Below are 41773 nucleotides of genomic sequence, written 5' to 3'. Positions count from 1 at the left end.
AGCCCCACCCGAGCAGGTGATGAATGCGTCCTGCGTGCGGTGGCGCAGTGGTTCACCGCGCCCGGCCCGCACCGGGACCGGCTCGGGGCGGTTCGCCGCGGCTGACTTCACGGATCATTCGGCCGTGGCCTGGCGCGACCTGCAAGGTTCCGTCAGGGCCGGGCCAACGCCGACGTTGGACGTCACGCGGCACCCGGCATGACAAGCTGTGTTCTCCAACGCCCGAGCCCAGGAGGTCACCATGGCCGAAGAGTCTGCAACACCAGAAGGTTCGGAGCCGGCTGACGCCGAGAGCCCCGCCCTCACACCCGACGCTGACGGCCAGTACGACCTGAAGCGCAAGTTCCGGGAGGCTTTGGCCCGTAAGCGCGGTATGCAGGCGGATGCCGCCGACCTCGCCGCGAATCCTCACGCGTCGAAGATCCGCGGCGCGCACGGCCCGGCTGCCAGCCAGCGGTCGTTCCGGCGCAAGAGCGGCGGCTGAGCCGAGAACGGCCGCTAGACGAGACCCGGCAGGACACAGCCCGCCAACTCCTACTGACGAGGCGGGTTGTGCCCTGCCGGGCGACGAGGGAGGACCTGCTGTGGCGTACGGACTCGGTGTGTCCCGGAAATGCTGAGGGCGGGCCGGTGCGCCACTCCCGAAGGAACCGACGTCCGGGCGCGAACCAGGCCGTGGGGAACGGCGATTGCAACCCCAACGCCCCGCCCGACCCGGGCCGTGACGCCTCGGGAGGACCATGCCCGGTCCGCCCGGCGTCCCTGCCGGGAACGGACCCGGAACGTACAGAAGGCGCGCCCTGGATGCCCACCCTGATCGACCGCACGGTGCCACCGACGGGAGGGAGTCCGGAACGCGGCGTCACCGCCACCACATTCGCCGTCCTGCGACGGCACCGTGCCACGGTGGCGGGCACGACAGCACGCGTCGTCGGTCTGTGCGGATTGCTCGCGCTGCTGATGACGGCCGCGACATTCGCGCTCGCCTGGCCAGTCTTCACCCACATGCGGAACCAACGCATCTGGTACCACCACAGGGAAGACCCTTACCTTCACGACCACACCGACCTGGCGCTGGCCGCCCTCTGCGCACTCCCGCTCTTCCTGGCTCTGCTCGGCACCGGCAGCGCGGCCCTGCAGACTGTGTGCTCCCGGGCGGTCGCGGCGGGGACTCAAGGGCTATCGCAAGGAGACCGAGCGCGGGTCGCGGATCGCGCGCGACTTCCACCGGTGCTCTCCGTGTACGCGCTGCGCGGCCTGATCGTCTGGCCCCTGCCGCTGCTCGCCACGTTCGTGGCGGACCGTCTCACCGGCTACTCGCTCGACACTCCGGAGCCCCTTGAACGCGGATCATGGCTCCACACACTCGTCGAGGCTTTTCCCGTGGCGGCCGTGTCGGCCGCAGTGCTGCTGCGCCTCGCCCTCGCCCTGGCCCCTGCTGCGGCAGCCGCCGGCCTTGGCCCTCGCGCGGCCCTACGCCGTTCCTGGTCACTGACCTGGACGCGCTCCGGATTCGCCCGCGTCCTCGCCCTCGCGTTGCCGCTGACCGTGCTCACGACCGGGACGGTCCGGCTGGTGACACAGCTCGCTCTGCCGCTGCGCCCCCTCGTACGAGACTTTCTCGAGCAGGCAACGGGCAATTTCTTCGCCGCGTATTACGCCGGCATCCTCGCGCCCGTCCTCGTCGGCATCCTGGCCACCGCGGCCGTGACGCTCCCCCTCACGTTCACGGCCTTCGCGACCCTCTACGACCACCTGCTGCCCCGCACACCTCCCAGGTGCGCTGAGGGCTCGGTGGACTCCACCGTGCGGCGCACGTGAAGGATGGCGGGCTGCGGGCTCGCTCAACCGACCAAGTGAGCCGCATGTACGGAGCCTTGAACGGCGACGCCCAGTCCTCCGCTGTCACCTCGGGCAGGTGCCCGTAGCCTGATCCAGCGCTACGGGCACAGGAGACATACGTGGCAGTCAGCCCGAGTCGATCACTCCGACCACCTGCCCGGACCAGCGGCGTACGGTCAGAGAGCGCCGCAGTCGGCGATGGTGATGGTGGCCGAGGTACGGCCGGACCGTGAGCCGTAGCCCTCGATCTTCCGCACGACGTCCATGCTGCTCTCGTCGGCGACCTCACCGAACACGACGTGCTTGCCGTCCAGCCAGGACGTCACGATCGTGGTGATGAAGAACTGCGAGCCGTTCGTGTTCGGGCCGGCGTTGGCCATGGAGAGCTGGCCGGGCTTGGTGTGCTTGAGCGTGAAGTTCTCGTCGGCGAACTTCTCGCCGTAGATGCTCTTGCCGCCCGTACCGTCACCGCGGGTGAAGTCGCCACCCTGGAGCATGAACTCCGGGATGACGCGGTGGAAGGACGAGCCCTTGTAGCCGAAGCCCTTCTCGCCGGTCGCCAGCGCGCGGAAGTTCTCCACGGTCTTGGGGGCGACGTCGTCGAACAGGTTCATGTTGATCCGGCCGGCGGGAACATCGTCGATGGTGATGTCAAAGAATACCTTGATAGTCATGCCCCCATCTTGACACCTGGCGCCCTCCGGACCGACCCGGGCACCCCGAGGACCCCCCGCTTGCTTACCGACCGTGGCGGCCTGGTTTTCTCTCGATGGTCAGCATGATCAGGGGTACAGGGGTGCTCATCAGCGGTACCGGAAGCATCCAGCCACGCACTGTGCCTTCCACCGCCACCTACGGCCCTTCGGGTGCTCTGACCTGAGCAACACCACTGGCAACGTCCTGTTCAAGCCTTCCTTGATCACCACATGTGCTGCTGCGTGGACCGATTGTCACTGCCGGCTGTCACCATGGGCGGTCCGGTCGCTTCGAGGGGGAGGCATCCATGCCTTGGATAGCTCCGTACGTGCGTTCTGACGGGACACCGGTGCGGGGGCATTCGCGGTGGCCCACGGGTGCCAGACGAGAGATGACGATCTTCGCCGGCTTCGCGTTAGCCGTGGTGGCGTTGGTCAACGCCACTGGCAACGGCAACGGCAACGCCTCGGCGGAGAGCGGAGAGGTGACCCCGCGGCCGCAGTCGACCGTGCGGTATCCGATCCGGTTCGACGACGCTCCGCCGCCGCGGATCGCGCAGCCGCGGCCCACGGTGTCGTATCCCGTCCGGTTCCCTGAGACGGAGGGGAGCCGATGACGCGTCGGCGGCCGTCGGCACGGCGGCGTCCCCGACGCCCGAGCAAGCGGCAGCAGCAGAAGGACGCTCAGCTGATCGTCTTCGCCGTGGTGGCGGCGGCGGTCATCGGCTCGGTGGTGATGGTGGTCAACTGGCTGATCGCCCACTGGTGGGTGCTCCTCGTCACCCTGGTGCTCGCCGTGCTCGCCGGCATCGGCCGGCTCTCCAACCGCCGGCAGCAGGCCCGTTGGAATGCCGTCCGCGCGCAGGGCCTGCGCTACGGGCTGCCTCAGCTGGATGCGCTGCATCACGCCAAGTTCGAGGAGGCGGTCCGGGATCTGATGCGCCGCGACGGCTGCCAGGACGCGCAGCGGGTCGGCGGGGGCGGCGACCTGGGCGCAGATGTGAAAGCCACCGACCCACTCGGGCGGCACTGGGTGATCCAGTGCAAGCACCGCCGCAACGGCGCCCGGGGCTCGGCCGTGGGCACGCCGGATCTACAGGTCCTCAACGGGACAGCGCGGCCGGTGCACGGCGCGGACATCGCGGTGATCGTGACGAACGGCCGGGTGACCAGACCGGCGGTGGACTTCGCCGAGCAGCAGCGGTTACACGTGGTGGACCGCCAGACGCTGGCTGTGTGGGCCTCGGGCTCCCGGCCGTTGTGGGAGCTGCTGCGGGCTGTTCCGCCGCCTAGGCGGCCCACGTCGCTGAGCTGAACCGCGGAGCTCGGCAGGCTGTGACCTCGCGGTTGAGGACAACTCGGCGCAGATCACCCTCTACACCTCCCCGCATGGGTCAGTCGAGGATGCGCAGGCCGATGTCAGGCGGGCAGTGGGGGAGGTGGGGAGGCCGGAGACCATCAACCGGCGGGCTTCGTCGCGGTTGATGGCCTCCGGCCGCGGTCGCCTGCGGCGTAGCGGCGGCCAGTGGCTGGACCTTCGACTTCCGGGACGAGGCACGCGAGGCGCTCGGTATGGTGGCGGCGGACCGCGTCACCTGCGGTTGAACCGCCGTGCAGGGGCCGGTCCGAACCGGATCCGGCCCCTGCGGCCCGGCCCCGGCCCGAGCCCCTGGACCGGCCTGCTCTACCCTGATGGGCACGGCCGGTGCGATTTTCGGCCTGAGCGGCGATGCAATCAGGTCACGTGAGTCTTGTGAACACCGGGCCGTGGCCCGGACATAGACGCTCGCACTCCCTGGGCCCAGTGGACCGCTGCACACGACTGAATGCCTGTCAGGGAGGACCGTTGCACCACGACGAGCGGGCAGAGCGGCCCGGAAGCCAGGGAGAGCACCAGATCCAGCGTGATCTGGGTACCGTAGACCGCGCAGATCGGTTCTACGGCGAACAGGTGCTCGACCGGCTCAACTCGCGGATGACGGAGTTCGTTGCCCGTCAGGAGATGTTCTTCCTCGCCACTGCGGACGGGCACGGGGAGTGCGACAGCACGTTCCGGGCCGGACCGCCCGGCTTTCTCCAGGTGATCGATGCCACGACCTTGGCATACCCGGAGTACCGCGGGAACGGGGTCATGGCCTCGCTCGGCAACATCCGGGAGAACCCCCACGTCGGGATCCTGATGATCGACTTCTCCCATGACCGCATCGGCTTGCACGTCAACGGCCGCGCCCAGTTGGTCACCGACGAGGCCATGCGCCGCAGGTACCCCGGCCTCCCTGTCGATGCGGTCCCGGGCCGCCGTCCTCAGATGTGGGTGGAGGTCGAGGTCGAGGAGGCATACATCCACTGCTCGAAGCACATACCGAGGCTGGTCAAGGCACCGCTGCGGCAGAGCGTCGACGGGGGACAGGGTGCGGCCGGTGACGGCGGGCAGGCGTGGGGCACGGACGACGTCAGGCGCAAGGGCGGCGACTACTTCGGAGCGGCGGCCCGAGGCCACGGGCTGGCTCCGCGCTGAGAAGGGAACACGGAGGCGGCGCTTCGCGGCGTGGTAGCTACGCCCCGAGTCCTTGACCGCGGCCGTTGGTTGCCTCGACGGTCCGCGATCGGCTACTGAGCATGTTCCTCATGGTCGCCGGAGGCTGACTGCGACGCCTCGCAGGGCGGAGTGAGTACGGCCGCCCCGGTTGCTGTGCCTTTGTGAGCTTGTGTCCCCCCGGACCGTGGCCTCCCTCGGCCGAAAAATCGGCGCACAGACCCACGAAAGGAGATGGCGTCTCAGTTCAAGGGAGACGCCCATCAAACGCCCATCAGGACACGATCAAGTGCCGCCCGGCCTGCAGGTCCCCAGTTCGGCTTGCCGCCGGGAAGACCCCGATCTCCGTTCTGCCCCATGAGCATCAGGAAGAGGCCCTTCATCGCGGCCAGCCCGCGGGCACGCCGGATCGCAGCCTCGTCTGCATGCGCGTACATCTCGAAGAACCGTGAGGCCATGCCCGCGGGTAGCAGCACCCATGCGGCGGCGAGGTCCCACGCCGGATCGCCGGCGCACATGGCACCGAAGTCGACGATGCCCGAGAGGGTTCCGTCCGAGACGACGACGTTCGCGGGATGAAGGTCAGCGTGCACCCATACCGCCGGGCGCTCCCACTCGGGGGCCGCAACGGCATCGTCCCAGACAGCCCGGACCTCGTCGGCAATGCCACCGGGGACCACGGCTTCGAAGAAGTGGTCGAAGCCGTCCGTGCACTTCTTGGGGTGAGCGCCGAAGTCCGAGCTGACCGGCGCCTCGGCGGGTGCCTCCACGTGGAGCGCCCTGAGGAAGCCGGCCAGTGTGTCGGCCGCGTGGGCGCCGCGGCGGATCGAGCCGTGGTCCAGCGGCTGGCCGGGAACCCACGTCATGACGGTCCAGTGCTTGGGGAAGCGCTCGGACGGTTCGCCGAACCGCACCGGGGTCGGCACCGGGAGCGGCAGGCGCGGGGCCAGTACGGGCAGCCAGCGCCGCTCCTTGAGCTGGAGTTCAGGGGTGGGGTCCATGCGCTGCATGCGCACGGCCAACTCGTCCCCAAGACGCCACATCTGGTTGCCCCAGCCGCCCGCCACCTCCCGGATGGTCAGCCCTGCGAGGTCTGGATGTTGCTCCTTCAGCAGGTCGCGAACCAGGTCTGCGGTGATCTCGATCTCGGTGTCGGTCATGCGAAGTCACAGTACTGAGGGCAGGTCCACCGGATCGCCGATGGGGACGTTCTGCCTCGCCGCCTGGACCTCCCCACGAGAGGCTGCCGGAGGACGAGCGTGGCCGATCACCTGCCAGTCCACCTGGTGTGAGACAGCCTGGCTCTCCCAGCGGCCCGCTGCCTGCCCCGGGCTCCCGCGCACCGTCCCCGGCGAGGAGGCCGTCGCCAGCTGCGAGGCCCGGTTGGGGGAGTGATGGGCGGTCGGGGGTGGATCTGCGGTCAGTCTGTGAGCACGTAGCACGTGGCGTGGGCTGCGCCGTGCTCGTTCCAGTCCCATTTGTCGGTGGGCCAGGTGAACCAGTGCGTGTCTCGCTCGGCGGACTCAGCGCGCCAGGTGGCGGGGGAGGCCGGGACTGCCCGGTCGCAGGCGGCACCGGCCCGCCGCCGGGCCTCGTCCGCCCCCGGGTAGGTGAGGTTCAGCTCCGGCTGGGCCAGGACGCGGGCGCCGTGCTTCGTCTCGCACGGGCGGCTTACGACCATTCGGTCCGAGCTGGTGCCGGTGTGCGGGTCGAAGCAGGCGCCCGGCTCCAGTTCGTCGATCTCCCGGACCGTGTCCTGCGCGGGGAGCTGACGGGCGGCGGACGGCAGCTTCGGGGCGGGCGCGCCGTGTCGGCTGATGGTCAGCTCGGCCCGGATCGTCTTCAGGCTCCGCAGCGAACCCCACTTCCGTGCCTTCAGGGCTCCCATATCGGCCGAGGCGCGGGTGAGGCGTCCCTCGCCGTCGGCGCGGAGCTTGAGGTCGACGGGCAGCGGCGCGGCGGCCTCGTCGGTGCCGCGGTGCAGCAGGTCCCGCAGGTCCTCGGGGAACAGGGCGAGGGCCGCGGGAGCCGGGGTGCGGACCGTGTATGTTCGGCCGGTCCGCGCCGCCGCGGACTTCGTCACCCGCCCCCCGGAGGCGAGCAGCTCCAGCAGCGTCCCGCCGAACGGGACCTGGGTGCCGGCCAAGGACTCGGCGTTGCGGTTGCCGTCGAGGGTGAAGTCGTTCGGGGCATGGCGGATCCAGTACGGCGCGGCGCCTGGCCGCACCAGCACATCCGTCCCGTCGACGGCCACGCCCAGCTCCGACGGCTGGGGGGACGGCGCGGGGGAGCGGCCCAGCAGCGCCTCCCGCTCGGCCGTGGTGACGCGCTTGGTGAAGGTCCAGGACCTGGTACCGACGGCGTGCCCCGCCTTCGGTGCCATCCGGCCCTCGCTCGTCAGGGCCGCCTCCCCGGCGCCGAGTTCGAAGGTCGTGGTCTGCCGGAACGCGAAACCGTCCGTCGCCAGGGTCGCTTCGAGGGCCTTGGCGGGCTGCTGATCCTTCGGAGCCGAGAAGACGGGGTGTTCGGCCGTTTCACCGGCCGAACACCCCGCGACCAGCAGGGCGACCGCGGCTGTGGCCACGCCGCAACGGGCGCGTTCGAGGGAGGGATGACGGGATATCACGACGGTATGACAGCAGCCCCCGCTCCACGGTTGCACGCCGGGCGATAACGGAACCGCAACGCAACCGGGAGGCCGCCGAACCCGCTACCGGCCCTACGGACCTCCGCTCCACCGGCCGGCGCCTGGGCAGCGGGGTGAAACCTCCGTCCCTGGAGCGCCCCGGCGACCCGGCGCCTTCGACTGAACAGGCGACCCCCGTCTCATCGCGTCAGTGGCAATGGCTCTTACCGATCCACGGCTCCGCACGGCGATCGCGGACCGCCTCACTTTCACCGTCCACCGAAACCGGAACCGAGTCCTTCTCACGCGCACACGGAGCCTTCTTCAGCCTCGTACTGAAGCTGCGGGAGGAGCGTCCGGAGGGATATCCCTTGCGGTCAAGGGTGCTGATCGTCCTACGGTTGCTCCCCGTGAGCATAGAGATGCCGTACCAGCCACTTCCGATCGACCAGTCGGACGTGCGCTACGTCCACGGGCCAGATTCCGTTCCACAGCCGGGCGTGCCCGCCGGCGAGACGGTCGCGTTCGAGTGGAGCGGCAGCGAGGTCTACCCGGGAACCTTCCGGAAGTTCTGGGTACACGTGCCTGCACGGTACGACCCAGCGGAACCGGCATCTCTGATGGTGTTCCAGGACGGATGGTGGTACCTGGACCCCGCGGGGGAGGTACGCGGCGCGATCGTCCTGGACAACCTCATTCACCGCGGCGACATCCCCGTCACCATCGGCGTGTTCGTCGACCCTGGCGTCTTCCCCGACGCGGAGAACCCGAAGAACCGCAACAACGAGTACGACGCCTTCGACGACCAGTACGTCACCTTCCTCCTCACCGAGATCATCCCGCAGGTCGCGGAGCGCTACACCATCGCCCAGTCGCCCGAAAGGTGGGGCATCTGCGGCGGGAGCAGCGGCGGCAACTGCGCCTTCACCGCCGCGTGGCTGCGTCCGGACAAGTTCCGCCGCGTCATCGGATACCTGTCCAGCTTCGCGCAGATGCCGGACGGCAACCCCTACCCGGGCCTCATCTCCCGCGTCCCCCGCAAGCCGCTGCGCATCTTCATGCAAGGCGGCCACCGCGACCTGCACTGGAATGAGCCACAGTGGAACTGGCTCGCCGAAAATCTGCGCGTGGCAGCCGCTCTCGCTGAAGCGGGCTACGACTTCCGCCTCGTCCTGGGGGACGGCGGACACAGCCCCAACCACGGCGGCGTCCTGCTGCCGGACGCTCTGCGCTGGCTGTGGCGGCCCAAGGAGGGTTGACCGATACCTGCATCATGCAACCTGGCGCTGCCGGCTGCGGAGAGGTGGGCTGCACCCCGGTCGCACAGAGGAGTGAAGCTCCGGGAAGCGAGTGCACAATCAAGGTCACTCGCTTGACCAGGAGCGTCGTCGTGCTTGCCTACCCGTCCGCGATCGACCTGCCCAGCTCACGCTTACGCCGCCTGAGCGGGCAACTCGCCGAGCGCCGCCGACAGCTCGGCACCCGCTGGCGGCGCCTGCCTGACCTGCAGCCACAGCCGATCCGGTTGCAGAAGGGCTGATGATCTGGATCGCGGCGCTGGAGTGAGCAGAGGACCGCGGCGTCAACCGGGTCGTTCCCCACTCTCCGTCCGATCCCTGGCGGTCGCCGCTGCCGTTCGGTGTCACACCGGCTACCCCGACTGCGGCGCAGGCCGCGCTCGGCGGGCGTTGCGTCAGGAGGGAATGGTCGTTGTACGGGTGGACGACTGGCGAGACGGAATCACAGTCGGCCTGGAGACCGGCTGTCGACGAGGAGTGGATCATGGCGAGCGTAGGTTCCTCGGGCGGGCGAAGTCCCGTTGCTTCCGCGGCCGATACGGAAAGCGCCCTTTCGCTCGCTGCCGCGTCAAGCGTCGCCGCTCCACCTGCTGTTGTCCCTTCGCTTCGTCACTTGGCCGTCATTCCCGACGGCAACCGGCGCTGGGCCGAGGACAAGGGCCTACCGAGCCTGGAGGGCCATCGACGCGGCTGCGAGCGGACGCTGGAACTACTCGACCGATGCCGTACGGACACGGGCATCGAGGTCGTCACGCTGTGGACGACGTCCGTGGAGAACCTCCGCCGGCCGCGTGTGGAGGTGAACCAGGGGCTGCCGGTCATCGCCGCGTTCGTAGGACACCTCGCATCCCTGGGACAGTGGCGTATCGGGTTCCTCGGCAATCTGGATCTGCTCCCGCCACCGGTGACGGAAGAGCTCCGCGACTACGCGCACCGCAGCAGCACCGTGCGGGGCCCGCTGGTGAATTTCGCGATCGCATACAGCGGGCAGGAGGAGATCATCCGAGCAGTGCGCAGACTCCTGGAAAGCCGTACCGCAGACGGCAACCCCCTTTCCGAGGGTGCGCCGGTCGACGCTGTCGAACTGGCCCGGCATCTCGACACCGCCGGGCAGCCCGATCCGGACCTGGTGATCCGCACCTCCGGCGAGACCCGGCTCTCGGGCTTCATGCCGTGGCAGACGTTGCACTCCGAGCTGTACTTCTCTCCCCTCCTGTGGCCTGACTTCGACGAGTCGGCCTTGGCGGAGGCCTTGGAGGACTACCGGAGCCGTCGACAGCGCAGAGGACTGTGACGTGCCGACCGCCGTCGGAACCGCACCGGGAACACGCATTTGTGATCGAGCAGACGAGGACACGTGTGATGCGAACGGCCGGTCATCAGGCACGTGCGCTGGACGGGGACACCTCGGCCACGGCTACGCGCGGGCCGAGCCTGCGCATGAGGGATGTGCGCAAGAGCTACCGCGGCCGCCCGGTCCTCCGGGGGGTGTCACTGGATTTGTTCCCGGGGCAGCTGGTAGGGGTGGTGGGTGAGAACGGCGCGGGCAAGAGCACGCTGTTGCGGATCCTCACCGGGGACCTGGCCGCAGACAGCGGAGTGGCGGAATGCCGGGGGACGGTGGGCAGCTGCCCACAGGACGCGGTGCTCCATGGGGCGTTCACCGTCGAGCAGCACCTGTGGTTCTTCCGGACGGCCTACGGCCTGAACCGTCTCGACCGGGCCTATGAGCTGCTGGATCAGCTGAACTGCACCGGCTACCGGAACCAGCGAGTGGAAACGCTCAGCGGCGGCACCCGGCAGAAGCTCAACCTCGTGCTCGCCCTGATGCACGATCCGCAGGTGCTGCTCCTGGACGAGCCGTACCAGGGCTTCGACTGGGACACCTACCTGCGCTTCTGGGACCTGGCCCGGGCTCTGTGCGACCGGGGCTGCGCAGTGCTGGTCGTGTCCCACCTCGCCTACGACGCCTCCCGCCTGGACATCCTGTACCGCCTGGGCGCAGGCGTGCTGCGCGAAGCGGAACAGTGCGGCACGAGCGGGTGGGGCTCGTGAACCGGTGGTGGTCCTGCCTGTGGACCGCGCTGCGGTTCGCGCTCATCGAACAGGCCCGCAACCGGCTGGCGCTGCTCATCGTCCTGCTGTTCGTCCCGCTGTGGACGACCCTGGCGTTCGAAGTGGTGGCCCGGACACCGCTGCGCTTCCACGTGCGCCCGGTGGGCCGCTGGCTGGTCATGGACGCCAACGTCCTCACCCAGATCACCGGGGCGCTGCAAGCTCTGACCTTGGTCATCGCTTTCATGATGTTCATCGCCACAGCCCGCTCCGCACTGTTCGACCGGCGCCTGGTGCAGGCCGGCTACCCCCGGTCCTGTCTGGCGGCGGCGAAATGCGCCACGCTGGTCCTGGTTGCCGCCGTGGTCGCTGTCTACGCCACCGCCTGGACCCACCTGCTGTGGCACCCGGCGCAGCCCATGGTCTTCGCCGCGGGCATGTTCACCGGCGCCCTCACCTACGGAGCGTTCGGCATCGTGCTCGCGGCCGTGCTGCGCAGCGAACTCGCCGGAATGTTCCTGGCCATCATGACCAGCTCCATCGACCTGTTGTTGCAGAACCCGATGATCAACCCGAACGCCGACAGCCCCGTCGTGCGCTACCTCCCCGCCCACGGCGCGGTGCAGGCCTCCGTCGCAGCCGGCGGCCTGCACACCGTGCCCTGGAGCTCCTTGCTGCTGGGCGCCGGCTGGGCTCTGGGCATGACCGCGCTGGGCATGACGGCCTTCGCCGTACGCACCCGCACGCAGCGTCTACCGGCCGCCCAGGCGGCTGATCAGCACACCGCTAGGAGCGCCACCACCTCTGGGGCCCGGTGAGGTGGCGTTCGCTCGCAGCCGGCCGGGTGCCTGGTCTGCCTTGATTGCCGCAAACCGTGTTGGGGCCGCCCGGCACGCTGAGCTCTCGCCGTGGGCGTCGTGCCCGGGACATGAGGCGTGTTCTTCCTCGGGCGTCCGAGCTGCCGAGTCCACAGGGCAACGTCACCGGCGTCCGGCGGGCGCTATCGGGTCCGTTCCATGGCCCACTGCGGCAGGTACTCGAAGAACGCGACCGCCTCCCGGCGCCACCTCGGGCGCCAGTCGGCCGCCTCGGCCGAGGCCAGTTCCGCGTAGCGCTGCATGTCGCTGCGCATCTTCGCCGGCACCCCCCGGCGCTCGGCGATTTCGCGGACGGCCGCGATGGTCTCCTCGGTGCAGTTCTGGTCACCGAGCGCGGACTCCACCACGGTCTTCTCGGCATCCTTGGCGGCCGCGAGGATGGCATGGACGGTGTAGTTGCGCCGCCCGCCCCTGATGTCGGCCCCCAGGGGCTTGCCCATGACGTGTGCGTCTCCGAACAGGTCGAGGTAGTCGTCGCGCATCTGCCCGCTGATCCCCACCAGCCGGGCGTAGCGGCGCAGCTCTTCCTCGATGACGGCGGGTTGCTCGCCCGCGGCGAGCAACCCCAGCTGGATGGGGGCCAGGACCGAGTAGCGGGCGGTCTTGTAGTCGGCCACGCAGTGCAGCGCTTCCTCGTCCGTGGCCGGGGAGAAGTCGCGCTCGAGGTCGAGGATCTGGCCCACGAAGGTGTCTGACGCCGCCCTGGTCTGCACTTCGACCATGGCCTGCCGGATCGCAGTGGGTGCTGTGGACTCCAGCAGTATCCGCAGGGACAGAGCGAGCGCGAGGTCGCCCGCAAGGATGGCCAGTCCGATGGCGGCCTGCGGATGGTCGGGGAACTTGTACTGGTAGGCGTGGTAGGTGGAGGGGCCGTTCCGGCGGGTGGGGCTGTCGTCGATGATGTCGTCGTGGATCAGCCCGTGCGTCTGTAGCAGCTCGACGCTCAGCGCGGCAACGTCCGCTGCCCCGACCGGCTCGTCGGTCACCAGACCGGCGGCTTCATATACCAGCGCCACGCGCATCCGCTTCCCCCCGCGCAACGACAGGTCCCGCAGCAGGTTCAGGCACTCGGGCGTGAACCTGCTGAACGACGGCACCTCTAGATCAGTGCCGAGCGTGTGGAAGTACTCCTCGAACAGCGCGCTGAAGCGGCTCTCGTATCCGGCCAGACGCGCCCGGATCTGGGTGGTCGGGACAGCGGTGTCAGTCACAGGGAAGACCTCCTGAACGAAAGGACTGGGGACAGGCGCAGACCGGTCGGCGGCAGCCCGGAGCGAAGCACCGGTGTGCGCTGCACTGCCCGGCCGGCGCACCAGTGCTCTACGACGGCCGGTCCGGCTTGGGAAGCCGCGGGCTCAGGAGCTGTAGGAGACGGCGGCAACGGCCAGCCCGTGCAACGCGCGGTAGGCGGCGGGCGGGAACGCAGCCGTCTCCAGCGCCTGCACGACGTGATCGTAACGGGCAGTGATCATGGCCTCTGTTCGTTCTCGCGCTCCCGTCGATTCCAGGATGGTTCTCACTTCGCCCGCCCCACGCTCGTCCAGGTCGGACCGGCCCACCAGGTCACCAAGACGCTGCCGCTGCTCGGGACCGGCCATCTGCATGCCCAGAGCCAGCAGCACAGTGCGCTTTCCCTCCCGCAGATCACCCAGTCCCGCAGCACACGCTCCGTCCGTGCTGCCGAACACGTCCAGCAGATCATCCCGGAGCTGGAAAGCCTCATCCAGCGGCAGCCCGAGGTCCGTGAACCGGTCCAGGACCTCCGCGCCTGCCCCGGCGACGGCAGCGCCCAACTGCAGGGGACGTTCGACTGTCGCAGTAGCGGTCTTGTAGCGGACGATCCGCAACGCCGCCTCGACATCGTCCGCGTCCCGGCCGGTGCCCATCACGTCCAAGTACTGGCCGTACATCACCTCTTCCAGCATCGCGTCGTACAACGCGTGCACCGCTTGCCGCCTCTCGCACGACAGCTGAGCGGTGTGCAGCAGCTCCTGCGCCCAGATCAGAGCAAGGTTGCCCACCAGCAGGGCGCCACCCGCACCGAGCCGCTCCGCGCGCTGCGACGGAACCAGGCGGGTGCGCAGGGCCCGGTGAACGGCGGGGCGGCCACGGCGGCTGACCGAGTCGTCCATGATGTCGTCGTGAATGAGGGCGAAGGCTACGAACAGCTCCAGCGACGCGGCCACCCGTACAGCGGACTCCGTGTCCCCACGGCCGCCGGCGGCATGCCAGCCCACCACACACAGCAGGGCACGGATGCGTTTGCCGCCGGCGGTCAGGAAAGACCGCAGCGTGTCCACGACGTCCGGTGGAAGGTTCCGCCCGCCCGCCGAGCGGATCTTGCCGTCCAGGAAATCCTGCAGTACCGCATCGACTCGCTCGCGCACCGCCGGCAGGTCGATCTCTTCTTGGATCGCAGTGGCAGCCGATGTCACAGGCCCACCCCTGCGACCCGGGCCACATGCTGACCGGACGGGCTTGAGCAAAGCGGAACCCGGCAGCTCGGCCCGGCCGGTACGCCCGGTTCCCGCAACAGCCTGCGGCGCCTGCAGCGCCACGTCACGCATTTGATCTGCATGCATCATCAACGACAGGAACGGCGCTGGATCACGCCCGCTCCACAACGGACCGGCGCTCCTGAACCAGCAGACGCAGACACGCCACCGGCTGGTCCCGCACGGGACCGCGCGCGACACCGGCACCCCGCGAAGCGATGGCCCGAAGCCGCTGACGGTGCAGACGCAACACACAGCGCACCAGCGGACGATGAGGCTCTGCGACTTCGTCGACGATTCGGCTCGCCTCTTCGAGCGTGGCATGCGCTGTGTCGGCGGTCGCTGAGATGAGTGCGCGGACACCGGGAGTGTCCCGGCCCCGCTCGAGATCGCCACGCGTCACCCCGTGCCGCTGAAGGTCATCGACAGGCAGGTAGAGGTTTCCGCCCCGCAGATCCTCCGCCAGGTCGGCGAGGAAATCGGTGCGCTGACACCCGTCGGCGAGCAGCCGGCAGGAGCGGGCGAACTGCTCGTCACCACCACCTGGCTGCACCAGGCCGGTGGTGAGCATGGCGAACGGCCAGGTGAGCTGATCGACGTACGCCTGGTAGTCGGATTCGTCGACGAAGCCCGGGAAGCCCAGATCGATCTGCGTACCCTCCAGGTAGGACTCAACCCAGCGCCGCGGCAGGCCACACTCTGCGGAAGTGTGCAGGAATGCCCGGAGCAGCGGGTGCTCCACCCGGCCGGTGTCCAGCCCGGTCCGCACCAGGCTCACCCACCGGTCGAAGCGTCGCCTGCGCTCCTCGAGGGCGCCCGAATCACACACATCGTCGGTGAAGGACGCGAACGCGAAACCGGCGAGCAGATGCGGCTGGGATGCCGCAGGCGCCAGAACCCGAGCAGCCGCGTAAGCCGCCGGGTCACTACGCATGAGGAACCGCGCTACGTGACCGTAGTCGGCTCGCAGCCGCCGCCCTTCCACTCCCGCCGCATCCAGACACCGCCGCCAAGAACGCACGGGCTTCCCTCGCTCACATATAGAGGCGTGCAGGCAGGAGTACGTACACACCAACGCCGATCCGTCAGATCAACGAACGGAGCACGTCATCTGTCACGCCATTGACCGCACTCTTCGCCTCAGGGCAAACCATGCGCGTACCGCGAGCCCGTGCGTCAGGAGGCGGGGCCGTTCGAAGAGCACGCCCTCTCCATCGGTGGTAGACGGGCACAGCTGATCTTCCGTGCCATCCGGGCACACTGACCCGGGGCCTCGGAAGCGGCTCCGGGCGCCAGGCGCCACCTCGTGCGTGGCGGTGCTCCGCGGCCGAAGCCGTGGGGTACCGCCGCCGCGCAGGTACACCCGGGGACCCGGCGCCGACGCCGTCCCGTCACGCCCGAACCGTCACACCGGCTCGGACACCCGGCGGTGGCCGGAGAGCACGACGAGCCCGCCGACGACGGCGAGGCCCATCAGAACGGTGCCGAAAAGGGTCGCGCCGGCTGGCAGTCCCGCCGCGTCCATGAGGTAACCCGTGGACACCGGCAGGAGGCCGGCCGGGACGTAACCGCCCACGTTGAGCGCGGCGTTGGCCTCGGCGAGCCGCTGCGGAGGGACGGTGGAGTTGAGCAGGGAGAGGCCGCCGAGCTGGCCCATGCCCTGGCCTGCCCCGGCGAGCAGGGCGGAGGCGACGAGCAGCGCGACCGACGAGGCGTGCACGGCGGCGATCAGCGCGGCCATGCTGAGGGAAGTGCTGATCGCGCCGGCGGTCAGGATGGTGCGCCGGGCCAGCTTCTGCACGGCGAACTGGACTCCGGTGGCGGCGAGGAACATGGCGAACGCCATGGCTCCGGCGACGATCCGGCTGGTGGTGCCGAGCAGGTCGGTCAGCAGGGTGGGGCCGAGTGACAGCACGAAGGACGTGGTGGTGATGCCGGGGGCGAACACCGCAATTCCCAGGGTGAGATGGATGCCGTTGCCGTGCGGTACGCCGGGCACGCGCACCCAGGCGCCCTTGCCGCGGGCGGCGGGTCGGCGCACCGGCATCCGCAGCACGGCGAGGACGGCCGTAAGCAACAGGACCGCCTCGACGACGAAGACGGTGACGGTGGGGGCCGGGAACGTCTCGGACAGCAGACCGGCGAGCAGTGGGCCGAGGCCGGCCCCGAAGACCATCGCGCAGGAGGCCAGCAGGGCGGCCAGCCGCTTCCGCTCCGGGCCTGCCACGTCCGTCACGGCGGCCATGCCGGCGGAGACGACGGCGCCGACGGCGATGCCGGTGAACAGCCGGGCGGCGAGCAGCGCGGTGACGGTCGTGGCGGTCGCGAAGATCGCGCAGGCGGCCAGGGCGAGCGCGAGGGCGGGCAGCAGCACGGGCTTGCGTCCCAGCCGGTCGGAGACGAAGCCCGAGACGAGCAGCGAACCGAGCAGTCCGACGATGTAGAACGCGAAGACGACGGTAAGGGTGCCCTTGGAGAACCCGATGTCGCGCTGCCACAGCACGTACAGCGGGGTCGCCGCGTTGGACAGCACGAAGACGGCGGTGACCGGCCAGGCCGCCAGCCACACCCACCAGGTGGGCGTCGGGGCCGCGGCCCGCTCCGGCGGTGCGGGCGTGGCCGGCCCCGGCGGTGCGGCCTGATCTTCGTCCACCGTCTCGGCGGACAGGGTCCGACTCTCCGACATAGGTTGCTCCCTCCGGCAAGCTCAGTACGAGTAGGTTCGAACCTAACAGGTAGTACGATTGCACTCGTACATAGGACTTCGGATGCAGGGAGCTGTCTATGTCTGCGACGGTTCGAAAGGCGCCGGTCATCACGGTGCGGCCGGAACCGGAGAACCTGCCGGAACCGCTGCCCGAGCCGGCGGTCGAGGAACTGCGCCTGGAGACGGTGCTGGGCGCGCTGAGTGACCCGCTGCGTCTGACGATCGTGCGCAAGCTCCTTCTGGAGTCGGAGGCGTTCGACCACTCCTGCGGCTGGTTCGACCTGGACCGCCCCAAGTCCTCCCTCACCCACCACTTCAAGGCCCTGCGCGAGGCCGGTGTCACCCGTCAGCGCCAGTACGGCCTGGAACGCCGCAGCCACGTCCGAGTGGCCGACCTCAACGCCCGGTTCCCGGGGCTGGTGGACCTGGTGGCGGTGTGGACACCGCGCGACACTCCCTGAACCAGGGCTCTTGACCTGGCAAGTGAGGCCGCCGGAACCGTTACGGTCGGCGCATCCTCCTTTTGACCGCCGCAGCCCTGCCGCTGACCGGCTGGACCGCGCACGCCGTGGCGCTGCACCGGCGGCCCGCCGCCAGGCGCCACCCGCTCACTGGGCTGCCGCGACGCGAGGGATCCAGTGGAAGTATCCGCCGCAGGACCTCGGTTTCGGCTCGGGCATGACATGCCGGCGGCGGCTGCGGGACAGGAACGAGGCCGGCGTGTGGCAACGGCTGCACGAGGTTCTGTTGGCCGAGTTGAGCGCGGCCGCGACCACCTGCACTCGCTCACCGGCACGAAGCCGAACGGCAACGAGAATCGGGTGGCAATAGAACTGCTGACCGACACCGGCAGGCGGCCCGCGGAGATCTGTAAATGTGCGGTGGGGCTGCCTTCACCAGGACATCACCGGGCAGGAGCAGGACTTCCTGATCCATGACAACTACAGGGCCGGCCGCAAAGGACGGCCACTGCCGATTCCCCAGGCAACCGCAGGAGCGATCAGCAGGCAGCAGGAGCCGATCCGCAGTGACTTCTCCAGCACCGCGGCCTTCTCCAACGTGTCCATGCGGCCGCGACAGCTCCTCCTCAGGAGGGGGCAATCACGGCCGTCGGTCGGGCCTCACTGCAAGCCGAGCCGGCCAACGCGGACGGCTGCTCGAGCCCTCCGCTCAATGACGGGGGACCTCATCGTGCCGTTTCGCCGAGCGGAGCCGGGGCGCCGCACGCGAGACGGGACTGTTCGCCGTCGACGCGCCCCGCGACCAGAGCGGGCCAATGCCGTCGCCCCGGTGGGCCGACGCGCGCCGGTCTGCTGCGCCCGGTCGACGGCGGCACTCCGGCGGCTGCGCGGTTGCGCGCACAAGGTTCGGTGCAGTGGTCCCGAGCCGGCTGCCGACCGTAAGTGCTCAGCTCCGCGGGCCGATGACGGCCCTCCGGTCGATCTGAAGAGGCGCGGCACGGGCGGGTGGTGCCGTGAGGCTCCACCCGCCGGACGGATTCAGTGCGCTCGGTTCCTGTTCACCGCTGTCGCTTGGTTTCGTACCGCTGGGCGAGCCGTGCGAGTGCGACGGCGCCGAGGAGCAGGCCGAAGTCGCGCAGGGCGACGTCGTAGTGGCCCGGGATGGTCAACAGGTTGACGATGATGCCGGCCAGCCATCCGGCGACCAGCCAGCCCCCGAAGCGCGGAGCCAGCGCCACGGCGACACCGGCCACGATCTCGATCACACCTACCGCGTACATGGCTGCCTGGGCGCTGCCGGGAACGATGTCGTTGATCCACGGCGCGAGGTAGGTGGGCCAGTCCACGAGCAGGTTGGTGAACTTGTCCAGCCCGAACAGGATCGGCGCCACCGTGAAGCCGACACGCAGGATCGTGAACGCCTGGTAGCCGGGGTCGGTGAGCACCGCTCGGCGCGGGGCGGCGACGGTGGTGGTGCTTGTGGTTGCGGAGGACATGACTGACCCTCTCCTTCTATCGGCAAGCTTCATTTCCTATAGAAGACCTCTCTCGCTCTTTAGTCAATGGCTGTGGGTTTTACACTGGTGTTCGTGGACACCCCGAAGGAAGTACACGACCCCGACATCTCCGCCATCGCCGCTCTCGACGAGCCGACCCGCAGGAGGCTGTACGACCACGTGGTGCGCCAGCCAAGCCCGGTCAGCCGGGACGAGGCGGCCGCCGCCTTCGGCCTGGCCCGGAAGACCGCCGCGTTCCACCTGGACCGGCTGGCCGACGAATCGCTGCTGGACGTCGTCTACGAGCGCCGCAGCGGACGCTCCGGGCCGGGCGCGGGAAGGCCCGCCAAGCTCTACCGCCGCTCAACGAAGCAGGTCGCCGTCAACCTGCCGGACCGCCGCTACGAGCTGGCCGGAAAGCTCCTCGCCCAAGCCGTGGAGGAATCCGACGCCACCGGCGATCCCGTGCGGCAGGTGCTGCACCGCAAGGCCGAGGAACTCGGAGCTCAACTGGGCGAGCAGAACAAGACCAACGTCTTCGACCTGCTGGAGCGCTACGGCTTCGAACCACGACACGAGGACGACTCCATCGTTCTGGCCAACTGCCCCTTCCACACACTGGCCCAGGAACACACCCAGACGGTGTGCGGCATGAACCTCCACCTACTGCGCGGTGTCCTCAGCGGCCTGGACGAGACAGGAATCGAAGCATGCCTGGAACCCCGCCCCGGGCAATGCTGCGTCCGGCTGCAGCCAGCCGCCTCACGTCGCAGGTAGACGCGCAGGTGTGAGTACCCGTGGCGCGAAGGGACGTCGGCGAGGCGTAGTCCACGTCACCGTCCAGCGCGACGCCTGGTTTCCAGCATCCGGCGGAAGCGGTTGTCCTGTCCGTAAGCGGCGTCCGCCGTGACCCAGGCGATCGGCAGCGGCGAGGCCAGCGCCCTGCGGACGATCGTCGCCGCGAGGGTGTTCTTCGTGGCGAACTCCCGCTGATCGGGGACCTTGGTCGCGTGGCAGCGGTCGCGGTCGTCGGTCCAGGACTTGGGCAGGTAGAGCTCGCGGTCCATCAGGGCGCGGCCGAGGTGTTCGGCGACGTAGGTCTGCAGGTCGTCGCGGATGTCGTCGGGGTTCCACCGGGCTCGGGAGAGCAGGTGCTGCAGTCCGTCGGGGGTGACGTGGCCGGCGTGTTCGGCGAGTTGCCGGCTGTCCTTGCGGGCCACCGGGGCGAGCAGTGCGCGCACGTAGTCCCGCATGCGGCGGCGTGGTTCGACGCGGCCGAAGTGGTGCCCGATAGTGGTGAGGAGGTGGTCCAGGTCGCGGTCCCCGGTCTCGGCTGCTTGTTCGGTGATCACGACCCGAGGCTTCCCAAGGCCCGGGGCGACCTTGCCGTCGTGGGCACTCCTTCGAGGGGCGTGTGGGCAGAAGCCGTCCGTGACGGCATCCTGCCCGCTACACTCCGACCGCTCGACGTTCCCCAGGTCAAGGCACGAAGTGCTGCTGGAGTATTAGAGGCGCAGACTGGGCCTCGTGGGCGGTGACGGTGACGTCGACGTCTCCAGCGAGCGTTGGCCAGGCCCACCGGGACCACCAGCCTCCACCTCATGCACCTGCGCCGCAGTGCGAGCGGGTCGGGCTGTATCGGCGCGGGCATGCCGTCGGCCGAACGCGGGAAAGCTGAACTATGGCTACGAATGGTGGGGTTGCGGCGGCTGGCGTGCAGGTCTGCTCACTCAAGGTCGATACACCGCAGCTGATCTCGCCGGGGACCGCGTACAAGATTGTCCGGTTCCCCTTCGGAGCGGCGGAATCGACGGACCGTTTCGAGATGCACCAGGCCGTCCAGCCGGACGGCTATGTGGTGAGTGACTGGGCGACAGACGACCGTAGCGGTCTGATCTGGCCGTCCAAGGCAGGCTGGGGCCACCTGCACGCGATGATCCAATGGGAGGCCGCCAGCAGCACGGCCGGCTACACCGAGTTGCGCGACCAGTACGTCCGTGACCCGCTGGGCCTGACGCCCAACCCCAACGACACCACAGCGACCGAGCACCGCACGCCGACACCCGGCGGACAGTACTACGTCAAGAACCATGGCGTCTTCGTTGTCCCGGGCACCCCGGTTGCGCTCCGTGTTACGCACAACGACGCCATCCCGCGCCTGTTGACCCTTGGCGAGTTCAAGCTCGTCATCCACGATGCCGCCTAAGCGTTCGACTTAACCACTCGTATCAGCGAGTTGATGGCCATTTCTGCAGGTCAGCGTGGGTCGGAGCGCAAGGGGCCGACAAGGGAATGCGCTCCGTCGAAAGGCGCCGCCGGACCCGACGCAGCGCTGACCGTCTTCCTCGACCTACCCGACCACGCTGCCACCGTCCACTGAAGACACCGCTGGAGTCGAAGTGGGCCGTGGCGTGAGCGCCGTGAGAGCTGTCCCTGCACCCTACGTGGCCGCCGGTCAGGCACAGCGGCAGGTCGGCCGGTTGCGCGTCCGCGCATGGCGTAGACGCGCACGTCTCACTCAGTGGGGGTGGGTCCGAAGTCCAGGGTGGGAACAAGGTTTCCTCGAGGGGCCGTCCGCCGTCGGGCCGGGGCGTCCATCTCGTCATCGGTGATCACCGGCCTGTGCAGCCGACATCGCGCTTCTCGGCAGCACTGCGCCCCGGCCCTCGCCCGCGTCGGTCACGCTCTCTCCTCTGCGGTCCTTCTCCCCACTGTTTCGCGCCGACACCGCACAGGAGATGCAGGGCCACCGGGCACTCCGTCCCCAGCGGCGACTCTCCACGCCGGAGGCATGCGCCACCCTGAAGTGACCACGGTCGACATCGTCTGGGAGGGAACCACCGGCAACCAGGCGGCCGACCCCGGGTGGGTGCCCACCCGTATGGGAGGGCGGGCGCCCCGGGAGATCTGACAGCCGGACACCGGACCCAGACGGGCTGTCGGTCGCGAGGACGAACGGTTCCAGGCTCGTCTCCTCCAGGCTCTGGAGCACCACACGGGTGCGGTGCCCAACCCAGGAGCCAGGCCTTCCTCACATCTCTTGCCATGGAGCGCGCTCGAAGTCGTAGCGTCGAGGACTAACGGCGCACGAGGGCCTCTCAGCGCCCGCTCCTCATGGGATGCCGGGTGGTGGGTGCCTGGATGGACGGGGGACTTCGTGCTGCCCGAAGGACGATCAAGCGTACAGAGAAGGCTGGGACATGACATGCAGAAGCGTAGTTTGCGGGAATTGCAGGTATCGGCCATCGGCCTGGGGTGCATGGGCATGTCCGCCTTCTACGGAACAGCCGACGAGGAGGAGGGCGTCGCGACGATCCGGCACGCCCTCGACCTCGGGGTGAACTTCCTCGACACCGCGCAGATGTACGGCCCGCTCACCAACGAGTCCCTGGTGGGCGAGGCGATCCGGGGGCACCGCGACGAGTATGTGATCGCGACGAAGTTCAACTACCGGATGGACGACGCTGTACCGGGCGACATCAGCACGGTCGGCCCGCAGGACGGCTCGGCCGAACACGTCCGCAGCTCCGTCCACGGTTCCCTGGAGCGTCTGGGAACCGACCACATCGACCTGTACTACCAGCACCGGGTCGACCCGAATGTGCCCATCGAGGAGACGGTCGGCGCGCTGGGCGAACTGGTCGCCGAGGGCAAGGTGCGCTACATCGGGCTGAGCGAGGCGAGCGCCCAGACCATCCGGCGTGCGCACGCCGTGCATCCGGTCACGGCCGTGCAGAGCGAGTACTCGCTGTGGTCGCGGGACGTGGAGGCCGAGGTGCTGCCCGCCTGCAGGGAGCTGGGCATCGGCTTCGTACCGTACTCGCCCCTCGGCCGGGGCTTCCTCGCCGGGCGGTTCACCTCGCCGGACGACCTGGACGCCAACGACTGGCGCCGCCAGAACCCGCGCTTCCAGGACGCCAATCTGGAGGCGAACCAGCGGCTGGCGGCGAAGGTGAAGGAGATCGCCGTCGAGAAGGACGTGGCGCCGGCTCAGCTGGCCATCGCCTGGGTGCTGGCCCAGGGCGAGGACCTGGTGCCGATCCCGGGCACCAAGCGCCGTACCTACCTGGAGCAGAACGCCGCCGCCGTCGACATCGACCTGACGAGGGACGACTTGGCCCGCATCGACGCGGAGCTGCCCGAGGCGGCCGGTGAGCGGTATGACGAGGCAGGCATGCGGTCTGTCAACCGGTAGGCGGAGGGGGCGCACCCAACACGGGGCCCCCGTCGGGAACGCGCGGTGGTCATCGACCTCCTGAGCGCCCGCCCGCGCGCGGCGAGGCGCCCAGTTCCCGGTCGGTCGCATGAGGGCACCGGCTACCGGATCGCGTTACGGATGATGGCCATCGGCGCGGTGTCGCCTGAAGGAGTGGTCCGCCGTGTCGTGCTTCCGTACCTGCTGGATCTGCACCGGGCTACAGGGCCCACCTTCCATCTGTCCTGCGCGGCAGCCGGGCAGCACCGCCGGCACGACATATGAGTCCCGCCGAACGCACCACCGCCCGCCCGCGTTCGGCGCATCACAGCGGGTCTGGGAGTATGGCCGGCAGCCGTCCGTGCCGGCTCCGGAAACGCGGGCGGCGAGAGGCGGGCGGGTACGGGCAGCGGCCCGGTGGGCGGGAGAGCGGAGCGGTGCGGCACATGCCGGAGTACCCGGAGTACCTCATCGCGGTCGTGTTCGCCGCGGGCGGCGTCGTCAACGCCCTGCTGGCACCGCACCGGTTCTCCACAGCCGTCCTGTTCTGCCTCGCGGTGACCTCTGCCGGACTCGGCGTGGCCGGTCGCAGTGCGGCAGCCCACCCGACCATCACCACTGTCCTCGCCGTCGCCGCCCTGCTCCTGGCGCTCGCGCTGGGCCTGCTGCTGCTCGCCGATGGCGTCCTGCTGGTCCGGCGCTACGGACCGCAGGCAGCCCTGCTGGCGACCGGGGCCGCCGGCTGCGCGGTGCTGGGGGTGCTCGGCCTCGACGCGGTCTTTCACGCGGTCGGCGGCGGGGCGTCCGGTGCCCTCCTGCTAGCGGTGAACGCGGCCGCGGGATACCTCACTTTGCTCTTCCTCGTCTTCGCCGGCTACGTGTTCGTCCGGGGCCGTAGCGCCCCCCTGCCGGAAACCACCCATGTCGTTGTCCTGGGCGCCGGGCTCAACGGAGACCGGCCTGGCCCGCTGCTGACCGGCAGGCTGGAGCGCGCCCTCGCGATCGACGCCGCCCGCGCACCGGACACGCCTCGTGTGGTGTTCGTCGTCTCGGGCGGCCAGGGCGACGACGAGGTCCGCTCCGAGGCGGACGCGATGGCCGACTATCTGCGCGGACGCGGAGTGCCCGACGACCGGATCGTGCGGGAAGACCGCTCCGTCAACACCGGGCAGAACCTCCGCTTCAGCGCGGCCCTTGTGGACGGCACCACTCCCGGCCACCGTGCCACGGTGGTGACCAGCGGCTTCCATGTCTACCGCACGACCTTGCTGGCCCGCCGCGGCGGAGTGCCCGTGCACGTCGTGGGCGCGCCGACCTCCCCCGACTACTGGCTGGCCGCGACACTGCGCGAATTCGCCGCCATCCTGTGGCTGGACCGCCGCCTGGTCGGACTCAGCCTGCTGCTGGCAGTGCCGGTGGCGACGGCGGTCTTCGAGCACTGAAGCGCCGGCCGCAGACCTCGTGCCGGCCGCAACAGCGGCAGCCGAGGGTCTTGCGCCCGAGCGAGCTCCCCATGGTTGAGCGGGTGGTGTCGTCTGTGCAGGACACGCGCCTAGGGGACTGTCTGCGGTTGTGATCAAGGGGCTTTCAGAAGACTGCGGATCCAGTTGGTCGCTGCGCGGAGAGGGGGAGTCCGGGGAGGTAGCTCTCGGGCGACCTGTCATAGCGGGTCGCGATGCCCCGCCAGTCCTTCATCTTGTTGATGGCCCGCTCAACCGTGTTGCGGTCGCGGTAGAGGCCGGGGTCGTGGGTGACGGGCCTGCCGCCCCTGCTGCCCTTCTTCCTGCGGTTGGCGGCCTGATCATTCTTTCGCGAGGGCGCCACCAACCGGGTCGTCCTCATCTCGGACGCCCTCGCCAACACCGGCGACACCGACGCGGACAGCATCCTGGAGCGCATCTCCGGCGAACGCCGCGAGCACGGCATCACCCTCTTCGGCGTCGGCGTCGGCAGCGACTACGGCGACGCCCTCATGGAGAGGCTCGCAGACAAGGGCGACGGCCACACCGTCTACGTGTCCGACGAGGACGAGGCCCGCGAGGTCTTCTCCGAGCAGCTCCCGCGCAACATCGACCTCACCGCCCGCGACGCCAAGGCGCAGGTCGCCTTCGACCCCGAGACGGTCGAGGAGTTCCGCCTCATCGGCTACGACAACCGCCGCGTCGCCGACGAGGACTTCCGCGACGACCGGGTCGACGGCGGCGAAGTCGGCCCCGGCCGCACGGTCACCGCCCTGTACGCCGTGCGCACCGAGCCCGGCGCCCGGGGCCACCTCGCCACCGCCACCGTCCGCTGGCTCGACCCGGAGACCCGGAGACCCGCGACCCGCGACCCGCGACCCGCACGAGGAGACCGGCGACCTGGAGACCGACGCCCTCGACGACTCCGTCTGGAGAGCGCGAGCCGCGGCCTGCGGATCGCCGCCACGACCGCCTACTTCGCCGACGCCCTCGGCCACGGCGACCACGACCTGCCCGACGCCCCACGGCGGGACGAACTCGCCGACCACGCCGATGACTTGGCCGACAGCACGGAGAGCGAGGAGATCCGCGGGCTCGCCGAGGCGATCGACACCGCGAATCGCATGATGTGACCCCCGCCCATTGACCTAGGCTTACTTATGGGTAAGTTGACTCCCGAGTAAGTAAATGCGACAGCACGTCAGCCTCATCCGCGACCGGGAGCCGTCATGGGCGTACGCAAGGATCTGCAACGGGCGAAACACCGCACCGACCTGGCGATTCGCACGAAGGCCGACACCGTCAGGGACGAGCGGGGCGTCGTCCGCGAGGCCCGCACGGCTCCCCTCGCGCCCCGCCCGACGACCGGCAGCATCGCCGACATCCCCTCTACCAACGCGGCCGAGGCCCCCGACGCCGTGGTCCTGCGCCGCGAGCGGCACGGCACCTGGCAGCCCGTCACGGCGGCGGCCTTCGCCCGCGAGGTCACCGCCGTGGCCAAGGGCCTGATCGCGGCCGGCCTCGAACCGGGCGGCCGCGTCGCCGTCATGTCCCGCACCCGCTACGAGTGGACGGTCCTGGACTTCGCGATCTGGTCGGCGGGCGGCCAGACCGTCCCGGTCTACGCCACATCCTCCGCCGACCAGGTGGAATGGATCGTCCGCGACTCGGGCGCCCGCCACGTGGTCACCGAGACTGCCGCGAACGCCGGCACCGTCCTGACCGGCACGGCCGCCCACCCCGAACCCCCGCGCGTCTGGCAGCTGGACGGCGGCGCCCTCGACGACCTCACCGCCCTTGGCCGGGACGTCCCCGATGAGGAGGTCACCAAGCGCCGCGCCGCCCTGACCCCCGACACCACCGCGACCCTCTGCTACACCTCCGGCACCACCGGCCGCCCCAAGGGCTGCGTCCTCACCCACGCCAACCTGCACGCCGAAGCCGCCAACACCGTCGAACTGCTGCACCCCCTGTTCAAGGAGGTCACCGGCGAGACCGCTTCGACGCTCCTCTTCCTCCCGCTCGCGCACATCCTCGGCCGCACCCTGCAGATCGCCTGCCTGATGGGCCGCATCGAGATCGGCCACTGCCCGAGCATCAAGCCCGACGAACTCCGCCCGGCCCTCAGGGCGTTCCGCCCGACCTTCCTGGTCGGCGTCCCGTACCTCTTCGAGAAGATCCACGACACCGGCCGTGCCACGGCCGAGAAGCTCGGCCGCGGCGCCTCCTTCGACCGCGCCCACCGCATCGCCGTCCGCTTCGGCCACGCCCACATGAACCGGTTCCTGGACAAGGGCCCCGGACCCGGCCCCGGACTGCGCACCGCGTGCGCCCTGTACGACCTGCTGGTCTACCGCCGCATCCGCAAGGAACTCGGTGGCCGCGTGCGCTACGCCATCAGCGGCGGCAGCCCCCTCGACCGCGACCTGAACCTCTTCTTCTACGCGGCCGGCATCCTCATCTACGAGGGGTACGGCCTCACCGAGACCACCGCCGCCGCCACCATCGTCCCGCCTCTGGACCCCCGCCCCGGCACGGTCGGCCTCCCGGTGCCCGGCACCGCCGTCCGCATCGCCGACGACGGCGAGGTCCTCATCAAGGGCGGCATCGTCTTCGGCGCCTACTGGAACAACCCGGCCGCGACCGGGGAGGCCCTGGAGGACGGCTGGTTCGCCACCGGCGACCTCGGCTCCCTCGACGAGGACGGCTACCTCACCATCACCGGCCGCAAGAAGGACATCCTCGTCACCACCGGCGGCAAGAACGTCTCCCCGGCCGTCCTGGAGGACCGCCTGCGCAGCCGCCCGCCCGTCGGCCAGTGCCTCGTCGTCGGCGACAACCGCCCCTACGTCGCCGCCCTGATCACCCTCGACCCGGAAGCCCTCGCCCACTGGCTGGCGGTCCGCAAACTCCCCGCCGACACCCCGATGTCCGAGCTGGTCCACGACGAACGCCTGCGCGCCGACGTGCAGAAGGCGGTCGACCATGCCAACGAGGCCGTCTCGCGCGCCGAGTCGATCCGCGCCTTCACCCTCGTCGAGGGCGACTTCACCGAGGAGAACGGGCTGCTGACCCCGTCCCTGAAGGTCAAGCGCCAGGCGGCGACGGCGGCATACGCGGACGTCATCGAGGCCCTGTACGCGAACAAGCCCTGAACTGCTCGTCAACGTGGAGTTCTCGTCGGTCCAATGCTGATCCAGGGAGCGCTGGGCATCGAAGTCGATCTGGACGGTGCCGATGAGGTCGACCGTGTCGGGGGGGTCCGCCCCGGCGGGGTCCCGCCGCCGCACACCCGACAGCCCGGCATCCGACCCGCGCTCCTTTTAAGCCGTTGTAGGACGATAAGGGTCTTCTCGCGGCGGACGGTTTTGCCCACGTCGTAGCGGGGTGCCCGGTGTCTTTTCTTCGTGCCAGTTGGCCGTCCGGGGCCGGGCCGGTGGGGTTTTCGGCGCTCTGGCGGGGCAGGGCATGTGCTCGCGGAGGTTCCGAAAGGTCCGGCAGACCCGGGCGGGGGTGAGCCGGTTTGGCGGGGCTGGCTTCTCCCACGGGTGCCACAGGTCCTGGGTCAGTGGGCGGGCGAGCCGGAGCCGGGTGTAGGCGGCGATGATCAGCCAGGTCCACCGGTCGGCAGCTTCCGGTTCTCGCAGCCGGGGCTTCGTCCAGCCGAAGGTCTGCTTGAACAGGCGGGTGGAGGCAAGTCGCGCCGATGGCCGGGCCTCGCCGCCGCAGGCAACGTACATCCACGTCCTTCGAACGGGTGAAGGTCCCCATCTCTGCGCAACCACCGAGCACGGGTGCGTGTCCTGCACAGACGACACCACCCGCTCAACCATGGCGAGCCCGGTCTTGCGCAAGAACCTCGTTACGGCTGCCGCTGCTACGGCCGGCGCGCTGACCGATCTGTCCTGCGTTCCCGCACACGCCGCCGAATACAGCTCCGCACTGAAGATCCGCGGAGCCCAGTACGACGCGCCCGGACGGGACTCCAACAGCTGCTCCTCGGGCAACACCGACGAGGAGTACCTGACGGTGAAGAACTACTCCTCCCGCTCGAAGATCAACCTCAAGGGCTACGTCGTCAAGGACGCCACCGGTAACCGCTTCACCTTCACCGCCAACCACTGCCTGCAGCCGGGCGACTATGTGAAGCTGCGCGGCGGCCACGGCACGGACCCGACACCCACAACGTCGTCCACCGGGACAACTGCAACTTCCTGTGGAACAACGACAAGGACACCATCTACCTGTACAAGCCCTCCGGCAGCCGCGCTGACGTCCACGCCTACACCAACCGCAACGATGACCCCGACGGCAACGGCACATCAACTTCCACGGCTGAGACCACCCCACCCAGCGCCGGGTCCGCTGCACAGCCCGCCTCAGCCCCTGGTTGGGGGCGTCGCTGAGGTGAAGGTTCCAGGACTGCGCTCCCAGCGCCTCATGCGTAGTGCACCACCAGCCGGCCCGTCGGCGAGCACACTGAGAGCACACTGAAATCTCCGCGCAGCTTCACGTTGTCGCTCGCGTACATCGGGTCTTGGGTGGCGGCTGCCCGCCCCAGAGGAGAGCTGCTGTGGTCACGGGGGCACTCGAAGGGACAAAGAGGACCATGGGCGAGAAAAAGGGGCGACGTCGGTACGGCAACGGCCGCACAGCTGGGCCAGGTCAGAGACCGTAGGACTAGCCCGTGGTGGAGCCGTTCTTGCCGGTCAGCTCGCTCGCGTCGTCGTGGGTGTAGGTGGTGCCACCGGGGCAGGCGTTCTTGCTTCCGTCCTGGCTCGTGAGGTTGCCGGCCCTGTCCCAGCAGTACAGCCACGACGCCTTCCGGGTGCCCGCGGAGTCGCCTTCCAGGGCGTAACGGAGACGGTCCTGGGAGTCGTAGTCGTAGGTGGTCTTGTTCTTGGTGAGGTTGTCGGTGCGGGTGCGGATCTTGGTGGTGTCCTTGCCCGCGGTGTTCTTGTAGCCGTAGGTCAGGTCGATCAGTGTGGTGGTGCCCGAGGTGGTCTTTCAGGCGGGCACGGTCGTCGGGGAGCCGGCATGTGCGGTGTTCGTTGTGGGCCGTCGGCGCGGCGGGCAGGAGACGTTGTGCCCAGCGGGAATACCGCCAGCTCGCCATGGCCGGTGCAGGCGAGCGTCAGGGCTGTGGCGAATGGCGCCTGGGTGCTCACTATCGGCCTCCCGGACATGCGTACGGGCAGGGGCCTCAGTCGCCGTCCTGCGGCGGCCAGTCACTCAGTGGTTCTTCAACGGCCGTCGCACGGGTCGTCGCCCACAGGCATCGGCTGGGTGTCGGCCGCCAAGCAGGAGGAGTACAACCGCGGCGGCGTGGGCTGCGCCTCCGGCTCCGTCGCGGCGCTCACGGCGATGATCGGCACGACACCGGCGCAGATCAGCCCCGCTATCGCGGCGAGCCCCATAGGGGGCCTCACCGGTCGCCGCTGAAGTGGTCGAGAACTTCATCGCTGCAGTCGTCCGCGCCGACCCTGGTTCGCGTGAAAGCCAGCACGCCGTCGTCGTCGTTGCCTTCCACCTTAGCTTTGGCCAGCTGCGTCTCGATGTCCGCGATGTACTCGGCGCACTCGGCGCTGACGGGCTTCTCGGGCTGCGGGTCAGGCGCCGGCGAGGCGTTCAGTGCGGCGGTGGCAGCGATAGCGGCCACGCACAGCACCGCCCACGCGGCAACCCATGTGCGGCGGCTCATCCGTAACGGCTTGGGCATTTAGACACCCTACGAGCGTCGCAGCGGGCTGTCGCCGAGTGGAACGTTGTCTCAACGGTCGGCCCACCCAGCGCGCCCTGGACTACCCGCCCAAGTCGGCCGTCGCGCTGGTACGCGACGCGGCCTCGGGAGCGCTCGGCGTCGCCCGGACCTCCCGGCAACTGCGCGACTGGACTGCCGCCTGAGCCGCCACCGGACAGCGCTTGACCGCCCGGGCCGACCTTGATGCTGCCGGACTTTCTCCAGGCAGGGGCCGGCCCGGCGGAGTCGGTGCCGCGGGGTTCTGGACCTGTCGGGCGGCCTGTGTGCGGCACCGTTGCCGTCCGAGCGGCAGGCGCGGGAGTTTTCCGGGCCGTCGGGCGAGGGCGCGGCAATACTGCGGCAGCCTGCTCCAGGCGCTGGTGCGAGGCCGCCCCCATGTCGACGATCCTCCGCAGCGCCGCCTGCAGTGCGTCGGGGTCCTCGCACCATGCGCGGAACTCCTCGTAGGAGCGGGTGATCTCCTCGCCTGCCGAGTCGGCTGGTATGACCGAGGCGATGAGTTCCATGGCCCGCTGCTTGCGCTGGGCCACCGCCCATTCGACTGCGACGCTCTCTTCGGGGGCGGGCTGGGGCATCCCGTGCGTGGCGTCGGGCTCAGGGCTTCTGTCCATGCCTTGGGGCCTTCGGTCAGGGTTGGGCTGGTGCGCGGCTGTCGGCACCGTGGGTGCCCCGCAGGGTCCAGCCGGTCGTCGTATGCCAGCGTGGCTCGGGCCCTGGCAGCGTCGGCGAGCGAGCCCAGACGGTGTGGGCGTCAGCGCCTTCGGTCCTTCCGTCCGTCGGTCACCGTGACGGTGACCGACGGACGAGGGTTCCGGCCTGTCGGCGTCCGCCGGCACGGCCGGTCAGGAACAATCCAGGCTGGAGCCCGTCCGCGCTCCTCGCACGTTGCCCGGACGGGCCGCCCGCTTCCCCTGCCGGAAGCCGCGGGCGCGCGGCAAGTCTCACCGTCCGCCGGCGAGATCCGCGTAGGCGGCCACCGCCCGGTCGGCCAGCTCCTGTTAGACGGACTTCACGACCTCGAGGGCCTTCTGGTCCAGCCGCTCCGGTCCAGGACCTCGAAGAGACTGCCGCCGCCGAGGGAAGGCGCAGCCGTTGACCGGGCAGACCGCGAAGGGCCCGGCCGGCGAACCCCTTGTCCGCTGGAGAGCGGGCCTGGTCGTCGGCGAAGACGGCCTCGTCCAGGTGCTCCAGCGCGTCCCGGGCAAGTTTGAGGTCCTGGTCTTCAGGCGGCGGCGTCTCGCCCCGCTCCGTGCCAGGCGCCCGCGCCACCGCTCCAACTGGTGGGCGCATCACACCAGAAGGTGCACCTCAGCCCACTGCGTACGGAAGTCGTGCTCGAGCTCGGGGCCTGGGCTGAAGTCCTCAGCGCGGTCGTAGGCTCGCGAGTTGTCGGCGCTGGCCTGCCGGGCTTCCCGGTGCGCCGGGCCTGGCGGATGACCGCTTCCGCCCACACTCGGACGAAGGGCCGGGCGGCCTCCTCGCCTTCCGTCGGCTGGTCCGGTTGGAACCACTGCTTGTACATCCTAAAAGGCTAGATGCCTGCGGTCAGGCGGGCCGGTACCCTGCCAGCCCAGAGGGCGGTGGAATCGGGCCGGCGTGGGACGAAGAAGACGACGAGGGTGACGGCTGGACGAGGACGGCAAGGAGGACTCGGCAGCCAACGTCACCGCGGCGGTGCTGGCCGTGCTGGGGCGTTCGGGGAGCTCGTGCAAACGCTGGGTGACTGCGGCAAGGACCCGCAGCAAGCACTGCTGACCATCCGTCGGCGCACCGTGGCGATCCTCGACCGTCAGCGAAAGTGGCGCGGCAAGCGGAAGACGAGGCACGCCTGCTGTACGGCGAGAGCGGCATCTGATCTGGCTCAAGCGGGGCTGCTCGGAGAAGAGCCTGGTGTGCGGTTGCTGTCTCGAGACATCGGCAAGGTCACGTAGTAACTGGTTCACCCGCGTGCCTGGCGGCTTTTGTCTTTCGGTGCTGTGTCAGTGCCGCGTGCCACACTGCCGACCATGTCGCTCGCTGATCTCACTTTCGACCTGTGGCGGACCTTCGACGAGGTCACCGCCCGGCGGATCGCCCACAAAGCCGCTGACCAGGTGGGGGGCCGGGTGTCGCTCGTCGAGAGCACGGAACACCTCGGTGCCCCGCTGCACCGTGTCCGGGTCGAGCAGGACGGGGAGGAGTTCGCCCTGATACCCGGAGGCCGGGTGTCCCTGGGCTTCGACCTCGACACCTGGCAGCCGACCGCCCAGCAGGCCGCCGACTACGCCGAAAGCCGGGAGCAGGGCTACGGTTACGGGCCCGATCTGCGGACCCACCTCGCGCGGATCCTCAGCGCTCGCCGCAGCGTCCATCTGGACACCGTCCTCATGGCCGTGGAGGACGAGACCCTGACCGAACAGCCGGCCGACATACCAGCTGCCCTCTCCGCCCGTGGGTTGCGGATGCCGAGCTCCGACGAGTGGGAACACGCCTGCGGCGCCGGGTCGAACACCCTGTTCCGGTGGGGCGACGACTGTCCCCTCGACCGCATCCCCTACGGGGACGACACCGGCCCGCACAACGAGCTGAACGCCTTCGGCCTGCACATCGCGTACGACACCTACCGCGCCGAGCTGACCAGCGATGTGACCGCGGTCCACGGCGGCGACGGGGGCGAGTCGGTGTGCGGCGGCTACGGCCACCTGCTGGCCTGGCTCCCCCTGGCGACCGCCAACCGTAACCCCGAGATGGCCGAGTTCGTGTACGGACCGGACGGAGAGGACATGTACGAAAATTTCTCCAGGCGACCGGTACTCACGCTCTGAGCGCCGCGCGCGGACGGCCTGATCGACGACTGCCTCGCCGCTGGCTCAACCGACAGCGTGCCTCGGACGGCCGCGCCTAGGTCATCGCGAACATCTCGTTCGGTGTCTAGCCCGGACACCCTCACCGGGGCGAGTCGATCGTGGGAGAGACTGGACCCGCCCGGCGGTGCGCCCTGTGTCCGGCCGATGCTGCCGCCGCTGGGCAGCGTCAGCGGCCAGCGGGATCGGCTCAGCTGCACAAGAGCAGCGGGAGCCGCGCGTCCTCATCCGGTGTATGGCCGTCCCGGCACAATATCGTAGCCGCCTTCATCGAGGACGGCCACGGAGGCGAACCAGACGGGATCCTCCTCGTCGGGCTGGACGACCACGAAGGTGTTGTCGGAGTTGTTGAGGTCGCTGATCATCATGAACAGCGCGTCCTCGGAGGGGTCGTCGATGCCGTCGCCGTTCTCGCTGTCGGCGCCGTAGTACTGAGCCCCCATCGTTGCCTCTCTCTCGCCGGCGTGGTCTGAGTCACCGCCTCCCCGGCGGCCTGTGCGGCGACCGCGTCCTTCGCACCTTGTGCGGTAGCTGACCGGGCCCGCGTGGACCCAGTCGGAGCATGGGAGGGCGCGCCACATTTCCGCGCGGGGTGGAGCGCCGTAGCGTCCCCCGCATGACCACAAGCACACCGCACCAGCCTGCTTCCCTCACCCGCCGCGCGGCCCTGACCGGGCTCGCCGCGGGGGCGGGCGCGCTCGCCGTCGGGAGCACCGCTCGTACCGCGGCCGCCGCGCCCACTGTGCCTTCGACGGCGCCCGATCCGACGCCGGGAGCGATGCAGCTCTTCACCGATCCCGGCTTCAACTTCGCCGGGTTGCTCGCGCTGGGAGCCGCAGGCATGCGCGCCTCCGAGGTCGGCGAGGTGCTGACCGCTGTCAACGCCATCAACGCGGCGGGGCTCTCCGAGCAGACCTACACCGACACCTTCCGGTCCTGGGGCGACCAGCTCTCCGCTTCCCCGGCCGTGGGCCGGGACGGCCGCGGGACGCCGTCGCAGACCCGCCGTTTCCGCTCGCTGCGCGCGGCCCAGTACTACGCCCAGGCGCTGTTCTACGTCCTGGGCACCGACCAGCCCGGTGACGAGGAGGCGGTCTACGAGGCGGGACGCAGGGCCTGGGACACCTTCGCCCGACTCGGCACGCCCGCCGCCGTAACCGCCCGGGTCCCGTGGGGCAGGACCCGGCTGCCGCTGTGGTTCTTCCGCCCGGACGGCCCCGCCGAGCGGCGCCCCACCGTCATCCTCACCAACGGCAGTGACGGGCAGAACGTGGACATGTGGACCTACGGCGTGTCCGCAGCCCTCGACCGCGGCTGGAACGCCCTCGTCTACGACGGCCCTGGACAGGGGCAGTTGCTGTTCGTCGAGGAGATCCCTTTCACCACCCGCTGGGAGACGGTGGTCGCCCCGATCGTCGACTGGCTGCTGCGGCGCGAGGACGTGGACGGCCGGCGTATCGCCCTCACCGGCCTCAGCATGGGCGGCAACCTCGCCCCGCGCGCCGCCGCCTTCGAGCACCGGCTCGCCGCTTGTGTGGCGATGCCCGGATGCCTCAGCCCCTGGCTCGGATTCGACGAGGCGCTGCGTGACATCGTCACACCCGACAAGGAGGAGACCAACCGGGTCTGGAACGAGGACGTCGTCCCGGAGCTGACCCCGCAGGAGGCCTTCACGGTCAAGAAGCGCTTCGAGATCTTCGATCGGAAGGCGCTGCGCCAGGCGCGCCGGGGCAAGATCCTCACCGACCTCTGGACACCGGCGCAGGTGGCCATGGGCCTCGACATCACCGGGATCGTCGGCAGGATCAAGGCCCCGACGCTCGTACTGGACTACGACTTCGAGCAGTTCTACCCGGGCCAGCCGCGGGAGATGTACGACCTGTTGCGCACGCGGCGCGACTACGTGAAACTGACGAAGGCCACCGGGGCACAGTTGCACTGCTCCCCGATGGCCCCTCAGCAGCACTGCGACGTCGTTTTCGACTGGCTCGCCGACGTACTCCGGCGCTGAGTGCTCGGGTGTGCGCCCCTTAGTACTGCAACGGTGCTTGTTCTGAGTGCTGGGCAGTTTTCAGGGGCTGTGTCCGCGTCGTTTGTAGTGACTCAGGCGGGCTTGATATTGGCGTCGTCGGCGCCACGTTGACCATCGCAGAATGTGCTCGACCGGTGCTGGCCGGCGGTCGATGAGGCGGTGGATCAAGCGTCGGATTTCGGCGAGGCTGAGGTGGATGAGCTGGGAGGATCCGTTTCTGCTTTGTCCGTGTCCAGCAGGCGGGCCCGCAGGACGGTGAGGCAGGCGTGGGCGGCCATGGCCAGGGTCATGTGGCGGTGCCAGCCGGGGTAGCGGCGGACCTGGTAGTCGTCCAGGCCGCATTCCTGCTTGGCGGTCTGGAAGCATTCCTCGACTGCCCATCGGCTGCCCGCGATGCGGATCAGCTCGTCCAGCGTCGTGTCGGCGGGACAGTAGGCGACGTAGTAGGAGATCTCCTCGGGCCTGCTGACGCTGCGGCGGGCGAGAACCCAGTGCCGACGGTCCTCGCGGTGCCAGGGCCTCACTTCGACGCGTGCCCAGTCGAAGATCCGCCGACCATGGGCTCCTTCACCGCAGGAACGGCGCTTCCATTTCTGCCGTGGCAGGCCGGAAAACAGGTCGTGGACGGGGTGATCGATGGACCAGCGGGTGACGACGGTGTCGTGCCGGGTGGTGGCCATGACGTGGAAGACGTCCGCCTGCTCAAGCTCGAACCGCCAGCCCTTGCTGTAACCGTAAGCGGCGTCCGCCGTCACCCAGCTGAACGGGACCTTGTCGGCGATGGCCCGGCGGACCATCGCCTTGGCCATGGCCACCTTCGTCTCGAAGGCGACACTGTCGTCGATGCCGGCCCGGCGGCAGCGGGCCCGGTCATCCGTCCAGGAGGTGGGCAGATACAGACGGCGGTCGATCAGAGTGCGTCCACGGCCGGTGGCGTAGGCGAGGAACACACCGATCTGGCTGTTCTCGGTGCGGCCGGCGGTTCCGGAGTACTGCCTTTGCACGCCGGCCGAGCAGATGCCCTTCTTGAGAAACCCGGTGTCATCGACGATCAGGACGCCGTCCCGCTCTCCGAGGTGTTCCACCACGTAGTCGCGTACGTCGTCCAGGACCTCGTCGGCATCCCACTCGATCCGGTTCAGCAGCCGATGGATGCGATCGGGGCCCGCGTGACCGGCCTTCTCCGCCAGCGTCCAGCCGTTCTTCCGCTCCAGCGGCGCAACCAGCCCCCGCATATAAGCAAGTGCCGACTGACGCGGCTCTTCCCGGTTGAACCGGTGCACGAACCGCTCATGCAGTACGTCCAGCTCTCCGGCCCACAACCTGACTTCAGCAAGGTCCCCACCCATAACCACACCAACGAACGAGCTGGCCAGCAGTCACGGCAAGCACCGTTGCAGTATTAGACGGTGTCCTATGTGGTGATCGCTCGTTGGTCCGTTCATGGGGCGCCGTACGTGGAGTTGGATTGTTCCGGACGGCTTGTGGGAGCTCGCCAGGCCGTTGATTCCGGAGGACCGGGTACGGCCGCAGGGTGGCGGGACCCAGAACACGCCTGATGAGACGCTGTTCGCGGCGATCATCTACGTGCTGGTCAGCGGGTGCGCCTGGCGGGCACTGCCGCCGTGCTTCGGCATATCGAAGCCGACGGCCCATCGCCGGTTCATGATCTGGTCCAGGGCAGGCGTCTGGGGCCGGCTCCACGAAGCGGTCCTGCACCAACTCGACGACGCGGGCCTCATCGACGTCTCCCGCGTCGTCCTCGACTCCGCGCACGTGCGCGCCAAAAAGGGGGCGAACACACAGGTCCGAGTCCCGTGGACCGGGGCAAGCCGGGTTCCAAGATGCACGTCCTGTCGGACGCGAACGGACTGCCCCTGGTCGTCGGCGTCTCCGCCGCCAACGTCCACGACAGCGAAGGCCTGAAGCCCATGGTGACCGGTCACCAAACGAGACACGACCCTCACCGCGGCCGCTACTTCAAGCCCCAACGCCTGCATGCCGACAAGGCCTACGACATTACCCACCTGCGAAAATGGTTACGAGGCAAGCGCATCGGGGTGCGCATCGCACGCAAAGGCGTCGAGTCCAGCAAACGATTGGGCCGCCGTAGGTGGGTGATCGAGCGGACCATCTCCTGGCTGTCCGGCTACCGCCGACTCAGCCCTCGCTATGAACGCAATCCACGCAACTACCTGGCCTTTCTCGGTCTCGCCGCAGCCCTCTGCTGCTACAAGCGGTACGTCCGCCTCACCACATAGGACACCGTCTTAGGGTCCGTGATCCACTGCACGAACCTCTCGACCGCCACGTCGGCGAGATGCCCGCCCGCATCCACCTCCTCAATTGTGCGAGGGCGGGCCAAGGCGAGAAGTTCCACGAGCAGCGGCAGCCCCATAGAAAGCTGCAGCACCGCTTCCACCACGCCCGGATCGGTCACGCCCCGCTCGTCAGCAGCGCACGCGTCTCGGCTTCGGTGAAGACCTCCAATGGCACATCCGCCACCTGTGCCCCCAGCGGTGCCCATTCGCGCTCCGCGAGTTCGTCCCGGCCCGCCAGCACGACGATGACGTTTGTAGGCACTGGACCGAACTCTTCGTCCAGCAGATTCAGCAGCCACCCGTCCAAGTACCGGGCAGTCTGTTCCCACTTGTCGAAGAAGAGCACCACCCACTGATGGCGACGGCTCAACCTGTCAGCTCGGCGACGAAAGACCGGCTCAGATCCGCCTCATCACCCCGGGCTCCCCGCCGCCTGGAACGCGCCTGGGATGCCGATCGGAGCCGGCCCAGCCCCTGGGCTGCGGCATCCAGATTGGCTATCGCCGTCACGACACCGGCTCCCGGAATCAGCGACGCCGCCCTCAAAGCGGCCTGCGTCACCACCCGGCTCGACACCGACGCCTGGCCCTCCACGGGCATCGGCTCCCCCTGCGCCGCCTGCTCCCGCCGGAACTGTTCGACCGCCTTGTCGAATTCCTTGCACCTATCGGCCTGCTCTGCCAACTGCCTGACCAACTCGACCAAAGCCTGCTGCACCCCGCGGACGTCGTTTTCGTCCACCATCGCCGTCACCGCATCCGCACGCCGGGCCCGTGCTGCCACTGTCGCAGCAGCGTGGACTTCCCCACCCCACCCACACCACGCAGGAACAGAAACTCCGTCGGATCCTCCTCAGACTACTGCGGATCCTTCGACAAATTCTCCGCGAATAACGCCTACTGCGCCCGTCGACCAACGAATCGCGCCTTTGCACGCTGCCGGGTCAGTGCACCCCTCGACAGACCCCGATTCCCCGACCCGGCATCTCCGCACCCCCGTCACTTCGCCCACCGCACCACTGAGGTTGGTAGCACACTCGTCCGAAGCAAGTCGTATCGGACGCAGACAATCAGTGTCCGAGCCGAGCCTCTTGTTTGTCAGCCAAGCCCGGGAGACCGCAGTCGCACGGTGGTTGGAGGCGGTAGCTCTGGCCCGTGGCTATGGCGATTTCCGGTCCATGCTGGGCGATCAGGCTGGGATCAGGGGTTTGGGGTACCGGCAGCACGGGGTCGCTGTCCCGCGCCGTGTGCTGCCGGTTGGCCTGACGCCTGGAGGGAGGTGGCCGTCTGGCGGGCCTCGGGTGACGGACTGTGGCCGGCTTGGCGGGACGGGGGGATGTGCATGCGGATACGGCCTTTGCCTGCTCTCTTCGCCTCGTACATGGCTTCATCGGCTTGGCTGAGGAGTTCGTCTGGTGTTACGCCCGGGACGGCGAGTGTCATGCCGATGGAGGCTGAGACGAGTGCCTCTTTGCCTGCGATCTGGTAGGGCTGCGTCAGGGCAGACAGGATGCGCTCGGCGACGTCTTTGGCATGTGAGGGGTGTGTCCCGGCCTCTCCCTCCAGGAGGGCGGCGAACTCGTCACCGCCGAGGCGGGCCACGGTGTCTTCAGCCCGTACGGATGCCTGGAGCCGACGAGCGGCGTGGATCAGGAGAGTGTCGCCCACCGCGTGTCCAGCCGAGTCGTTGACAGCCTTGAAGCCGTCCAGGTCCATGAAGAGCACTGCGGGTGGGGCTGCGTGAGTGGTTCGCTTCCGCAGGGCATGGGCGACTCGGTCGGTGAACAGGGCCCGGTTGGGCAGTCCGGTGAGCGCGTCGTGGAAGGCCAGGTGCTCGAGTTGTTCCCGCTGGATGACCCGGTCGGTCACATCGCGACTGCTAAAGATCATTCCTTCGGTGTGGTGGCTGACCGTCGACTCGACGTGGCACCAACGTCCGTCGGCGTGGCGGACCCGGCAGGACACGCGGCGGCCCGGACCGCGGATGCCTAACGCGGCTTCCTGCCGCAGCGTCTCGACTGCCTGCATCAGCGGCGTCAGGTCGTCGGGGTGGCAGTACAGGGGCAGACGGGCACCCAGCAGGTCCTCAGGCCGGTAACCGAAGACGTGATGAGCGGCAGGACTGACGTAGAGCACGCGGCCGTCCAGGCTGATGATGGTGATCACGTCGCGGGTGCCGTCGACCAAGGCACGGTAAAGCGCCTCCCGGGTGGTGGCTTCGCGAGTGATACGCAGGTGATCGGCGTGGATGATGCCCTGGCGGATACCGAGCGAGATAGGCAGCAAACCCGCCAGGATCAGCAGGACCATGTCGGTGTGGCCTCCGACCATGGTGTGAGCTGTCACGGCCAGGACGCAGATGGCCACGGGCACGAAAGCGGCCACGACCCCGACAACGGGCATGATGCGCTGGTCGATGTCCGCGACGCTGGTGCCTCCGGCCAGCCATGGGGCGACGGCGATGAGGAGCAGGCCAGTGATCGAGCAGGCCGCTGCGCAGGGAATGCCGTACCAGGTGCCGGGGGCCGGCATGAGGATGCGCAGCATGTCGCTTGCGGTCAACACGGTGAGGGCCAAGGCGGCTACCGTTGTCGCGGTGCGTTCAGGACGCTTCAGGGAGTAGCGCAGTGCCACCAGAAGTCCGAAGACCAGGGTGTCCGTCGCCACGCGTGTCAGATCCTGCAAGGACCCGAAGGCATTGCCGCTTTGGTCGGCACGATGCAGCAGCAGCACCCAGCCCAGTGTGAGCAGGGAGCCGGCGATCATCCATCCGTCCAGGACTCGCCGCAGCCAGATCAGCGTCGTGCCGCCGTCCGCCACTGCGACGGCCAACCCGGCGACCCCCAGCACCAGACACAGCGCGATTCCGGTGGGCGCTAGCAGTTGGAGGACGAAGTGGAGGCCACCAGCGGGTCTGCAACGAGGGGAAGGGAGCTGATTGACCACGAGGTGGTGAAGGCCACCCGCTGCCACAGACACCGCTAGGAGCGTAAGGCGAAGGCGGACCCTTCCGGCGGCCGTCCTGGCACGCCCAAGCAGCGACAGGGCGGCCAGACCATGCGCAGCCGGCACTCCGACGCCGACGGGGATGAACAGCACCGCCGTCGCGCTCGCGCTCAGCATGGCGGCAAGCACGCATCCCAGCCCCAGAGCCTTGCCCCACCCACATGCCGCCGATGACCAGCCGATAAGAACGGCGTGCAACGAGCCCCACCAACCGGCCTGTCCCGGCCTCATACGAACCCCCGACGGTTATTGAGCCCAAAGAGGGCAGGCACACCGTGTTCGTCTGCTCGTGCCGGATAAGAGCGTAGGAGGATGTCCAGCTTCTATGCCCATGAAAAGCGGTAAGTTCACCTGAAAAACGGACGAGCTCCCGGAGGCTGACACCCTGCCAGTTGGAGGTCAGCCGCAGAAGCTGTCTGATCACTCCGAGCCCTGGAGTCCCTCTCGGCGACATCTCTCTGGTCGTGAACTGCCACCTTCACTTCGACCACTGCGGCGAGAATCCTCTCCTTGTTGGGGCTCCCTGAAAATCGGCTGTGTTGGCGGGGGAGGGGGTTCAAGCCGGACCTCTGTGAGGTCAAGGCTTGGCCCCCCGCCGCGCGGGAGGATGCTCCACTGATGCCCGCAAAGCGAACTCGTCCGCGACGAAGGCCCCGGTATCCTGCAGTGGCTCATCGAGGGCGCCCGCCGCTACCTCACCACCCGCGACAACCTCGAAGGCCCCGACCGCGTCCGCATCGCCACCACCGCGTATGCCAACACCGAAGACCACATCGGCCGCTTCCTCACCGAATGCTGCACCCGCGACCTCGAAACCCAGCCCGACCTGCGCGCCGAACAGGGCCTCCTCTACACCACCTACGCCTCCTGGTGCAGCAGCGGCGAAGGCATCCGCCCCGCAGGCGCCCGCGCCTTCGCCACCCGCGTCCGGCAGGAAGTCGGCCTCGCCTCACCCGCCGACATGATCAAATCCAACGGCCGCAAGTACTACCCCGGCCTCGCCCTGCTGGACACACCCTCATGAACCAACCCCCGCACCACCACAGCGAACCACCGCTCCACCGCCC

35 protein-coding genes and 10 pseudogenes are annotated in these 41773 nt (G+C 69.1%); 26 read left to right on the top strand and 19 right to left on the bottom strand.

Annotated elements, in window-relative coordinates:
• Positions 1 to 241 precede the first annotated feature (241 nt).
• Together C1J00_RS05135 and C1J00_RS05130 are read left to right on the top strand one after the other, a co-directional pair.
• Complete coding sequence (locus C1J00_RS05135) at positions 242 to 484, top strand: DUF5302 domain-containing protein (protein ID WP_102907828.1); 243 nt, start codon at positions 242 to 244, stop codon at positions 482 to 484.
• Positions 485 to 804: 320 nt separating this feature from the next.
• Positions 805 to 1821, top strand: coding sequence for a hypothetical protein (locus tag C1J00_RS05130; protein WP_245936208.1), 1017 nt, complete (start codon positions 805 to 807; stop codon positions 1819 to 1821).
• 197 nt (positions 1822 to 2018) lie between these two features.
• Here C1J00_RS05130 and C1J00_RS05125 read toward each other — a convergent pair whose 3' ends face one another.
• The gene (locus tag C1J00_RS05125; RefSeq protein WP_102907820.1) at positions 2019 to 2516 is read right to left on the bottom strand and encodes a peptidylprolyl isomerase; all 498 of its coding nucleotides are present in this window, start codon (positions 2514 to 2516) and stop codon (positions 2019 to 2021) included.
• 413 nt (positions 2517 to 2929) lie between these two features.
• On the opposite strand from C1J00_RS05125, the gene C1J00_RS05120 reads away from it, so the two are divergent.
• From C1J00_RS05120 to C1J00_RS05110, 3 genes are all read left to right on the top strand, one after another.
• Entirely contained in the window at positions 2930 to 3154 is a 225-nt protein-coding gene (locus C1J00_RS05120) for a hypothetical protein (protein WP_102907819.1), read from the top strand.
• The gene (locus tag C1J00_RS05115) at positions 3151 to 3852 is read left to right on the top strand and encodes a restriction endonuclease (protein ID WP_102907818.1); all 702 of its coding nucleotides are present in this window, start codon (positions 3151 to 3153) and stop codon (positions 3850 to 3852) included. Before C1J00_RS05120 ends, C1J00_RS05115 begins: the two co-directional genes overlap by 4 nt.
• A 531-nt stretch (positions 3853 to 4383) precedes the next feature.
• The gene (locus C1J00_RS05110) at positions 4384 to 5055 is read left to right on the top strand and encodes a pyridoxamine 5'-phosphate oxidase family protein (protein ID WP_245936207.1); all 672 of its coding nucleotides are present in this window, start codon (positions 4384 to 4386) and stop codon (positions 5053 to 5055) included.
• A gap of 281 nt (positions 5056 to 5336) precedes the next feature.
• Here the strand turns inward: C1J00_RS05110 and C1J00_RS05105 are convergent, their stop codons facing one another.
• The gene (locus C1J00_RS05105) at positions 5337 to 6233 is read right to left on the bottom strand and encodes an aminoglycoside phosphotransferase family protein (RefSeq protein WP_102907817.1); all 897 of its coding nucleotides are present in this window, start codon (positions 6231 to 6233) and stop codon (positions 5337 to 5339) included.
• Between the two features lie 260 nt (positions 6234 to 6493).
• Positions 6494 to 7657: a hypothetical protein gene (locus C1J00_RS05100; RefSeq protein WP_102907816.1), complete on the bottom strand. Its 1164-nt coding sequence runs from the start codon at positions 7655 to 7657 to the stop codon at positions 6494 to 6496.
• Positions 7658 to 8109: 452 nt separating this feature from the next.
• Between C1J00_RS05100 and C1J00_RS05095 the strand changes: the two genes are divergently transcribed.
• From C1J00_RS05095 to C1J00_RS05080, 5 genes and pseudogenes are all read left to right on the top strand, one after another.
• Complete coding sequence (locus C1J00_RS05095) at positions 8110 to 8958, top strand: alpha/beta hydrolase (protein ID WP_102907825.1); 849 nt, start codon at positions 8110 to 8112, stop codon at positions 8956 to 8958.
• Positions 8959 to 9089: 131 nt separating this feature from the next.
• A pseudogene (locus C1J00_RS46410) lies at positions 9090 to 9197 on the top strand (IS5/IS1182 family transposase); the annotation flags it as partial.
• A 413-nt stretch (positions 9198 to 9610) separates the two neighbouring features.
• Complete coding sequence (gene uppS / locus C1J00_RS05090; protein WP_180989413.1) at positions 9611 to 10291, top strand: polyprenyl diphosphate synthase; 681 nt, start codon at positions 9611 to 9613, stop codon at positions 10289 to 10291.
• A 146-nt stretch (positions 10292 to 10437) separates the two neighbouring features.
• The gene (locus tag C1J00_RS05085) at positions 10438 to 11052 is read left to right on the top strand and encodes an ABC transporter ATP-binding protein (RefSeq protein WP_102907824.1); all 615 of its coding nucleotides are present in this window, start codon (positions 10438 to 10440) and stop codon (positions 11050 to 11052) included.
• Positions 11049 to 11870: an ABC transporter permease gene (locus tag C1J00_RS05080; RefSeq protein WP_180989412.1), complete on the top strand. Its 822-nt coding sequence runs from the start codon at positions 11049 to 11051 to the stop codon at positions 11868 to 11870. The genes C1J00_RS05085 and C1J00_RS05080 overlap by 4 nt, the downstream gene beginning before the upstream one ends.
• Before the next feature lie 182 nt (positions 11871 to 12052).
• Here C1J00_RS05080 and C1J00_RS05075 read toward each other — a convergent pair whose 3' ends face one another.
• From C1J00_RS05075 to C1J00_RS05060, 4 genes are all read right to left on the bottom strand, one after another.
• Positions 12053 to 13141: a polyprenyl synthetase family protein gene (locus tag C1J00_RS05075; protein WP_102907814.1), complete on the bottom strand. Its 1089-nt coding sequence runs from the start codon at positions 13139 to 13141 to the stop codon at positions 12053 to 12055.
• Between the two features lie 144 nt (positions 13142 to 13285).
• On the bottom strand, positions 13286 to 14554 hold the full coding sequence (locus tag C1J00_RS05070) for a polyprenyl synthetase family protein (RefSeq protein ID WP_245936206.1): 1269 nt from the start codon (positions 14552 to 14554) through the stop codon (positions 13286 to 13288).
• On the bottom strand, positions 14538 to 15410 hold the full coding sequence (locus tag C1J00_RS05065; protein ID WP_102907813.1) for a squalene/phytoene synthase family protein: 873 nt from the start codon (positions 15408 to 15410) through the stop codon (positions 14538 to 14540). Before C1J00_RS05065 ends, C1J00_RS05070 begins: the two co-directional genes overlap by 17 nt.
• A gap of 420 nt (positions 15411 to 15830) precedes the next feature.
• Positions 15831 to 17111 carry an MFS transporter gene (locus tag C1J00_RS05060; RefSeq protein ID WP_102907812.1) on the bottom strand — a complete coding sequence of 427 codons (1281 nt, stop codon included), beginning with the start codon at positions 17109 to 17111 and terminating at the stop codon, positions 15831 to 15833.
• A 98-nt stretch (positions 17112 to 17209) separates the two neighbouring features.
• Here C1J00_RS05060 and C1J00_RS05055 point away from each other — a divergent pair, with 98 nt between their 5' ends.
• Both C1J00_RS05055 and C1J00_RS45060 read left to right on the top strand, forming a co-directional pair.
• Positions 17210 to 17593 (top strand): ArsR/SmtB family transcription factor, encoded by a 384-nt coding sequence (locus C1J00_RS05055; RefSeq protein WP_102907811.1) that lies wholly within the window; start codon positions 17210 to 17212, stop codon positions 17591 to 17593.
• Between the two features lie 202 nt (positions 17594 to 17795).
• A pseudogene (locus C1J00_RS45060) lies at positions 17796 to 17900 on the top strand (IS5/IS1182 family transposase); the annotation flags it as partial.
• Positions 17901 to 18073: 173 nt separating this feature from the next.
• Here the strand turns inward: C1J00_RS45060 and C1J00_RS47595 are convergent.
• Positions 18074 to 18199, bottom strand: a complete 126-nt coding sequence (locus tag C1J00_RS47595; protein ID WP_281262744.1) for a hypothetical protein — start codon at positions 18197 to 18199, stop codon at positions 18074 to 18076.
• Positions 18200 to 18651: 452 nt separating this feature from the next.
• Positions 18652 to 19089, bottom strand: coding sequence for a DoxX family membrane protein (locus C1J00_RS05045; protein WP_102907810.1), 438 nt, complete (start codon positions 19087 to 19089; stop codon positions 18652 to 18654).
• A gap of 87 nt (positions 19090 to 19176) precedes the next feature.
• Between C1J00_RS05045 and C1J00_RS05040 the strand changes: the two genes are divergently transcribed.
• A complete protein-coding gene (locus C1J00_RS05040; RefSeq protein WP_245936209.1) occupies positions 19177 to 19866 on the top strand; it encodes a helix-turn-helix transcriptional regulator in 690 nt (229 codons plus the stop codon).
• Between the two features lie 80 nt (positions 19867 to 19946).
• Here C1J00_RS05040 and C1J00_RS05035 read toward each other — a convergent pair.
• A pseudogene (locus C1J00_RS05035) lies at positions 19947 to 20441 on the bottom strand (transposase); the annotation flags it as partial.
• A 329-nt stretch (positions 20442 to 20770) separates the two neighbouring features.
• Between C1J00_RS05035 and C1J00_RS05030 the strand changes: the two are divergent.
• The 3 genes from C1J00_RS05030 (at position 20771) to C1J00_RS05010 (ending at position 24726) form a co-directional block, all read left to right on the top strand.
• Positions 20771 to 21295, top strand: coding sequence for a hypothetical protein (locus tag C1J00_RS05030; RefSeq protein ID WP_102907808.1), 525 nt, complete (start codon positions 20771 to 20773; stop codon positions 21293 to 21295).
• 999 nt (positions 21296 to 22294) lie between these two features.
• Positions 22295 to 23284: an aldo/keto reductase gene (locus C1J00_RS05020; protein WP_102907822.1), complete on the top strand. Its 990-nt coding sequence runs from the start codon at positions 22295 to 22297 to the stop codon at positions 23282 to 23284.
• 446 nt (positions 23285 to 23730) lie between these two features.
• A complete protein-coding gene (locus C1J00_RS05010; protein WP_102907806.1) occupies positions 23731 to 24726 on the top strand; it encodes a YdcF family protein in 996 nt (331 codons plus the stop codon).
• Positions 24727 to 24860: 134 nt separating this feature from the next.
• Here the strand turns inward: C1J00_RS05010 and C1J00_RS05005 are convergent.
• Positions 24861 to 25123 (bottom strand): annotated as a pseudogene (locus C1J00_RS05005) (IS5/IS1182 family transposase); the annotation flags it as partial.
• Between the two features lies 1 nt (position 25124).
• On the opposite strand from C1J00_RS05005, the gene C1J00_RS05000 reads away from it, so the two are divergent.
• Positions 25125 to 25877, top strand: coding sequence for a YfbK domain-containing protein (locus C1J00_RS05000; protein ID WP_102907804.1), 753 nt, complete (start codon positions 25125 to 25127; stop codon positions 25875 to 25877).
• Between the two features lie 96 nt (positions 25878 to 25973).
• On the top strand, positions 25974 to 27899 hold the full coding sequence (locus tag C1J00_RS04995) for an AMP-dependent synthetase/ligase (protein WP_102907803.1): 1926 nt from the start codon (positions 25974 to 25976) through the stop codon (positions 27897 to 27899).
• A gap of 161 nt (positions 27900 to 28060) precedes the next feature.
• Here C1J00_RS04995 and C1J00_RS46405 read toward each other — a convergent pair.
• Positions 28061 to 28430, bottom strand: a pseudogene (locus C1J00_RS46405) (NF041680 family putative transposase); the annotation flags it as partial.
• 145 nt (positions 28431 to 28575) lie between these two features.
• Between C1J00_RS46405 and C1J00_RS04985 the strand changes: the two are divergent.
• Positions 28576 to 29083: pseudogene (locus C1J00_RS04985) on the top strand (lamin tail domain-containing protein).
• A 947-nt stretch (positions 29084 to 30030) separates the two neighbouring features.
• Complete coding sequence (locus tag C1J00_RS45055) at positions 30031 to 30186, top strand: hypothetical protein (protein ID WP_180989410.1); 156 nt, start codon at positions 30031 to 30033, stop codon at positions 30184 to 30186.
• Here the strand turns inward: C1J00_RS45055 and C1J00_RS04975 are convergent.
• On the bottom strand, positions 30170 to 30463 hold the full coding sequence (locus C1J00_RS04975; protein ID WP_102907802.1) for a hypothetical protein: 294 nt from the start codon (positions 30461 to 30463) through the stop codon (positions 30170 to 30172). The genes C1J00_RS45055 and C1J00_RS04975 overlap by 17 nt on opposite strands.
• 71 nt (positions 30464 to 30534) lie before the next feature.
• Here C1J00_RS04975 and C1J00_RS04970 point away from each other — a divergent pair.
• Positions 30535 to 30648, top strand: a pseudogene (locus C1J00_RS04970) (fic family toxin-antitoxin system, toxin component); the annotation flags it as partial.
• A gap of 1863 nt (positions 30649 to 32511) precedes the next feature.
• Positions 32512 to 33309, top strand: a complete 798-nt coding sequence (locus C1J00_RS04965; RefSeq protein WP_102907821.1) for a hypothetical protein — start codon at positions 32512 to 32514, stop codon at positions 33307 to 33309.
• Between the two features lie 287 nt (positions 33310 to 33596).
• Here the strand turns inward: C1J00_RS04965 and C1J00_RS04960 are convergent.
• Positions 33597 to 33791 (bottom strand): annotated as a pseudogene (locus C1J00_RS04960) (hypothetical protein); the annotation flags it as partial.
• A gap of 173 nt (positions 33792 to 33964) precedes the next feature.
• On the opposite strand from C1J00_RS04960, the gene C1J00_RS04955 reads away from it, so the two are divergent.
• Positions 33965 to 35359 carry an alpha/beta hydrolase family protein gene (locus C1J00_RS04955; RefSeq protein ID WP_102907801.1) on the top strand — a complete coding sequence of 465 codons (1395 nt, stop codon included), beginning with the start codon at positions 33965 to 33967 and terminating at the stop codon, positions 35357 to 35359.
• A 185-nt stretch (positions 35360 to 35544) separates the two neighbouring features.
• Here C1J00_RS04955 and C1J00_RS04950 read toward each other — a convergent pair whose 3' ends face one another.
• Complete coding sequence (locus tag C1J00_RS04950; RefSeq protein ID WP_102907800.1) at positions 35545 to 36729, bottom strand: IS701 family transposase; 1185 nt, start codon at positions 36727 to 36729, stop codon at positions 35545 to 35547.
• A gap of 94 nt (positions 36730 to 36823) precedes the next feature.
• Here C1J00_RS04950 and C1J00_RS04945 point away from each other — a divergent pair.
• A protein-coding gene (locus C1J00_RS04945) for an IS5 family transposase (protein WP_102907799.1) occupies positions 36824 to 37641 on the top strand; the annotation gives its coding sequence in 2 pieces (ribosomal slippage) (positions 36824 to 37166 and positions 37166 to 37641; 819 coding nt in all).
• Here C1J00_RS04945 and C1J00_RS45050 read toward each other — a convergent pair.
• The 4 genes from C1J00_RS45050 to C1J00_RS04935 form a co-directional block, all read right to left on the bottom strand.
• Complete coding sequence (locus C1J00_RS45050) at positions 37611 to 37820, bottom strand: hypothetical protein (RefSeq protein ID WP_180989409.1); 210 nt, start codon at positions 37818 to 37820, stop codon at positions 37611 to 37613. The genes C1J00_RS04945 and C1J00_RS45050 overlap by 31 nt on opposite strands.
• Positions 37817 to 38050 carry a hypothetical protein gene (locus C1J00_RS45045; RefSeq protein WP_180989408.1) on the bottom strand — a complete coding sequence of 78 codons (234 nt, stop codon included), beginning with the start codon at positions 38048 to 38050 and terminating at the stop codon, positions 37817 to 37819. Before C1J00_RS45045 ends, C1J00_RS45050 begins: the two co-directional genes overlap by 4 nt.
• A 17-nt stretch (positions 38051 to 38067) precedes the next feature.
• A complete protein-coding gene (locus tag C1J00_RS45040) occupies positions 38068 to 38445 on the bottom strand; it encodes a hypothetical protein (protein ID WP_180989407.1) in 378 nt (125 codons plus the stop codon).
• Between the two features lie 455 nt (positions 38446 to 38900).
• The gene (locus C1J00_RS04935) at positions 38901 to 40550 is read right to left on the bottom strand and encodes a sensor domain-containing diguanylate cyclase (protein WP_180989406.1); all 1650 of its coding nucleotides are present in this window, start codon (positions 40548 to 40550) and stop codon (positions 38901 to 38903) included.
• Positions 40551 to 41140: 590 nt separating this feature from the next.
• Here C1J00_RS04935 and C1J00_RS46400 point away from each other — a divergent pair.
• Positions 41141 to 41230, top strand: a pseudogene (locus C1J00_RS46400) (MBL fold metallo-hydrolase); the annotation flags it as partial.
• A gap of 107 nt (positions 41231 to 41337) precedes the next feature.
• A pseudogene (locus C1J00_RS46395) lies at positions 41338 to 41730 on the top strand (DNA primase); the annotation flags it as partial.
• Between the last annotated feature and the right edge of the window lie 43 nt (positions 41731 to 41773).

The organism is Streptomyces cahuitamycinicus, from assembly GCF_002891435.1.
Taxonomy (GTDB): domain Bacteria; phylum Actinomycetota; class Actinomycetes; order Streptomycetales; family Streptomycetaceae; genus Streptomyces; species Streptomyces cahuitamycinicus.
The sequence above is the reverse complement of the archived record's forward strand: the minus strand, read 5'-3'. Positions and strand labels throughout refer to the sequence as shown.

Coding starts and splice junctions, on each gene's coding strand:
- C1J00_RS05120 (WP_102907819.1), top strand. CDS start 2,930: ATGACGATCTTCGCCGGCTTCGCGTTAGCCGTGGTGGCGTTGGTCAAC.
- C1J00_RS45040 (WP_180989407.1), bottom strand. CDS start 38,445: ATGGTGGACGAAAACGACGTCCGCGGGGTGCAGCAGGCTTTGGTCGAG.
- C1J00_RS05030 (WP_102907808.1), top strand. CDS start 20,771: ATGGCTACGAATGGTGGGGTTGCGGCGGCTGGCGTGCAGGTCTGCTCA.
- C1J00_RS04995 (WP_102907803.1), top strand. CDS start 25,974: ATGGGCGTACGCAAGGATCTGCAACGGGCGAAACACCGCACCGACCTG.
- C1J00_RS05135 (WP_102907828.1), top strand. CDS start 242: ATGGCCGAAGAGTCTGCAACACCAGAAGGTTCGGAGCCGGCTGACGCC.
- C1J00_RS04965 (WP_102907821.1), top strand. CDS start 32,512: ATGTCGCTCGCTGATCTCACTTTCGACCTGTGGCGGACCTTCGACGAG.
- C1J00_RS05085 (WP_102907824.1), top strand. CDS start 10,438: ATGAGGGATGTGCGCAAGAGCTACCGCGGCCGCCCGGTCCTCCGGGGG.
- C1J00_RS04975 (WP_102907802.1), bottom strand. CDS start 30,463: ATGCCCAAGCCGTTACGGATGAGCCGCCGCACATGGGTTGCCGCGTGG.
- C1J00_RS05010 (WP_102907806.1), top strand. CDS start 23,731: ATGCCGGAGTACCCGGAGTACCTCATCGCGGTCGTGTTCGCCGCGGGC.
- C1J00_RS05130 (WP_245936208.1), top strand. CDS start 805: ATGCCCACCCTGATCGACCGCACGGTGCCACCGACGGGAGGGAGTCCG.
- C1J00_RS05060 (WP_102907812.1), bottom strand. CDS start 17,111: ATGTCGGAGAGTCGGACCCTGTCCGCCGAGACGGTGGACGAAGATCAG.
- C1J00_RS05115 (WP_102907818.1), top strand. CDS start 3,151: ATGACGCGTCGGCGGCCGTCGGCACGGCGGCGTCCCCGACGCCCGAGC.
- C1J00_RS04950 (WP_102907800.1), bottom strand. CDS start 36,729: ATGGGTGGGGACCTTGCTGAAGTCAGGTTGTGGGCCGGAGAGCTGGAC.
- C1J00_RS04955 (WP_102907801.1), top strand. CDS start 33,965: ATGACCACAAGCACACCGCACCAGCCTGCTTCCCTCACCCGCCGCGCG.
- C1J00_RS05105 (WP_102907817.1), bottom strand. CDS start 6,233: ATGACCGACACCGAGATCGAGATCACCGCAGACCTGGTTCGCGACCTG.
- C1J00_RS05125 (WP_102907820.1), bottom strand. CDS start 2,516: ATGACTATCAAGGTATTCTTTGACATCACCATCGACGATGTTCCCGCC.
- C1J00_RS05020 (WP_102907822.1), top strand. CDS start 22,295: ATGCAGAAGCGTAGTTTGCGGGAATTGCAGGTATCGGCCATCGGCCTG.
- C1J00_RS05045 (WP_102907810.1), bottom strand. CDS start 19,089: ATGTCCTCCGCAACCACAAGCACCACCACCGTCGCCGCCCCGCGCCGA.
- C1J00_RS47595 (WP_281262744.1), bottom strand. CDS start 18,199: ATGGACACGTTGGAGAAGGCCGCGGTGCTGGAGAAGTCACTGCGGATC.
- C1J00_RS05055 (WP_102907811.1), top strand. CDS start 17,210: ATGTCTGCGACGGTTCGAAAGGCGCCGGTCATCACGGTGCGGCCGGAA.